Here is a 41,501-nt window from a genome sequence, read left to right on the forward strand (position 1 = left end):
CCATTCTGTGGCTACGGTAAATGTCCACAGGACCTAGCCCAGCGTGATCCCGGCGTCGCGCACCACCCGCGCCACGACCGGCCGCTGCGCCTCCATCCAGGTGGCGAAGCCCTCCGGCGTGCTGCCGACCATCTCCGCCCCCAGCGGGTCCATGCGGGCGCGGGTGGCCGGGTCGCGGCAGGCTTCCGCTACCGCGGCGGACATCTTCAGCACGATGGCCTGCGGCACGGCGCTGCTGGCGAAGAGGCCGTTCCAGTCGTTCATGTCGTAGCCGGGAAAGCCGCTTTCGGCCAAGGTCGGCACGTCCGGGAAGGCCGCGGTCCGCTGCGGGCTGGTCACCGCCAGGACGCGGGCCCGCCCGGCCTGCACCGGCGGACGGATGGAGGAGGTGGTGATCAGCACCGCATCCAGCACCCCCGCGGCGATGTCCCGCGCCGCATCGGCGCCGCCGCGATAGGGTGCGTGCACCAGCCGGATGCCGGCCAGCCGTTGGAACAGCTCGCCGGCCAGATGCGCCATGCCGGCGGCGGGCGGCGTGCCGTAGCTGATGGTATTCGGCGCCGCCTTGGCCATGGCGATGAACTCGGCGATCGTCTTCGCCGGGAAGTCGTGCTTCACCGCGATCACCTGCGGGAAGCTGGCGATCTGCGTCACCGGGGCGAAGGCGGTGCGGTAGTCGAAGCCGAGGTCGCGCATCAGCAGCGGGTTGGTCAGCTGGTTCGCCGCGTCGACCAGGAAGCTGTAGCCATCGGGCGGCGATTGCAGCACCGCCTGGGCGGCGATCACCGCATTGCCGCCGGTGCGGTTCTCGATGACGATGGACTGGCCGATGATCTCCTGTGCCTTCGCCGCGGCGCTGCGGGCGGCGGTATCGGCGGCGCCGCCGGCGGCGAAGGCGACCACCCAGCGCACCGGGCGCTGCGGCCATTCGGCCTGGGCGCGGGCGACGAAGGGGGTGCCGAGCGCGGCCCCCAGCAACAGGCGGCGGGGGAGGCTCATGCGGCGCTCCTCAGGCTGGCGATGGCGGCGGCGACGGCATCGCCCATCGCCTGGGTGCCGAGCCTGGTCGCGCCCGGTTCCATGATGTCCCCGGTGCGGTAGCCCTCGGCCAGCACGCGGCGCACCGCGGCCTCGACCAGTGAAGCCGCCGCCTCCTGACCGCCGGAATGCCGCAGCATCATTGCCGCCGAGAGGATGGAGGCCAGCGGATTGGCGATGTCCTTCCCCGCGATATCCGGCGCCGAGCCATGCACCGGCTCATAGAGCCCGAGGCTCTCGGCATTCAGCGAGGCGGAGGGCAGCATGCCGATCGACCCCGTCAGCATCGCCGCCGCATCCGAGAGGATATCGCCGAAGATATTGCCGGTGACGATGACGTCGAAGTCGCGCGGCCGGCGGATCAGGTGCATCGCCATGGCATCCACGTACTCGTGCCGCAGCTCCACATCCGGGTAGTCGCGGGCGACCTCGCCGACGAGCTCGCGCCAGAGCACGCTGGTCTCCAGCACATTGGCCTTGTCGACCGAGCAGAGCTGGCGGCGGCGGCGGCGGGCGGCCTGGAAGCCGGCATGGGCGACGCGGGCGACCTCGGCCTCGGTGTAGCGCATGGTGTTGTGGGCGCTGCGCCGGCCGGGCGTGCGGTCGATGCCGCGCGGGGTGCCGAAGTAGATGTCGCTGGTCAGCTCGCGCAGCACCACTAGGTCGACGCCCTCGATCACCTCCCGCCGCAGGGAGGAGGCGCCGAGCAGCTCGGGGAAGGCATAGACCGGGCGGAAGTTGGCGAAGAGGTCGAGCGCCTTGCGCAGCCGCAGCAGGCCGTGGCCGCCGCGGCTCTCGGGCGGGCGCAGGTCGCTCTCGTAGGTGCCGGCGGCGCCGAAGAGGATGCCCTCGGCGCGGCGGGCCGCTTCCAGCGTCGCCTCCGGCAGCGGGTCGCCGTGGGCGTCGAAGGCGCAGTCGCCGAGCAGCGCCTCCGTCATCTCGAATTGCGGGCCGTTGTTGGCCGAGAGGGCACGCAGCACCTTCACCGCCTGGGCGGTGACCTCCTGGCCGATCCCGTCGCCGGGCAGCACCGCGATCCTCATCGGCTATTCTCCCGGCCGTAGCGGCGTTCGAAGGCGGCGATGTCTTCCTCGAAGGACAAGGTCAGGCCCAGCTCATCCACGCCGTTCAGCAGGCAGTGCTTGGCGAAGGGGTCGAGGTCGAAGCCATGCGTCGTGCCGTCGGGGAAGGTCACCGTCTGGCTCGGCAGGTCGACCGAGACGGTGGCGCCGGGGGCGGCTTCCAGTTGGGCGATGAGGTCGACCACCGCCTCGGCCGGCAGCCTCACCGGCAGCAGGCCGTTCTTGAAGCTGTTGTTCTGGAAGATGTCGCCGAAGCTGGGGGCGATGGCGCAGCGGAAACCGCCGTCGTGCAGCGCCCAGACCGCGCTCTCGCGCGACGACCCGCAGGCGAAATTCTTGCCGGCGACGATCACCTGGGCGCCGCGCCAGGGTGGCTGGTTCAGCGGGAATTCGGGGTTCTCCTCCTCGCTGCCCGGCAGGCGGCGGGCGTCGTGGAACAGGAAGGCCGCATGGTCCACCTCGCGCGGGCGGGACAGGTAGCGGGCGGGGATGATCTGGTCGGTGTCGATGTTCGGCCGGGCGATGGGCACGGCGACGGCATCGAGGTGGACGAAGGCTTCCATCAGGCCTCTCCCGCCAGCAGCTTGCGGACATCGGTGAAATGGCCGGTGACGGCCGCGGCGGCGGCCATGGCCGGGCTGACCAGATGGGTCCGGGCGCCCGGGCCCTGGCGGCCCATGAAGTTGCGGTTGCTGGTGGAGGCGACCCGCACCCCCGGCGCCGCGATGTCCCCGTTGGTGCCGAGGCACATGGAACAGCCCGGCTCCCGCCAGGCGAAGCCGGCGGCGCGGAAGACCTCGTGCAGCCCCTCAGCCTCGGCCTGGCGCTTCACCGGCTCGCTCCCCGGGACGACCCAGGCCTCGACGCCGGCGGCCACCTGCCGCCCGCGGGCGACGTCGGCGGCGGCGCGCATGTCCTCAATCCGGGAATTGGTGCAGGAGCCGATGAAGACCCGGTCCACCGGCAGGGTATCCAGCCGGGTGCCGGCGGTCAGGCCCATGTAGTCCAGCATGCGGTGCATCACCTCGCGGCGTTCCTCGTCCGCCGCATCGGCCGGGTCGGGGATGCTGCCGCCGATCGGCAGGGCGTCCTCGGGGCTGTTGCCCCAGGTGACCATCGGCTCGATGGCGCTGCCGTCCAGCGTGACCTCGGCATCGAAGGTGGCGCCGGGGTCGCTCGGCAGGCGCTTCCAGCGCGCGACCGCGTCGTCCCAATCGGCCGGGGCATAGGGGCGGCCCTTGATATAGGCGTAGGTGGTCTCGTCGGGGGCCACCATGCCGGCGCGGCCACCGGCCTCGATCGACATGTTGCAGAGGGTGAGGCGGCCTTCCATGGACAGGCCGCGGATGACGCTGCCGGCGTATTCGATCACATGCCCGGTCGCCCCGGCGGCGCTGATCTGGGCGATGATGGCCAGGATCACGTCCTTGGCGGTCACGCCATCCCCGAGCGTCCCGTCGACGGTGATGCGCATGGTCTTCGGCTTGCGCTGCCAGAGGGTTTGCGTGGCCAGCACATGCGCCACCTCGGTGCTGCCGATGCCGAAGGCCAGCGCGCCGAGGGCGCCATGGGTCGAGGTATGGCTGTCGCCGCAGACCAGCAGCATCCCCGGCTGGGACAGGCCGGTCTCCGGCCCGACCACGTGGATGATGCCCTGGTTGGGGTCGCCCAGGCCGAACATGCGGATGCCGTGCTCGGCGGTGTTGCGGGCCAGCTTCTCCACCATCTCGCGGTGGCGGGGATCCTGGATCTCGGCGATGGTGCGGCTGTCGGTCGCCACGTAATGATCGGGGGTGGCGAAGGTGCGGTCGGGCGCCCGGGGCTTCACGCCGCGCTTGCGCAGCACGTCGAAGGCGGTGGCGCCGCCATCGTGCAGCAGGTGGCGGTCGACATAGAGCAGGGTCTGGCCATCCTCCCGGTCCAGCACCCGGTGGCGGTCCCAGATCTTCTCGAACATCGTGCGCGGCAGGTCGTCGAATTGCTCGGACATGGGCTTCCTCGGATCGTTGCTGCGATCCTGCGACCATGGAGGGTTGCGGTCCAGTGGGGGCAGCCCCGCTTCGGCCGCCGCTTCCCTTGCCGGCGCATCGGGCCGATCCTGGCGATCCGGCCAGGAGACCCCATCTGGACCGGAGGGAACGAAGGACGCCAAGCATGGCCCAGCAGGGCACCACTGGCTGGACCAGGCCGGAACTCCGGCAGCTGACGCTGGTCTCGGGCGCATCTCGTCAGCCATGTGCATCAGCTCGTCCTGCCGCCGCTGTTTCCGCTGCTGCGGGACCGGATGGACGTCAGCTTCGTCGAGCTGGCGCTGGCCCTGACCCTCTACAACGTCGTCTCCGGCGTGGTGCAGACCCCACTGGGCTTCGCGGTCGACCGCTACGGCTCCCGCCGGATGCTGATCGCCGCCCTGCTGCTGGGCGCGACCGCGCTGGGCATGCTGGCGCTGACCCCGACCTATCCGATGCTGCTGGCCGCCGCCGTGCTGCTCGGCGTCGCCAACGCCGTCTATCACCCCGCCGACTACGAGATGCTGGGCCGGAGCATCGGCGAGGCGCGGATCGGCCGGGCCTTCTCCATCCATACCTTCGCCGGCTACCTCGGCGGCGCCATGACGCCGGCGCTGCTGATCGGCGTCTCCAGCTTCGCCGGGCTCGAGGCGGCGCTGGCGGCGGCCGGGGCGCTTGGACTGATCGCCGCCGTGCCGCTGCTGCTGGCCGGCGAGCCCGCCCCGGTGGCCCGCGCCGCGACGCAGGCGGCGGCGCCCCGTGGCGGGTCCCTGCTGACCCCGGCCATCATCATGCTGACCGTCTTCTTCACCCTGCTGGCCCTGGCCCAGGGCGGGGTGACCAATTTCTCGGTCGTCGCCCTGGTCAACGGCCATGGCATCGACTTCGCGCTCGCTAACATCGCCCTCAGCGCCTTTCTGCTGTCGAGCGCCATCGGCGTGCTGGCCGGCGGCGTCATCGCCGACCGGACGACGCGGCATGGTGATGTCGCGGCGCTCGGCTTCGGCGGGACCGGGGTGCTGATCGGGCTGGTCGGGCTGGTGCCGCTGAGCAGCGTGGTGCTGGTCGGGGTCATGGGTCTGGCCGGCTTCCTCTCCGGCATGATCATGCCGTCGCGGGACATGCTGGTGCGGGCCGCGGCACCGCCGGGCGCGGTGGGCCGGGTCTTCGGCATCGTCACCACCGGCTTCAACATCGGCGGCGCGGTCGGGCCGGTGATCTATGGCGCGCTGCTCGACCACGGCAAGCCGCTGCTGGTCTTCGCCGCCGCCGTGCTCTTCATCATCGCCACCATGGCGCTGGCCATGGTCAGCGAGCGGCGGCGGGTGGTCGTGGCCGAATAGGGGGATGCGGATGCTGGAATTGACGAGGCGTGGGGCGCTCGGTGCGGGCGCGGCCCTGCTGGCGGCGGGTGGGGCGCGGGCGGCCGGCTGGCCGGACCGGCCGGTGCGCTTCATCGTGCCCTATACCCCGGGCGGCACCACCGACGTGGCGGCGCGCTTCGTCGCGGAGCCGCTGTCCCGGGCGCTGGGCCAGCCGGTGGTGGTGGAGAACCGCCCGGGCGCCAACAGCATCGTCGGCGCCGGCGCGGTCGCGGCCAGCCCTGCGGATGGCTATAGTTTCGCCGTCGTCATCGGCGCCCATGCCGCCAATGCCACGCTCTACAAGGGCAAGCTGCCCTTCGACCCGGTCACCAGCTTCGCCCCGGTCTCGCTGATGATGCTGGCGCCGCTGGTCATGGGGGCCAGCGCGAAGATGCCCTTCGCCGACCTCCCGGGGATGCTGGCTTATGCCAGGGCGCGGCCGGGGGCACTGAACTACGGCTCCAGCGGGATCGGCGCCGCGGCGCATCTGACGATGGAGGATCTGCAGACCCGGACGGGGGTCCAGATGACGCATATCCCCTACCGGGGGACGGCGCCGGCGCTGCAGGACCTGATCTCCGGCAATATCGGAGTGATGTTCGACAGCTATTCCTCGCTGCGGGCGCAGTTCGAGAGCGGCTCGGTCAAGCCGATCGGCTTCGCCAGCGCCGCCCGCCCGGCCTGGGCGCCGGAGATCCCGACGCTGGCAGAGGGCGGGCTGGCGGATTTCGTGTCTTCGACCTGGTGCCTGCTGCTGGCACCGGCGAATACCCCGCGGGAGATCGTGGCGCGGGTCTCGGCCGAGGTGGCGAAGATCGTGAAGGACCCGGCGGCGGCGGAGCGGCTGCGCAACCTCGGCTTCGATGCGGTGGGCAGCACGCCGGAGGAAGCGGGCGTCTTCCTACGCGGCGAGGTCGACCGCTGGGCCAAGGTCATCACCGCCGCCAATGTGACGGTGGAGTAGTCAGCCCCCCGTGAAGTCCGGCTTCCGGCGGCCGAGGAAGGCCGCGACCCCCTCGGCGAAATCGGCGGTGCCGGCGAAGGCGAGGAAGGCGGCTTCCTCGGCCTCCAGCTGGGCCGGCAGGGGGCGGGTGCCGGCGGCGCGCAGCAGGGCCTTGGCGCGGCCGAAGGCCAGCGTCGGGCCGCTGGCGAGCTGCTGGGCCAGGGCCTCGGTCGCGGCCTCCAGCTCGGTGGCGGGGACCGCGCGGTTGACCAGCCCGGCGGCCAGCGCCGCGCGCCCATCCAGCTCATCCCCCAGCAGCGCCATGCCCAGGGCGCCGCGCAGCCCGAGCAGCCGCGGCAGCACCCAGGTGCCGCCGCAATCCGGCACGGTGCCGAGCTTGAGGTAGCCCAGGGCGAAGCGCGCCTCCTCCGCCGCGATCGCCAGGTCGGCGCCGAAGGCAAGCGACAGGCCGGCACCGGCCGCCGCCCCCTGGACGCTGGCCAGCACCGGGACGGGCAGGGCGGCCAGCCCTGCCACCGCCTCATGCATCGGGCCGAGGATGCGGCGGATCTCGGCGAGCGCCTGCGGCCCCTGGAAGGCGCCGATGTCGCCGCCGGCCATGAAGGCCCGGCCGGCGCCGCACAGCACGACACAGCGCAGGTCGGGGTCCTGCGGCAGCAGGGCGACGGCCTCCCGCAGCGCGGCAGCCATGTCGGCATCGATGGCGTTCAGCCGCTCGGGCCGGTTGAAGCGGAGGCGGGTGACGGCGCCGGAGCGCTCGACGATCAGGGGGTTCGACATGGCGGTAGCCTGCCCCGGGCCGGGCGATTGCGAAAGCCCGGGGCTGTCCCCTGGTGCCATGGGCTACCGGGCGAGGAAGGTCCTGGCCCGGTCGAGGTCGGGCTGCGGGCTTTCGGCCCGGGCGGCGATCTCCATCAGCTGGACGTAATGGCGCCGCGCGGCATCGCGGTCACCGGCCTGGTCGGCGGCCATGGCTGCACCGTTCACGGCACGGAACCGGCGCGGCTCGGTCTGCTGCACCGCTTCGAATTCACGCTGCGCCTCGGCCGGACGCTGCATGGCCAGCAGCATCTCGCCCAGCTGCTCCCGGGCCGGCATCAGCGGCCCGGGGGTGACCGGGTGCTTGTCGGTCCGGCCCTCCCGCTCGGCCGCCTCACGCAGCATCGCCAGCCCCTGGTCGCGCTGGCCGCGGCTGAAGGCGACCCAGCCCTGGGCGGCAATGCGTTGGATCTCCACCTGTTCCTGCCAATAGGCGTCGCGGCCTTCGAGCGCGGAGGCCACGGCCTGCAGTGCCGCGATATCAGCCATCGCCGCCTCCGGCCGGCCGGCGCGGGCAGCGCCGAGGGCGCGGGCGAAGTGGGTGATGGCATCGACATAGGGCACCCCGAAGCGGCGCGTGCCCAGACCGGCTGCACCCTCCCAGTCGCCCTGTTCCAGTGCCAGCCGGGCCGGCATCGCCGCCAGGGCGAAGCCGCCGATCGGGCGGTCCGGCGTCCAGCTATCCAGCCGGCGCAACCCGGCCACCACCTGCTGCGCCGCCCGTGGCTGGCCGGTCTGGAGGTAGCCATAGACCATGTAGTCCATGGCGTGGATCTCGTCGAAGGTCTCCTCCCTTGCCCGGGCGGTCTGGGCGGACCGGCGGTTGGTCTCGATCGAATCCTCCCAGCGGCCGACCCGGGTGAAGATATGGGACGGCATGTGCAGCGCATGCGGGGCATCCGCCGCCAGGGCGGCGTAGCGTTCCGCCGCGGCGATCCCGCGGCCGGCGAGGGCCGGCACGTCATAGGTGTGGATGAGGTAGTGCACCACGCCGGGATGCCGCGGCTGACGGGCGAGCTCGCCTTCCAGGATCTTCGCCGCGCGGAGCTGGCGGGCATAGGTCTTGTCGGTGGCCGGCGCCGCCATGTTCAACGCCAGCGCATACTGGATGGCCACCTCCGGGTCATCCGGGAAGCGCTGGTGCAGCCGCGCCATCGCCTCCTCGTACTGGCCTATGCGGGCGCGATGGCCCGGCCCGTCGTCACCGGCGAAGAGCAGCAGCAGCGCGGCGATGAAGCCGGCCTCCCGCTCGGATGGCGGCCCGATGCGCTGCGCCTGTTCCAGCCCGGCCCGGCCTTCGCGCAGGTTGGCGGCGACCGGGGGCGTGAAGGGGTTGTTCAGCAGGGTCAGGGCACGGCCCCAGTACGCCATCGCGCAATTCGGGTCCTGCCGCAGCACGTCGTCGAAGCGCTGACGCGCCGCCTGGTACCAGAAGGAGTGCTGCAGCTTGATCGCTTCGTTGAAGCCGGCCTGGACATTCGCGGCGCAGCTGACCGGGAAGTTCAGCTCGCCCAACGTCGCCGGTGACGCACCGGCATGGGCATGGTCGTGCTGCTGCGCGGAGGCCATTGGCGTGACCGCCGGGCACGCCAGGCTGATCCCGCCCAGCAAGGCCAGGCGTGCGGCAAGGCGACGGGACATGGCTTCCTCCCTTGGCGGCCTGGCCGGTGTCCTGCCGGGTCGCAAGGGAAATTGGTAATCCTTGCCGATTGCGTCCCGTTAGTGGAATCGGGAGCGCCGCATCACTTCCGCGTATGGCCGCGGCAGGCCCCAGGCATGAAAAAGGCCGGCGGGGTTGCCCCCGCCGGCCCTGGTCCGTCCCGCCTCGCGGCGAGCCGGATCTTACTCCTCGCCGGCCTGCTCGCGGCGGCGGCGGATGGCCGCGCCGAGGATGTCGCCCAGCGAGGCGCCACTGTCGGTCGAGCCGTATTCCTTCATCGCCTCGCGCTCCTCCTCGATCTCCTTGCCCTTGATGGTCAGGGCCAGGCGACGGGCGGCGCGATCCACGGCGGTGACCTTCGCATCGACCTTCTCGCCCACGGCGAACTTGTCGGGGCGCTGGTCGCCACGGTCACGCGCCAGCTCGGCGCGGCGGATGAAGCCGGTGAGCACGTCCTCGACCCGCACTTCGATGCCGTTGGCCTGCACCTGGGTGACGATGCAGGTCACGACGTCGCCCTTGCGGACCTTGTCGAGCACTTCGGCGGCCGGATCGGCCTCGAGCTGCTTGACGCCGAGCGAGATGCGCTCCTTCTCCACGTCGACATCGAGGACCTTCGCCTTGATGATGTCGCCCTTGTTGAAGTTCGCCATCGCGGCCTCGCCGGCGACGTCCCAGGACAGGTCGGACATGTGGACCATGCCGTCGATGTCCGGGCCGATGCCGATGAACAGGCCGAACTCGGTGATGTTGCGGATCTCGCCCTCGACCACGGAGCCGGGCGGGTGGGCTTCCTGGAAGACTTCCCAGGGATTGCCCTGCGCCTGCTTGAGGCCCAGCGAGATGCGGCGCTTCGGCTCGTCCACGTCCAGGATGAGGACGTCGACTTCCTGGCTGGTGGCGACGATCTTGCCGGGATGGACGTTCTTCTTGGTCCAGGACATCTCGCTGACGTGCACGAGACCCTCGACCCCCGGCTCCAGCTCCACGAAGGCGCCGTAGTCGGTGATGTTGGTGACGCGGCCGCTGAACTTGCCCTGCACCGGGTACTTGACGGCGACGCCGTCCCACGGGTCGGCCATCAGCTGCTTCATGCCGAGGCTGATGCGCTGGGTCTCCGAGTTGAAGCGGATGACCTGCACCTTGACCGGCTGGCCGATGTTGAGCGCCTCGGACGGGTGGTTGATCCGGCGCCAGGCGATGTCGGTGACATGCAGCAGGCCGTCGACGCCGCCGAGGTCCACGAAGGCACCGTAGTCGGTGATGTTCTTGACCACGCCGTCGAGGATCATGCCTTCCTTCAGGCCCTGGATGAGCTCGCTGCGCTGTTCGGCGCGCGTCTCCTCCAGCACCGCACGGCGGCTGACCACGATGTTGCCGCGGGCGCGATCCATCTTGAGGATCTGGAACGGCTGCGGGCTGCCCATGAGCGGGCCGACGTCGCGCACCGGGCGGATGTCGACCTGGCTGCCCGGCAGGAAGGCCACGGCGCCGCCGAGGTCGACGGTGAAGCCACCCTTCACGCGCCCGAAGATCACGCCATTGACGCGCTGGTTGGCGGTATAGGCCTTCTCCAGGTTGGTCCAGGCTTCCTCGCGGCGGGCCTTCTCGCGGGAGAGCACGATGGAACCGTCACGGTCCTCATAGCGCTCGACGAAAAGCTCGATCACGTCGCCGGGCTTGACTTCCGGCTTCTGCCCCGGCGGGGCAAATTCCTTGAGGGGGACGCGCCCCTCGCTCTTCAGCCCGACGTCGACGACGGCGAAGTCGTCATCCACGCGGATGACGCGGCCGGTGACGACCGAACCCGCGAAGCCGGTATCGGCGCCGAGGGTCTCGTCGAGCATTGCAGCAAAATCTTCGATCCCCGCGCTGGGCGCGAGGGCTGTGGCGGATGCCATGCGTTCTGTCTGTCCCGAACTGCCCAAAAGCTATGGGCGGTGGTCCTGCGCCCCCGACCGAGCCGGTCGGGCACGACGTGATCGGGTGGCGGAACCTCCCTGCGAGGGACCGGTTCAATCGCCTTGCGACCCTGGTGCCTGGGCGGCGTATCGGCCCGCCCGGTTCCGGCCTTCAGGCCACGTGGGCGCACGCACGAACCCGTGACGCCGCCACCGCAACCGCAGGCGCCGCGATCCCCCAACCAAGGCTCGTGGCCGAGGTTGGCTAGGCTCTCGCCGCAGAATCGTCAAGCGGAATCAAAGCGGGCGACCGAGCCGCTGGCGCACCAGCGCCAGGGCGGTTGCATAGGCCGCCTCCGCATCCAGCTCGGTGGTATCGAGCACGGCCGCATCCGCGGCCGGCTTCAGCGGGGCGGTGGCGCGCTGGCGGTCCTGCGCGTCCCGCGCCGCCAGCTCGGCCGCGACCACGGACAGCTCGGCGGCCGTGCCCTTGGCCTGCAGCTCCAGCCAGCGCCGCCGCGCCCGCTCGGCCGGGCTGGCGGTGACGAAGAGCTTCACCGGTGCCTCCGGGAAGACCACCGTGCCGATGTCCCGCCCGTCCAGCACCGCGCCGTGCCGGCGGCCGAAGTCCCGCTGCCAGTCCAGCAGCGCCGCCCGTACTGCCGGAATGGCGGCGACCGCGCTGGCCGCCATGTCGGCGGCCGGCCCGCGGAGGTCGCTGCGGGCCAGGTCGGCCGGGGTGAGGGCGCGGGCCGCGGCGGCGGCCACGGCCGGGTCGCGCGGGTCGCCGGCCGCGTCCAGAACCCGGCGTCCGGTCGCCCGGTACAGCAGGCCGGTGTCCAGGTAGGGCAGGCCCAGCTCGGTGGCGAGGCGGCGGGCGAGGGTGCCCTTGCCCGCCGCGGCCGGCCCATCGACCGCGATCACCAGCCCGGTCATGCGAGGCTCCGGATCGCCTCGCCGCCGGCGGCCAGGTTCACCAGGGCGGCGAAGCCGGGGAAGCTCGTCTCGATGAAGCCGGCATCATCCACGCCGACCGGCGCGCGGGCGGCGAGGCCCATGATCAGCGCGCTCATCGCCAGGCGGTGGTCCATATGGGTGGCGACCAGCCCGCCGCCGGGGATGGCGGCGCCGGTGCCATGCACCAGCAGGTCGTCGCCCTCGATGCTGGCGGCGACGCCGTTCGCCGCCAGCATGGCGGCCGTCGCGGCGAGGCGGTCGCTCTCCTTCACCCGCAGCTCGGCCAGGCCGCGCATGCGGGTGGTGCCGGTGGCGGTGGCGGCGGCGACCGCCAGGATGGGGTATTCGTCGATCATGCTCGGCGCCCGGCCCGGGGGGACCTCGACCGCGCGCAGCGGACCGTATTCGGCCACCACGTCGCCCACCGGCTCGCCGCCCTCGGTGCGGGCATTCTCGACCCGCAGGATGGCGCCCATCTCCCGCAGGGTGGCGAAAAGCCCGGTCCGCAGCGGGTTGAGCCCCACATTGGCGATGGTCAGGCGGCTGCCCGGGACCAGCAGCGCGCCGACCAGCAGGAAGGCGGCGGAGGAGGGGTCGCCCGGCACCAGGATCGGCGCCGCGATCAGCTCCGGCTGGCCCTCCAGCTCGATCACCCGTCCCTCGGCGGTGTCCGCCACCCGGACCGTCGCGCCGAAGTGGCGCAGCATGTTCTCGGTATGGTCGCGGGTCGGCTCCGGCTCCACCACCCGGGTGGTGCCGCGGGCACAGAGTCCGGCCAGCAGGCAGGCGGATTTCACCTGGGCCGAGGCGACCGGCAGGCGGTAGTCGAGCGGCAAGGCCTCCACGGCGCCCTGGACCGCCAGCGGCAGCCGGCCGCCTTCCCGGGTCCAGAAGCTGGCGCCGGTGGCCGAAAGCGGCGCCGTCACCCGCAGCATCGGCCGCTTCCGCAGCGAGGAATCGCCGGTCATCACCGCGAAGATGGGGTGGCCGGCCAGCAGGCCGCAGAGCAGCCGGGCGGCGGTGCCGGAATTGCCCATGTCCAGCACGTCGGCCGGCTCGACCAGCCCGCCGACGCCGCGGCCGGAAACCCGCCAGGCGCCGGCGCCCCGCTGTTCCACCGTGGCGCCGAGCGCCCGCATGGCGGCGGCGGTGCGCAGCACGTCCTCGCCTTCCAGCAGGCCGGCGATCTCGGTGGTGCCGATGGCCAGGGCGCCGAACATCAGCGCCCGGTGGCTGATGGACTTGTCCCCCGGCACCCGGTGGGTGCCCGAGAGCGGCGCGGCGGGGGCGCTGGCCCGCAACGGGGTGACGGAAGCGGAGTGAACCATGGCCAGGCTTTCAAGGATGAGGGCGTTTGACATGGGCTGCCGCCCCGTGGCAATGCGCTGCACCCTTTTTCCCGCCGAAGGCGCAGCCTTCCACCCTTCCCATGCTGCGCCCGGGCGGGATCCAATGCATGAGGCTTCCCCATGGCCAAGCCCGAACTGGGCCTCAAGCGTGTCTGCGTCGCCTGCAGCACGAGGTTCTACGACCTGACCCGCGCCCCGGCGATCTGCCCGAAGTGCGGCACCGAGCAGCCTGCCGAGCAGCCCCGCCTGCGCCGCGCCGCCAGCCCGCTGCCCGCCGAGGACAAGGTCAAGAAGCGCGCCGCCACCGCCGAGGCCGAGACCGACGAGGTCGAGCTGGAGGATGTGGAGGCCGATGAGACGGTCGAGGATGCCGAGGAGCTCGAGGACGAGGCCGATGCGATCGGCGAGGAAATCGAGGTCGAGGGCGACCGCGACGAAGAAGGCTAGGACCCTGCCGCGGGGCGGTGGCCGGCGCTGATGGCGCCGCCGCCGGCCCTGCTGCTGACCCGGCTGATGCTGCGGGACTTCCGCAGCTACCCGGCGCTGACCGTGCCCTTCCGCGCCCGCATCGTCGTGGTCTCGGGGGAGAACGGGGTCGGCAAGACCAACCTGCTGGAAGCCATCAGCCTGCTCTGCCCCGGCCGCGGGCTGCGCGGCGCCCGTACCGCCGAGCTCGGCCGGCGGGATGGCGGCCTGCCGCTGCCCTGGGCCGCCGCCGGCCGATTCGAGAGCGCTCCCTGGTCCAGCTTCGACATCGGCACCGGCACCCCCGAGGGCGGCCCGCCGGAGCGCCGCGTCTTCCGGCTGGATGGTGCCCTGACCCGCAGCCAGGCCGAACTGGCCGAGCGCGTCGCCACCGTCTGGCTGACCCCGCAGATGGACCGGCTGTTCCAGGACGGCGCCAGCGACCGCCGCCGCTTCCTCGACCGGCTGGTCTGGGCGCTGGAGCCGCACCATGCCCGCGAGGTCGCCGCCTACGAGAATGCCATGGCCCAGCGCAACCGCCTGCTGGCCCAGGAACGGCGGGAGGGCCGGGTCGACCCGCAATGGCTGGCGGCGCTCGAGGATGCCATGGCGCGGCATGGAGTCGCCGCCGCCGCCGCCCGGCGCGGCCTGGTCAGCCGGCTGAACGAGACGCTGGCTGGCGGCATCACCGGTGCCTTCCCGGCAGCCCGGCTGGACCTGCACTGCGCCGTCGCCGCGGCGCTGGAAGCCGACCCGGCGCTGGCGGTGGAGGACCGGCTCCGTGCCGCCTGGGCCGCCGGCCGGCGGCAGGATGCGGCGGCGGGCGGCGCGGTCGAGGGGCCGCACCGGGCCGACCTGCTCTTCACCCATGTCCCGAAGAACCTGCCGGCCGCCCTCTGTTCCACCGGCGAACAGAAGGCGTTGCTGATCGCCGTGGTGCTGGCCCATGCCGCGTTGATCGCCGAGGCCCGCGGCTTCGCCCCGCTGCTGCTGCTGGACGAGGTCGCCGCCCACCTCGATGCGGGCCGGCGTGAGGCCCTCTTCGCGGCTTTGGCCGCACTCCCTGCCCAGGCCTTCCTGACCGGCACCGATGGCGCGATTTTCCGCCCCCTTGCCGGCATTGCCGAGGCATTCCGGGCGACCCCCGGCGAACTCGTTTCGGATAACGATTTACCGGTGCCTCCGGGCCACTGAATCCCTATATTGAGGGCCGTTCCCACCAAGCCATATCAAGGAGTTTGCCGCCGGCATGAGTGATGACGCCGCGCGCGCCGAATCCACCCCCTCTGTGCCGGAGCTGGCCGAGCCAGCGATGGCCGAGCCCACCATGGCTCAGCAGAATGGGGCTGATTACAACAGCGCATCGATCACCGTCCTCAAGGGCCTCGACGCCGTCCGCAAGCGGCCGGGCATGTACATCGGCGACACCGATGACGGCTCCGGCCTGCACCACATGGCCTTCGAGATCATCGACAACTCGGTCGACGAGGCCCAGGCCGGCTACGCGACCCGGGTCGAGGTCACCCTCAACGGCGACGGCAGCGTCACCGTGCGCGACGACGGCCGCGGCATCCCGGTCGACATGCATGAGGAGGAAGGGGTCTCCGCCGCCGAGGTGGTGCTGACCCGCCTGCATGCCGGCGGCAAGTTCAACCAGAACTCCTATAAGGTGTCGGGCGGCCTGCACGGCGTCGGCGCCGCGGTGGTCAACGCCCTGTCCGAATGGATGGAGGTGAAGATCTGGCGCAACGGGATCGAGCATTTCATCCGTTTCGAGCACGGCGTGGCGACCGACCCGCTGCGCGTCGTCGGCCCCTCGCCCGAGCGCAAGGGCACCGAGGTCACCTACAAGCCGAGCAGCGCCACCTTCACCAAGGTGGAATACGAGTTCGGCGTCCTGGAGCGCCGCCTGCGCGAGCTGGCCTTCCTGAATTCCGGCCTGGCGATCGCCCTGAAGGACGACCGGCACGTGCCGGCGGCGGAGGTCTTCTTCCAGTTCCGCGGCGGGCTGACCGCCTATGTCGAGTACCTCGACCAGGGCAAGGAGCCGCTGTTCCGCCCGCCGATCGCCGCCATCAGCCGCGAGGTCGAGGGCATCAAGGTCGAGCTGGCGATGTGGTGGAACAACAGCCCGCGCGAAGTGGCGCTGTGCTTCACCAACAACATCCCCCAGCGCGACGGTGGCACCCACCAGGCCGGCTTCCGCCAGGCGCTGACCCGCGTGGTGATGAAATACGCCGAGGAGCTGGCGAAGAAGGAGAAGGTCGAGCTGATCGGCGACGACATGCGGGAGGGCCTGACCGCGGTCCTCTCGGTGAAGGTGCCGGACCCGAAATTCTCCTCCCAGACCAAGGACAAGCTGGTTTCGTCCGAGGTGCAGCCGGTGGTGCACGTCGCCGTCGCCGATGCCCTCAGCCATTGGTTCGAGACCCATCCGAAGGAGGCCAAGACGGTCCTCGAGCAGGTGGTGCTCTCGGCCGCGGCGCGGAAGGCGGCGCAGCTCGCGCGCGACAAGGTCGGCCGCAAGAACGCGCTCGAGTTCACCACGCTGCCGGGCAAGCTGGCCGATTGCCAGGAGAAGGACCCGTCCAAGTGCGAGCTGTTCCTCGTCGAGGGTGACAGCGCCGGCGGCTCCGCCAAGCAGGGGCGCAACCGCGTCCAGCAGGCGATCCTGCCGCTCAAGGGCAAGATCCTGAACGTCGAGCGGGCGCGGATGGACAAGATGCTGTCCAGCGCCGAGATCGGCACCTTGATTACCGCGCTCGGCACCGGCATCGGGCCCGGCGAGCCGGCCCGCGGCGGGTTCGACCCGAACAAGCTGCGCTACCACCGCATCGTCATCATGACGGACGCCGACGTGGACGGCAGCCATATCCGCACCTTGCTGCTCACTTTCTTCTTCCGGCAGATGCCGGAGCTGATCGAGCGCGGCCACCTCTACATCGCCCAGCCGCCGCTCTACCGGGCCAAGCGCGGCAACGACGAGCGCTACCTGAAGGACGACCGGGCGCTCGAGGACTTCCTGTTGGAGAAGGCGCTGGCCGGCGCCACCCTGAAGCTCGCCGATGGCCGCGACCTGGCCGGGGCCGAGCTGCGCTCCGAAATGGAGGTGCTGCGCCAGGTCACCAGCCGGGTCCGCCGGCTGGCGGCCAACGTGCCGACCGAGATCATCGAGCAGGCCGCGGTGGCCGGCGCCCTGACGCTGGAGCCCGAGCGGGCGCTGGCGGCAGCGCAGGTGCTGGCGGCCCGGCTGGACGCGCTGGCGCTGCCGAGCGAGCGCGGCTGGAAGGCCACCGCCGATGCGGATGGGCTCATCCTGTCCCGCGTCGTCCGCGGCGTGACCGAGCGGCACATGCTGAACCCCGCTGCGCTGCGCAGCGCCGAGGCCCGCTGGCTGGACGAGCGCCGCACCATCCTGGCGCAGGAATTCGGCACCGACGCGATGCTGCTGCTCGATGCCACCAGCGCCACGGTGCAGGGCCCGGTCATGGCCTTCGAGCGCATCCTGCTGCAGGGCCGCAAGGGGCTGACCATCCAGCGCTTCAAGGGGCTCGGCGAGATGAATCCCGAGCAGCTCTGGAAGACCACGCTCGACCCCACGGTCCGCACGCTGCTGCGGGTGAAGGTGGATGACGTGGAGGATGCCGAGACGGTCTTCTCCACCCTGATGGGCGACGTGGTGGAGCCGCGGCGGGAATTCATCGTCAGCAACGCGCTGAAGGTGGCCAACCTCGACGTCTAGCAGCATGGCTGCTGGACAAGGACCCGGCCACCGCATCGCTGCGGCGCAGTCTCATTCCGTCCGGCTGCGCCAACAGCGACTGAGGGGCGGACCAATCAGGCTGCGAGTTGCAGCAGCTTGCTAGATCCGGAAGGCCTGGCGTGCGAACAGGCGCCAGTTGCCGGCCTGCTTCTGCCAGACCTGCAGCACGCCGATATGCACCGGGGCGATCTTGCCCGCGCTGTCGGTCTCGCCGTCGAGCACATGCCGGACGATCGCCTCGTTGCCGGTTACCGCGATGGTCTGAGCGCTGACCTTGAGGCTGCGGAAGGCCGCGGTCTTCGCCAGCAAATTGGCGATGAACTCGGCCTTGGTCTCCACCCGGCCGGCGGAATGCCCGTAGCTGAGGGCATCGGCGCAGAGCGGCTCCAGCGCCCGGCGGTCGGGGTCGAGCATGGCGCGGGTAAGCGCTTCCACGGCCTGGGCGACCGCATGCTCCTCCCCGTGCTGCGCCATGGCCGGCGATGCCGCGATGAGTGACGATGCTGCCAGCGCGGCGGTGCCGCCGAGCAGCAGATGACGCCGATCGAGATTCATCCTGTTCCTCCCTTGCCGAAGTGTCCCGGCTGCTGGGAGGTTAGGCTGACCGGGCCGGTGGCGTCGACTGCCGTCGGCCGGCGGGGCGCATCCGACGCCGGTCACCGCGGGCCGGCGCCCCGTGCCAGGCATCCGGCATGGCGGCGTGGGGTGTGCCGGCGTGTCGCGCCTCAGCCGGCGCCGGCCAGGGCATGCGCATCCCGTTCCGCCCAGACCAGCGTCGCCGCGTCGCCGGGCTGCACCGGCTCGGCGTAGAACTGCTCGTCCGGCACCAGCACGGAGGCATCCCTGCCTTTCCCCACCGTCAGCGCCACCCGCACGCTGGGGCCCTGGTATTCCACCGCGGCGACGCGGGCGGGCAAATGCGGGCCGTCCGCCGGGTCGCCGAGCCGGCAGCGGTCCGCCCGTACCGCGATCATGCCGCCCGGGCCCTGCAGCACGTTGTGGCCGCCGATGAAGCGGGCCACGAAGGCGCTGACCGGCCGCTCGAAGACCTCTCGCGGCGGGCCGGCCTGGCGGATGTGGCCGTCCTCCATCACCACCATCAAATCGGCCAGCGCCATCGCCTCGTCCTGGCTGTGGGTGACGTGGATGAAGCTGATGCCGAGCTCCCGCTGCAGCCGCTTCAGCTCCTCCCGCACCCGGGTGCGGAGGAAGGGGTCGAGGGCCGAAAGAGGCTCGTCCAGCAGCAGCACGCGCGGCTCGGTCACCAGGGACCGCGCCAGGGCGACGCGCTGCTGCTGGCCGCCGGAGAGCTGCGAGGGCAGGCGCTCGGCGAAGCCTTCCATGTGCACCAGCGCCAGGTACTCGCGCGCCTTGGCATGGCGCTGCGCCTTGGCCATGCCGCGGGCCTTCAGGCTGAAGGCGACGTTGTCGAGGCAGTTGAGGTGCGGGAACAGCGCATAGCTCTGGAACATCATGGCGGTGCCGCGCTCGACCGGCGGCAGGTCGGTGACGTTCACGTCGTGGATCAGCACGTCGCCGTCCGAAATGACCTCGTGCCCGGCGATCATCCGCAGCGTGCTGGTCTTGCCGCAGCCGCTGGGGCCGAGCAGGCAGCAGTAGCTGGCCGGCGGGATGCGGAGCGAGATGCCGTCCACCGCGGTGGTCCCGCCGTAGCGCTTCGTGACCTGCACCAATTCCACGTCGAAGCGGCGCTGCACGCGGATGCCGTGGGTGTCCATGCTGTCGGGGTCCTCAGGCAGGCCGGGCGCGGGCGGCGCGGCGGCGCTGCATGCGCAGGATGACGGCCAAGGTGGTGCAGATGACCAGGAAGGAGACGGCGGTGGTGAGCGTGCCGATGGCGAAGAGGGTCGGCGAGGTGGAGCTCGAGATCAGCGCATAGATCTCGAGCGGCAAGGTGTTGCGGTTGCCGGCGACCAGGGTGGTGCGGGCGTATTCGTCGTAGCTGAGGGTGAAGGCGCCCATGCCGACGCCGATGATGCCCGGCATCAGGATGGGCAGCGTCACCCAGCGCAGCCGCTGCCAGGCGGAGGCGCCGAGGTCGGTCGCCGCTTCCTCATAGGCGCGGTTGAAGCGGTTGAAGACGGCGAACATGGCAAACAGGCCGAAGGGCAGCGTCCAGGTGAGCTGCGCCGCGAGCGCCGAGGTGAAGAGGTCCGGCGTCCAGTCGAACAGCTTGAAGCCGAGGCCGATGCCGAAGCCAACCAGCAGGCTCGGCATGACCAGGCTGGCGACCGCCAGGTAGAACAGCGCGCCGGAGCCCGGGAAGCGCCGGCGGAAGCCGAGGCCGGCCGAGACGGTGACCAACACGGTCACCAGGCTGACGATGCTGGCGAGCGCGATGGAACGGCCGAAGGCCACCGGGATATTGGCCATCTGGCCCGGCTTCAGGATCTCGGCAAACCAATAGGTACTGGTCCCGACCATGGGGAAGGTGACGCCGCCGTCCGGCCCCTGGAAGGACAGCAGGTAGATGACGACCATCGGCCCGTAGAGGAAGACCAGGAAAACCGTCATCAGCGTCGCCAGGGCATAGAAGGGCCAGGGCCGCCTCTCCCGCGGGTCGCCCGCGCGGCTGCCGCCGGCCATCACCGCACCAGCTCCTTCCGCACATCGACCACCCGCATCATGCCGCCCACCATGATGGCGACGAAGAGCACCAGGATCATTGCGCTGGCGGCGGCGGGCGGGTACTGCATCGCCTGGATCTCGGTGGCGAGCTGGGAGACGATGGAGGCGCTTTGGCCGCCGCTCATCGCCTTCACCACGAAGAAGTCGCCCATCACCTGGGTGAAGACCAGGATCGAGCCGAGCGCGATGCCGGTCTTCGACAGCGGGATCACGATATCGACCATGGTGCGCCAGCGGCTGGCCCCGGCATCCCGCGCCGCCTCCAGCAATGCTGGGTCGATCTTCGCCAGTGAATTGGCGATGGGTCCGATCATCAGCAGGGTGAAGAGGTGGATGTAGGTGACGCAGACCGCGAAGGGCGAGAAGAGCAGGAAGTCCAGGGGCCGGTCGATCAGGTGGACCCCCTGCAGCATCTGGTTGAAGGCGCCGTTGCGGCCAAGGAAGGGGATCCAGGCGATGGTGCGGATGATGCCCGAGGTCCAGAAGGGAATCGCGCAGGCCAGGAACAGCACCGTCCGCATCATCCGGCTGCGGACGTGGAAGACCAGGAAATAGGCGATATTGAAGCCGAGGAAGAGGGTGATGGCCCAGACGATGAAGGCGAATTGCAGCGAGCTGAGATAGACCCTGAGCGTCGCGGGCGACGTCAGGATCTCCCGGTAATTGTCCAGCAGGAAGTCCGGATAGATGCCGACGCGGTCGTAGTCGTAGAAGCTGACCACGAGGAAGATCAGCGTCGGCAGCGCGAAGAAGGTGATCAGGATGATCGCCAGCGGGCTGACCTGCAGCCAGGAGACCGCCTGCGCCGACAGCCGCCACCGCCGCCGTCCCCGGCTGCGCGGGGCGATCGAGACCGCGTCCTGGCCCGCGTCCATCAGGCCACCTGCAGCACGGAATCGCGGCACCGCATCAGCGGCATGACCCGGGTGCCGAATTGCTCCATGCCGATGACGAAGTCGTCGAAGGTCATCATCACCCCGGCGACGCCGGGCACCGCCGCCATCTCGTCCAGCATGCGCGCCACTTTGGCATAGGAGCCGCAGAGCACGCCCTGGTTGGTCGGCAGCTTGTTCTCGGTGAGGGTGCGGCGGCGGTTCGGGCCGGCGAAGGGGTCCTTGCTCGGGTCGTCGCCGGACTGGCTGTCGCGCCAGGCGATCGCCTCGTGGTCGGTGCCGTCGACGTAGTGCTGCCACTTGGCCTCGGCCGCGGCGTCGGTCTCGTCGGCAATGATCATGGTCAGCACCAGCGCGCCGCATTTGCGGCCGGTGATCGCGGTCGCCTGCACCAGCCGGGCGACGCTGGGCGCCACCGCGGTGGGCGTGTTGAAGCCGTAGGCGGCGCAGAAATTATAGTCGGCGTGCTCGGCGGCGTAGCGGGTGCCGGCGTCGCTCTGCGCGGCGCAGATGATGGGGATGGGCCGCTCCGGCATCGGCAGCAGCCGGCAGTCGTCCATCTGGAAGAAGTCGCCCTGGTGGTTGGAGACGCCGGTCGACCAGAGCTCCTTCATCACCTGGACGTATTCGGTGCAGTAGTCGTAGCGCCGCGCGTAATGCGAGGCGCCGGGCCAGAGGCCCATCTGGCTGTATTCGGCGCGCTGCCAGCCGGTGATGAGGTTCACCCCGAAGCGGCCATGACTGATGCTGTCGATGGTCACCGCCATCCGGGCTGCAACGGCGGGCGGGATGGTCAGCACGGCGCAGGTGGCGAAGAGCTGGATGCGCTTGGTCACCGCCGCCAGCCCCGCCATTAGGGTGAAGCTCTCGAGGTTGTAGTCCCAGAAGCCGCTCGGGCCGCCGAAGCCGCGCAGCTTGATCATCGAGAGGGCGAAGTCGAAGCCGAAGCGCTCCGCCTTCTCGACGATCGTGCGGTTGAGGTCGAAGCTCGGCTTGTACTGCGGCGAGGTGGTCGAGATCAGCCAGCCGTTGTTGCCGATGGGGATGAAGACACCGAGTTGCATGGCACGCTCCTACGAGGTGATGAACTCGTTCCATTTCCGGGTGAGGTAGCGGTCCTCGTCCATCACCGAGTTCCAGACGGCGACATTGCCCATGCGGGTGTCGAAGCTGCCGCCGTCGCGGACCTCGCCGGGCTTGATGGCGGGCTTGCCGAAGGGGTCGGGCAGCTGCTCGGCGGCGGGCTTGCCGTCGTACCAATAGTCCCACTCGGCGGGGGTCAGGAACTTCTTCACGTTCTCCGGCTGCGCCGAATAGTAGCCCTGCCGCGCGATCACCGCGCCCTGGAAGCCCGAGCCGTACCAGTTGGCGTATTCGATGGCGCAGTCGCGCTTCAGCCCGGTGAGGTGCTTCATCATGCTGAGCACGTAGCCCCAGCCGCGATAGCCCTCCTTCAGCGGCTGAAAGGTGCAGGCGATGCCGCGGGTGCGCACCGCCGAGACCGCCGGCGACCACATCGACTGGATGACGACCTCGCCCGAGGCCATCAGGTTCACCGATTGGTCGAAGGTGGTCCAGAACGAGCGGAACTGGCCGCTGCGCTTGACCTCCATCATGATCGCCATGGTGCGGTCGATCTCGGCCCGGGTCATGTTGCCCTTGTTGCCGTAGGTCACGCCGCCGCGCGCCTCGACCGCCATGGCCACGTCGATGGTGCCGATTGTCGGCTGATCCTGCAGCGCGGCGCGGCCCTTGAAGACCGGGTCGAGCAGGTCGGCCCAGCTGGTCACCGGCCGGCCGGTCAGGTCGGGGCGGATGCCGAGGGTATCGGCATTGGTGACGGCCGGGATGCCGTGCAGCCACTCGCTCTCGCCGTTGACGAAGCTCTTGCCCTCGGCATCCGCCGCGTAGAGCACGCCGAAGGGCGCGATGCCCTGCGGCGAGGCGACGCGGCCATCCGGATACCTGCCCTTGGTGAACAGCGGGATCGACTTGTCGTAGTTCGACAGCTTCGCCCGCGGCATGGCCTGCAGCACGTTGCGGCCGACCAGATACTTCAGGAAGGGCAGGCTGACGTCGGCGACGTCGATCGCCGAGGACTGCGACAGGAAGCGGTTCAGCAGGTCGGCATTCTCGCTGGCCTGCATCCGCACGGTGAAGCCGAGATCCTTCGTCGCCTGGTCGGCGATGAGCCCGATCGCCGTCACCGGCGGACCGGCGTGCTGGATCACGATGTCCTTGATGTTCTGCGCCCAGAGGGTGGGGAAGCCGGTGAGCGCGCCGGAGCCGGCGGTGGCCCCGAGGGCGGCCTGCAACACGGTGCGCCGCGAACGGCCGGGGGCCTGCGGTCCATCGGTCGGCTTCGACATCGTGCCTCCTGTTCGGTTGCGGCGACCGGGATTCCCGCGGGTGGCGACGTACCGGTGGCCTGGATTGGGCCCGATCCAGGCGACGGACCGGATGTCCAAGCCTAGCCCGCAGCCGATGGATGGCGGGCCGGTAAAATTGCATTCGAAAACAGCGTTTCGTGCTGGCCGCTCTTAATTTGAATATTTTTTAATCAAATAGGTGGAAAAATGCGCTTTTTAGGTGCTTCCCGTGCAAGTCGATCGCTGAATAAGGCTGCTTCCCGGGGGGTGTCGGCACATCCTTGCCACGCTCTGGAAACCTAGCATTGCCGCCGTCACCCCTACGGCCGTGGTCCCGAAGCCAAAACCCGCATGGATTGCGGTACCTGCGTGCCCAACGGCGCAATGGCTGGCCGATCTCGACCACTTCGGCGCAGGACAGGTCGGGCCTCGCGCTGAATCGGCCGCAAAACCCCGGCGCTTCCAGCGAGCTGGAGATCAGCGTCGCCCAGGCCGCATCCCGGCCGGGGACAGCCGCGAGCCGGGATTTGTCCTCGGGCCTGGGCGCAGGCGGGGCGTCAATCCACCGTCGCGCCGGAGATCCGCACGGCCTCGGCCCATTTTTCGATCTCGCGGCGGGTGAAGGCCGTGAAAGCCTCGGGCGAGGTGCCGCCATCCGGCCGCAGGCCGGGCAGCATGGCGCCCAGCTCGAGCAGGCGCGCGCGGTAGCCCGGCTCCTTGGTGACCGCGTCGATCGCGTCGCCCAGCAAAGCCACGATCGGCGTCGGCGTCCGCACCGGGGCCTGGATGCCGAACCAGGAGGTCGCCTCGAAGCCCGGCAGGCCGCTTTCGGCGACTGTCGGAACCTCCGGCAGCGCCGCCGAGCGGGTGGCGGTGGTGACCGCGAGGGGCCGCAGGCGGCCGTCCCGGATATGGCCGATGCAGGAGGGCATGTTGTCGCAGCCGGCATCCAGCCGGCCGGCCATCGCCTCGACCAGCATCGGCCCGGCCCCGCGGAACGGCACATGCGTCACCGCGATGCTGCTGCGGACCTTCAGCAGTTCCATCGACATGTGCAGGCTGCCGCCGCTCCCGGCGCTGCCGTAGTTCAGCGCGCCGGGCCTTGCCCTTGCCATGGCGATGAAGTCCTGCAGCGTGTTGGCGGGCGAGCCGGGATGGACGAAGATCACGTTCGGCACCTGCATCAGCAGGCCGACCTCGGCGAAATCTTCCGGTTTCACCGGCATGCGCGGACCAAAGAGCGTGTAGTTGATGGCGGCGTTGGCGATGTTGGTGACGTAGAGGGTGTAGCCGTCGGGCTCCGACCGGGCGACCGCCTCGGCGGCAATGTTGCCGGTCGCCCCGGGTCGGTTCTCGACCAGGAACGGCTGGCCGAGGCGCGCCGTCAGGCGCTCGGCGATCAGCCGCCCGGCGATGTCGGTGGTGCCGGCGGGCGAATAGCCGACCAGCAAGCGCACCGGCCGGGCCGGCCATGTCTGGGCGCGGGCGGCGCCGGGCGCCCAGGAGGCGAGAAGAACCGGTGCGAGCAGTTGGCGGCGGGACGGCAGCATCGTTTCCTGTGTCCTTCTTCCTTGCGGGTGCCCCGATCGGCCTGGCCAGCACCAAGCCTAGCCTTCGCATCGCGCCGGCGAAATCGGCAGCATAGCCGGACATGGCTTTTCCGGCTGGGTCCAGGGCCGCGCGTCAGGCGCGCGGAGCGGATGCCCGGGCCGACCAGGATGGCCGAGCGGGGCGCCGGCTCGGCGCCGGTCGCCGCGCCACCAGCAGGGTGCTGCCTCCTCGTTCCTGCTCCGCTCAGGCGTTTCCGCCGCGCCTTGGCCCGAGCCGTCCCCGCCCGGTCCCGCCGAACCCTCTGCCGCTCGGGGGCGGCCGGCGCCCGCCTCGCCGCTGCTGGCTTGGTGGGCCGGGCGAACCGCGCCTGAGCCATGTCGCGCGGTATCTCGTCACCGCCGCCTTCACGCCTTCGTGGGCGTCGCAGACGACGAGCGTCACGCCGCGGCGGGTGCGGACGAAGTCGAGTCAGAAAGGCTCCGCCCCCGAACCGCCGACCGCCATGCCGAGGACCCCGCGTCGGCTGCCGCGTTCGCCGCCTCGTCCGCGGCCTTCAACGCTTCGCCTTCGCCTGCCTCATGCTCGATCAGGCCGCCCTGGTGCTTGGTCCCTGGCAGCCTCCGGGCCCAGAAAGGAATGCGGCCGCCCGCCGTCCCCGGCAGGCAGCCGATTCCTCGTGCCGCGACGGACCTAGCGCGCGCCGTAATAGTAATGCCGCGGCTGGTGCCGCCAGGAATGCCGCGGCGGGGGCGGCGCATAGCGGTGCCAGTGGTGGCGCGGCGGCGCGTAGTGCGGCCGGTAGCCGTGCCGTTCGTAATGGACCGGCGTGGCGGCCTGAGCCAGGTCCGCAGCCGGCCCGGCATGGTAGGGCGCCGCGGCGGCGGGGGCGGCGCTGCCGCCCGCCGAGAGCAGGCCGAGGCCGAGGGCGGCGGCGAGGAGAAGGCTACGCATCATGTCCTCCTGAGGGGATGTCCGAGGCAGCAGGATGCCCTTCCGCTCGAGGCGCGATCGTGGCCGGATTGCCGCCGCCGCGGGGCAGGATGTAACGCCAGGTGAGCGCTAGGCCGCGGCCCTGCCGGCGCCGGCCGGTCCCCAGGACTTGAGCACCGGCAGCACCTCCTTGGCAAAGAGCCGCAGGCCGCGCTCGGCGACCTCGAAGGGGGTGCCGCCGAAGCGGAAGGCGACGTTGAGCGCGAAGTCGCCGATCGCCTGCCGCCGGGCTTCCAGGCCGCGCAGGATCCGGTCCGGCGTGCCCCAGCTCGCCGCCTGCATGAAGCCGGCGACGGCGCCCTCGAGACCGCTTTGCCGGGCGATCTCGGCCTTCTGCTGGTAGGAATCGTAGCCCTTCACCGTTTGGAAATGCTCGCCGAGGAATTCGTAGTGGTGGAAGTTGCTCTCGACGAATTTGCCCTGGTACTGCCGCGCCTCGCGCTCGGTCGCGGCGAGGTCGCTGCCGCAGACGCAGAACTCGGTCAGCATGACCGGCGGCGGCTCGGTGCCGTGGTACTGCCGGTGCAGCGCCCGCCCGCGCTCGATCACCGGCGCCCGCAGCTCCCAGGGCCGGTCGGCGAACATGACCATGTGGGCACCGAGCCTGGCGGCCGAGGTCACCGAATCCTCGCTCGATGCGACGGCATAGATACGCCCGTCGAAGCTGCGCTGCGGCCGCGGCCGCAGCTCGACCCGCGGCTGCCTGTAGAATTTGCCGTCGCCTTCCATGAAGCCGGTCCTCAGCGCCTCGATGATCATCGGCGCCGCCTCGTCGAAGCGTTCCCGCGATTCATCCATGCTGAGGCGGAAGGCGGCGAATTCGCGCCGCGCCAGGCCGCGGCCCATGCCGAGGCGGAAGCGGCCCTTGCTGAGCAGGTCGAGCACCGCGGCATTCTCGGCGACGCGCAGCGAGTCGTGCCAGGGCAGGATGACCGCCGCGGTGCCGACGTCGATATCGGGGCAGAGCGCGGCGAGGTGGGTCATCAGCTGGATGTTGTCGGGCACGAAGGAGTAGTCGTTGAAGTGGTGCTCGGCCGACCAGAGGCAGTCGAAGCCGGACTCGGCGGCGATCCGCGCCAGCCGGATCTCCTCGTCCCAGACGCGGCTGTCGGAGCAGCCGTCCCAGCCGTAGCTGGCGAACACCATCATCATGCCGACGTCCATGGTGCGCTCCCCTGTGTTCTGCTTGGCTCGCGGCGTCGAGGCCGGGCAGGCGAAGGCTAGATCGCATCCCGGCCGGCTTCAACAACTCCGGCGGCGCGGCCAAACCTCCGGATGCGGCCGCAGCCTCCGGCTCGCACCGCGATTGAGCGCCGCCGCGGCCTGCGCCCAGCTGACCCCAATGTGTTGCGAATCCCCTGGCCAGGCGGCCGCGTTCCGTCTCCGGCATGTTGCACTTGAACCGGTTCAGGCGACAATGCGCCGACCAGGACCGCCCGCGAGACCGGCGCCGGAACCCAGGCAGGCCTGCGCCTCCGATGTCCCTGCCGACGAGCTGAGAGTGCCGATGTGACCAGCGCCGACTCCCCTGCCGCGGGCGATGCCAGACCCGATCTCGACGCCTGCGACAACGAGCCCATCCGCATCCCGGGAGCGATCCAGCCGCATGGGGTGCTGATCGCGCTGTCGCAGCCCGACTTCCTGGTCGTGGCGGCGAGCGCCAACCTCGGCGATGTCGCCGTGGTTGCCGCCGCCGCGGTGACCGGGCAGCCCGCGGCCGTGCTGCTCGACACGGAGACGCTGGAGCATCTGGGCACCCTGCTGCGCCGGGGCGATGCCGACGGCAGCGGCACCCTGCTTCCCCTGCGCTTCCTGGCCGATGCCGCCGGCCGCCTGCACCGCGCCTGGATGCACCGCCACGACGGGCTCGTCATCCTCGAGATCGAGATCGCCGGCGAAGCCGGACCGCCGGCCGGGATCGCCGGCGGCCTGTTCCTCGCGCTCTCCTCGGCGATCGAGCGCCTGCAGGCGGCGACCGACCCGGATGCCCTCTGGGCCCAGGCGGTGCGGGAGATCCGCCGCTTCACCGGCTTCGACCGCGTCAAGCTCTACCGCTTCCAGCCGGACTGGAGCGGCGAGGTCGTCGCCGAGGATCGCGCCGAGCACATGCCCGGCTTCCTCGGGCTGAACTTCCCGGCCTCCGACATCCCGGCGCAGGCGCGGGCGCTCTATGCGGTCAACCCGACCCGGATCATCCCCGACGTCGGCTATGCCGCCGTCCCCCTGCTGCTCGGGCCCGAGCGAGCCGGCCGGCCGGTCGACCTCAGCTTCGCGCAGCTTCGCAGCGTCTCCCCGGTGCATCTCGAATACCTGCGTAACATGGGGGTCGCCGCCTCCATGTCGGTCTCGGTGCTGCGCGGCGGCGAGCTCTGGGGGCTGATCGCCTGCCACCACGACCGGCCGCTGCACGTCACCGCCGAACGCCGGCAGGCCTGCCGGTTGCTGGCCCAGGTGCTGGCCTGGCAGCTCGCGGTCGCCGAGGAGGCCGCGGTGGCCCGCCACAGCGCCGAGGTCCGGGCGCTGCAGGCCCGGGTGCTGGAAGAGACGGCCCGCGGCCACGACCACCGCCAGGCCATCCTGCGCCATGCCAACGAGCTGCTCGCCCTGATGCAGGCCTCCGGCTTCGCCCTGGTCACCCCGGACGCGGTGACCCTGATCGGCGCGACGCCGGACGAGGCGGCGACCCGGGACCTCGCCCTCTGGCTGGCGGGGCGGGAGGACGCCGCGGCCAGCTTCGAGACCGACCGGCTGGGCGTGTTCTACCCGCCCGCCCAGGCCTTTGCCGCGCTGGCGAGCGGCGTCCTGGCGGTGCCGCTGTCCCGCCCGCCGCGGCAGATGATGATCTGGTTCCGGCCCGAGGTGGCGCAGACCGTCACCTGGGGCGGCGATCCGCGCAAGCCGGTCGAGCCCGCCCCGGACGGCGCCGACCGCCTGACCCCGCGGCGGTCCTTCGCCGCCTGGAAGGAGACCGTCGCCGGCCGCTCGCGGCCTTGGCAGCCGCATGAGCTGGTCGCGGCCGGGGAGCTGCGCGACCTGGTGCTCGACGTGCTGGTGCGGCGGGCCGAGGAGCTGGAGCAGATCAACATCCAGCTCGCCCGCAGCAACGAGGAGCTGGAGGCCTTCACCTATGTCGTCTCGCACGACATCCGGGAGCCCCTGCGGCAGATCGAGACCTTCGCCAGCATGCTGGAGCGCGTCGTGGGCGGCGGGACCGCCGCGCCGGGCGGCCGCATCGGCCGCTGGGTCGAGGGCATCGAGGCCTCGTCCCGCCGGCTGCGCACGCTGATCGACGACCTGACCGAATTCTCCCGGCTCGGCCGGCATGCCCAGCCGATGGCGCCGGTCGCGCTGGGGGAGGTGCTGGTGGAGGCCGAGAGCGATCTCGCCCAGGCCATCGCCGAGGCCGGCGCGGCCGTGGTCCTGGCCGCCGACCAGCCTGTCCTGCTCTGCGACCGCGGCCAGATCCGCCAGGTGCTGCAGAACCTTCTCTCCAACGCGATCAAGTATCGCCACCCCGGCCGGGCGCCGCGGATCGTCGTCGCGCTGGCGCCGGAGCCGGCCGAGGTCCCGCCGCGCCGCCGCCCGATGCTGCGGGTGAGCGTGACCGACAACGGCATCGGCTTCGACCCTCGCTACGCCGCCCGCATCTTCGAGCCCTTCCAGCGCCTGCACGGCGCCGACCGCTATCCCGGCAGCGGCATCGGGCTGGCGATCTGCCGCAAGATCGTCGATCGCCACGGCGGTGTCATCGGCGCCGAGGGCCGGCCGGGCGAGGGGGCGACCTTCTGGTTCACCCTGCCCGCCGCGCCGGGGGGGCTGCCATGATGCTGGCCCTCCCCGGCCAGGAGCCGGCGCTGCCCGTGGTGCTGCTCGCCGAGGACAGCGCGCACGACCGGCTGATCCTCGAGGAGGTCTTCCAGGAGGCGGGCATCGCCGCCCAGCTCCGCTTCGTCGAGGATGGCGAGGAGCTGCTGGACTACCTCAAGCAGCGCGGCGCCTATGCCGCCGGGGCGAGCGTGGCGCCCTGGCCCGCCGTGGTGCTGCTCGACATCAACATGCCGAAGGTGAACGGGCACGAGGCGGTCCGCGCCATTCGCGCCGACCCCCTGCTGCGGGACCTGCCGGTGGTGGCGCTCTCGACCTCCGACAGCCCGAAGCAGATCGCCCTGGCCTATTCGCTCGGGGTGAATTCCTTCCTCACCAAGCCGGCCCGCTTCGCCAGCTTCGTCGAGCTCATGCGGATGTTCGGCAACTACTGGCTGCAGGGCGTGCGGCTGCCGCCGCAGCGCTCCTGAGGCCGCGCCGCCGCCGTCAGTCCTCGCGTTGCAGGAAGAGCCAGTACCCGCCCCCGGCGGCCGATTGCGCCCGCACCCGCAACCCGCGCTCCGCGTCGGCGAAATCGCCGGTCCAGCCGAATTCGAGGTCGAGCCTGCCGGCCGCCAGGGCCTTGTCGATGCGGCCGCGGAAGGCCGGCGTGTCCATGCAGGACGCCACGGCGGAGAAGAAATGCAGCCCGAGGCGCGGCCGGTCGCCGGAGCCCGACAGCCGCCGCTCCGCCGCGCTGTAGAGCTGCACCACCCCATAGGCATCCACGCGGATCGCGCCGAAGGGCAGGGCATCCAGGGCCGCGGGCGGCAGGGCTTCCACCCGCGCCGCCAGCTTGGGGTCGTCGAAGTCGGGCAGGGACGGCGCGCTCATGGCTGGTCTCCCGGGGCCGCGGCCAGCTCGGTGAAGAGGGCGACCCCGAAAACCTGGGTGACCTGCTCGCCGCCATCGGCCGCCAGCGGCAGCAGCAGCCGCTCGAACAGCACCGGCTGGCCGCTGTCGAGGGCGAAGCGGGCGTAGTCGTAGTAGGCGCCGCGGCCGGTCACGCAGCGCTGGTAGGCGGCGCCATCGGCCTCGCCGAAGACCGAGGCGAGGGCGTCGTCCGCCGGCTGGCCGGTGCCGACGATCGCGCCGGCGAGGGGGCGGCCCAGGCGTTCCTCCAGCGCGCGGCCGGCGGTGCGGAAGCGGAAGCGCCCGTCCTCGAGCACGTCGAGCAGATAGGCGTTGTCCGGCACTTCCGCCGGCAGGTCCGCACCCGCCATGGCGGCAGGGGGCGGCAGGGCGCCGCCGCCGCGCAGCGCCAGCCAGCGCAGGTAGGTCTGCCGCAGCGCCGGGCGCCGCAGCCGGCCGATCAGCCGGTCGCCCGCCGGGCCGTTGCCGGGCGCCGCGGCGCGCTGCGGGGTGCGGCCGAGCCCGGCCAGGATTGCCCGGGCCAGCGCCGCCTCGGTGAAGGGCTTCGACAGCACGGGCGTGTCGCCCAGCAAGGCGCCGTGGCCGTAGCCGGTGATGAACAGCACCGGCAGGGCGGGCCGCTCGGCGCGCAGCCGGGTGGCGAGAATATGCCCATGCGCCCCGGGCATCACGATATCGGTGACCAGCATGTCGACGGCGTCTCCTGTGTGGGCCAGTACCTCGGCGGCTTCGGCACTCGCGGCTTCGATCACGCGGTAGCCGAGTTCGCGCAGGAAGCCGCCGGTGACCGGCCGCACCCCGTCGTCGTCGTCGACCACCAGCAGGGTGGCATTGCCGTGCAGGGAGGGATCGGCGACCGCCTCCCCGGGGTCATGCGCCCGGTCCGGCACCTCGCCGGACAGGACGTCGGCGCGCGGCAGGAAGAGCTCGACCGTGGTGCCCTCCCCGGGCGCGCTGCGCAGCCGGAGCGCGCCGCCCGACTGCGCCGCGAAGCCATGCGCCGAGGCCAGGCCGAGCCCGGTCCCCTTGCCCGGCGGCTTGGTGGTGAAGAAGGGCTCCGCCGCCCGGCGCAGCGTCTCGGCGTCCATGCCGATGCCGGTATCCGTCACCGCGATCAGCACATGGCCCCGGTTCGCGGCCAGCCCCGCCGGCAGGTCCGCCACCGCGACCTGGCGCACGCCGAAGGTCAGCCGGCCGCCCGAGGGCATGGCGTCGCGCGCGTTGGCCGCGAGGTTCAGCAGCGCCGTCTCCAGCCGGACCGGGTCGGTGATGACGGGCCAGGGCTCCGCCTCCACCTCGAAGCTGCAGCGCACGCGCGAGCCGGCGGTCTGGCAGATCAGCTCCTCGGCCTCCCGCAGCAGCATGCCCGGGTCGACGCGGCGCGGCCGCAGCTCCTCCTTCCGGGCGAAGGCCATCAGCTGGGCGATGAGCCGCCGGCCGCGCTCGGAGGCGTCGAGGCCGTGGCGGACCAGGTCGCGCGCCGCCGGATTGTCCCCGATCCGCCGCTCGAGCAGCCGGTAGCCGCCCTGGATGGCGGCGAGGATGTTGTTGAAGTCGTGCGCCACGCCGCCGGTGAGCTGGCCGAGCGCCTCCAGCTTCTGCGACTGCAGCAGGCTGTTCTGGATGGACTCGCGCCGCTGCATCTCGGCGGTCAGCTCGGCCGCGGCCTGGGCGAGGGCGCGGGTGCGTTCGGCGATGCGCTCCTCCAGCCGGTCGCGGTCCTCGCGCAGGGCTGCCTCGGCGCGCTTCTGCTGGTCGATGTCGAAGACGACGCCGCGCAGCGCGACCGCGGCGCCGTCCGGCCCGATCTCCACCCGGCCGACGTTGCGGCGCCAGGCCAGCGCCCCGGGCAGCCCGACCCGGTATTCCACCGCGTAGTCCGAGCGCGCCGCCAGGGCATCGGCGATCGCCGCTTCCCATCGCGGCAGGTCCGCGGGGAAGATCGCCGCGGTCAGCGCATCCCAGTCGAGCGGCATCGCCGGCGGCAGGCCATAGAGGCTGCGGCAGCGTGGCGTGGCGTCCAGCACCCCGGTCCGCAGGTTCCAGCTCCAGCCGCCGAGCTCGGCCGCCTCCACCGCCAGGCGCAGCTGGTCCTCCGCCTCGGTCCGGGCGATCTCGGCCGCGCGCCAGTCGTGCACGTCCGTGCAGGTGCCGATCCAGCGCAGGATCTGGCCCGCGGCATCCCGCTCCGCCACGCAGCGCACCAGGAACCAGCGCCAGGCGCCGTCCCGCCGGCGGATCCGCACCTCGATCGCATGCGGCGCGCCGGTGGCGATCGAGTGCTGCCAGGCGGCGGCGACGCGCCGGATGTCGTCCGGATGCACCACCGCGGTCCAGGCATGGCCGGCCAGCGCCTCGGCCGGCAGGCCGACGTAGTCCTGGAAGACGGTATTGGTGAAGATGTTGCTGCCGCCCCCGGCGTCGGTCACGAAGACGAAGGCCGGCAGGGCATCGGCCAGGCCGCGGAACCGCGCCTCGCTCTCGGCCAGGGCGCATTGCGCCTGCCATCGCTCGGAGATCTCGAGGAAGGAGACGCCGAAGCGGCGACCCCCCAGCGGGAAGGCATGCACCTCGAAGCGCCGGCCGAGCGCGGCCACCGGCATCTCGAAATGCAGCGCCGTGCCGTTCCGGACGACCGCGTCATAGGCCTCGATCCAGGCCGGCTCGATGTCCGGGATGACCTCGGTCATCCGCCGGCCGAGCGCGGCGGCGGCGGGGATGCCGGTCATCCGCTCCCAGCCGTCGCCGTTGATCTCGAGATAGCGGATGTCCACCGCCCGGCCCGCGGCATCCTCGACCAGCTCGCAGAGCACGACGCCCTCGTGCAGGTTCTCCAGCAGCCCGCGCCAGCGCGCCTCGCCCTCCGCCCGCGCCGCCAGCGCCTGCCGGTCGGCGGTGACGTCGCGGATGACGCAGGCGAGGCCGACCGGCCGGCCGGCCGGGTCCCGTAGCGCCGAGGCGAGGTGCCGGGTTTCGATCACGGCCCCGGTCCCGGCCTGGACCAGGCGCATGTCGCCCTCCCAGACCCCCGCCTCGAGCAGGCGGGGGATCGCCACCGTCCGCAGCAGGGCCTGCGAGGCCGGGGCCAGGTGATCGGCGAGGACCAGGCTGCCGGCCGCGGTCCCCGGCGCGACCCCGAGCATCCGCCGCCCCGCCGGATTGAGGTAGGTGAGCCGGCCCTCCAGCGTCGCCAGGCCGATGAGGTCCGGGCTGCCCTCCGCCAGCTGCAGCAGGTCGCGCCGGGTCTGCTCCTGGGTGTACCGGTCGGTGACGTTGAAGCTGATGCCGCGGATCTGCGTCGGCGCGCCGTCGCCGCCCGCCGAGGCCTCGCCCCGCGCCCGGATCCAGCGCAGCCCGCCATCCGGCAGCACCACCCGGAAGGTGGCGTCGAAGCCGCCGCCGGCCTCGGCCAGCCGCCGGTGGCCGGCGGCGAAGGCCGCCCGGTCGTCCGGATGGACCCGGGCGAGCAGGGTCGGGAAGTCGCAGCGGGCTTCGGGCGGCAGGCCCCAGAGGCTGCGGAAGGCGTCGGAGACGCGGGCCTCGCCCCCCGCCCCCGTCCCCGGCGCCTCGACCTCGAAGATCGCCAGCCCGCCCGCCTCGGCGCCGCGGCGCAGCAGGCCTTCGCTCTCGGTCAGCGCGCTCTCCAGCGCCTTGCGGTCGGTGATGTCGAGGTCGATGCCGACGACCCGCAGCGGCTGTCCCGCCGCGTCCCGCAGCACGGTGCCGCGGGCCAGTACCCAGCGCCGCGAGCCATCCGCGCGCCGCATGCGGAATTCGGCCTCGTAGGCCGCATCCTCGCCCGCCAGGGCGCGGCCCAGCGCGGCCTCGACCCGGGGCAGGTCGGCCGGGTCGACCAGCGCGCGGAAGCGGTCGACGTTGCCGCCGAAGCCGCCCGGCGGCAGGCCGCAGGCGGCCTCCAGCCCATCCGACCACTCGACCCGGCCGCTGCGCAGGTCCCAGTCCCAGAAGAACATCCGCGCCGCGCCGATGGCGAGGCGCAGCTGCTCGTTCACCCCGGCAAGCCGCACCTCGGCCCGGCGGCGCTCGGTCAGGTCGACGACATAGCCGGCGGCCTGGCCGGTGGCGCGGTCGACCAGCGCGAAGGCGACCAGCACCGGCACCCGGGTGCCGTCGGCGTGCAGGAACTCCTTCTCGTAGGGGGCGCAGCGGCCATGGGCGACGGCCTCGGCGATCGCCGCCTCGTCGCGCGGCAGCCATTCCGGCGGGGTCAGTTCGTCCCAGCGCACCTCGCCCCGGGCGAGGGCGAGGCGGCTCAGGCCGAGCAGGCCGAGGAAGGCGTCGTTGGCCTGGCGCACGCGGCCGCCGGTATCCGAGAAGACCATGCCGATGGGGCAGGCCCGCAGCAGGCCGCGCAGCTCCGCCTCGCGCATCGCGAGGTCGCTGCCGCTCCGGTCGGGGGTCCCGGCCTGGGCGGCCGCCCCCGGCAGGGCCGGTGGGGCGGACGCCGCCGCGGAGGCGGGGCCCGCGGCCCGGGCGCGCCCGAGGCGGCCCGCCGCCCACCAGCCGAGCAGGGCGGTCAGCGTGCCGGCGACCAGGCCCAGGACCAGGATGCGGTCCCGCAACGCCCTGGCCGGCGCCAGAACGGCGGCGGCGTCCTGGCGCACCACGACGCTCCAGCCGAGGCCCGGGAAGTCGCGGTAGCCCTGCGTCCTCGCCCGGCCGACCACCGGGTCCGCCTCCGTCCCGGCCTCCGCCGCGTCGCCGAGGCCCGGTGGCGGAGCCGGCCCCTGGACCGGCCAGCCGTTGGGCCCGAGCAGGACCGTCGCGTGGCGGTCGAGGATGAACCCATGCACCCCCGGCATGCGCAGGCGCATCCCGTCGAGGATGCCGCGCTTCAGCTCTGCCATCCGGTCGAGGGACATCCAGGCGACGACGACGCCGGCCCGGGCCGCATCCGCCTCGCGCACCGGCGCGGTGAAAGCCTCGCGCACCGGCGCGGTGAAAGCCTCGCGCACCGGCGCGGCGAAGGCGACGAACCGCGTCGGCAGGTCCGGCCCGGGGTCGGCCACCTCGGCGATCTGCGCCACCGCATGCGCCTCGCCCGCATAGGGCCCGAGGCGCCCGGCAAGGACGTAGTCCTGCTGCGACAGGTCGAGGCCTTCCGGCAGCCCGCCGCTGCTGGCGACGAGGCCGCCCTCCGGGGCGACGAGGCCGAATTCGGCGAAGGCCGGGAAGGTCTCCGGCAGGCGGCCCAGCCATGCGCGGCGCGCCGCCGCCGGGGCTGGGGGATCGCGGAGCGGGTCGAGCGCGGCGATGGCCTGGATGTCGCGCCAGCGCTGGAAGAGTTCCCGGTCGAGCGCCGCCGCCAGGCTGCGGGCGACCTCGGTCAGGTGGGCGCCGGACTGGAGCCGCAGGGCAGCGGTCGCGTCGCGCTGGGCCAGCAGGGCGGCCATGGCGCCGGTCGCCAGGACGCAGGCGCCGAGCAGCATCGCCAGGCGCAGGCGCGGCCGATCGATCCCGGGACGCGAACTTCCGGAGGAGGCTGCATCATCATCGGTTTTTAGTTGTTTTAACGCAACGAAACCGGCGCCATCCCGCCTGCCCGCCTCTGTCATCGCCGCGACGACCCTCGCTGCCGGTCACGCCACCCACAGCAATCGCTGTCGGATGCCTGGCCAGTTGGGTCAGCCGTGCTGCATCCGTGCAATAAAATTCGGCGTCATGAGCCTGCGATGTGCCGGTGAGATAGATGCGGCGCGGAGGAATGGGGTGGGGATGGTGCCCAGGCGCGACACCCAGTGGCCCTTCCGGGCCGATGCAGGCTGGCACAGCAGGAGTGAAGTCTCGCCTCGTAAGCTTGCTCTCGGATGTCGTCGCGGGACAGGTCGATTCAGGCTGGCGCGCTCCAGATGTGGGCGATGCTCCACAACGGAGCCCCTACTCGTATGAAGCGCAGCGGTAAGACCCTGGACGTGAAACCCTCGACGCGCTGAAGCCACGCACGATGCCTTATCGAGTACACGATGGTGGCGGGCTGTTGGTCGCGGTCCGCGCTTGAGGGGCCAAGGTGTGGCTCTGCCGGCTGACGGGCGGCGCCTGTTGCAGGACGCCGGGGCGCCGCCCGCAGCCCTGAGGCACAGCTCACTCTGCGAGCCGCTTCAATGATGCAGCTTGCCCGATGTCTTCGCCGCATGGGCCGCGATCGCATCCATCAGCGGCGGCGACAGGCAGTCATGGGGCTCCAGCCCGACTGGTCCGCCGCGCGCCGGGCTCGAAGGTCCAGGGCCGGTCGGCGACCAGCCGAAGGCCGAACTTCCGCAGCGCGCGACGCATTGCCGCAGCGTCGAGCACCGGGATGCGCGCGACGAACAGCAGGTCGGACAGCCACGGCGTCCCGGTCGCCTGGTCGAACAGCAGCAGGTCGTGGTCGGTATGCGCCGGCGGCTGCGCCACGACCTCCGGCACGCGCCCGCCCAGGTCGAGCGACAGGCGATCCTCCACCAGCCGGGCCGGCGCCAGGGGCGCGCTGCCGGCGGCGGCTTCGCCCATCTCGCGCATCAGCATGGCGCGGTAGAAGGCGTCGCGCCGCGCCAGGGCTTCGGTCAGCCGGACATGGCCGATGACCTCCGGCTGCAGGTCGGCAAAGGCCGCGGCCCCCATCGCATGATCCGGATGGACATGGGTGAGGATCAGGTGGCGGACGGGCAACGGCGTCGTCGCGGCGATCGCCTGCTGCAGCCGCATCCCACGCGCATGGCTCCCGCCGGGGTCGATCACCGCGACCGCCCGGGTCCTGGCGATGAAGCCGGTATTGGCGATGGCATCGAGGTTGGCGGCGGAGGTATCCGCCTGCACCCCAGGCAGCACGAAGATCCCTGGCGCTACCCTGACCTTGTCGCCCGGCCCATCCCATGGCCCGGCCGCCGCCAGCAGCGTCAGGCCTGCCACGGCACGCAGCACCGCGCGGCGGGCGGCATGGCCGCTGCCCGCCGCGCGATGCGGTTCAGACCGTCGCGCTGGCGGAGCTGTTGATTTCGAGGCCGAGGCAGACCTCGACGCAGAGCGGCTTCTTCCAGGCCATTGTCGACTCCCTTGCAGGGCGGACGGGATGTCGCGCCCCGGCCCGGCGGCAAGAATTCAATCCGCTATCAACCGCGTCAATGCCGACGCCGTTGCTCACGGCAATCGTGACGTCGCCGATTCGGTCACGCCCGCTCCACCCGCGCCGCGCAGTATTTGAACTCGGGGATCTTGCCGTAGGGGTCGAGCTGCGGATTGGTCAGCAGGTTCGCCGCCGCCTCGCGGAAGGCGAAGGGCATGAAGACCATCCCCTCCGGCAGGCCCGGATCGGCGCGCGCCGCCAGCTCGATGGCGCCGCGCCGCGTCACCAGCCGCAGCCGGTCGCCGGGCGCCAGGCCGAGCCGCTGCAGCTCCGCCGGCGCCAGCGAGGCGGCCGCCTCCGGCTCGAGCGCGTCGAGCGCCGCGGCCCGCCGCGTCATGGCGCCGGTATGCCAGTGCTCCAACTGCCGGCCCGTGGTCAGCACGAAGGGATAGGCCGCATCCGGCATCTCCGCCGGGTCGACCAGGCCGGCCGGGACCAGCCGGGCGCGGCCGCTCGCGGTGGGGAAGCCGTCGCCGAAGACGATCTCCTCGCCGGGGGCGTCGGGGGCGTGGCAGGGAGTGGTCACAGAATGCTCGCGGGCCAGCCGTTCCCAGGTGATGTTGGCCAGGCTCGGCATCGCCTGCGCCATCTCGGCGAAGACCGCCTGCGGCGAGGCCGCCGGCCAGGGCAGGCCGAGCCGCTGCGCCAGGTCGACGATGATGGCCAGGTCCTGCCGCGCCGCGCCCGGCAGCGGCAGCGCGGCGCGGCCCATCTGCACCTGCCGGTTGGTATTGGTCACCGTGCCGTCCTTCTCCGGCCAGGCGGAGGCCGGCAGCACCACATCGGCCAGGGCCGCCGTCTCGGTCAGGAAGATGTCCTGCACCACCAGATGGGCGAGCCCGGCGAGCGCCTGGCGCGCATGCGTCACGTCCGGGTCCGACATCGCCGGGTTCTCGCCCATGACATAGAGGCCACGGATCCCGCCCTGTTCCATCGCCTGCATGATCTCGACCACCGTCAGCCCGGGGCGCGGATCCAGCGTGGCGCCCCATAGCGCCTCCAGCATCGCCCGGTTGGTGTCCTGGCCGACCGGATGGTAGTCCGGGAACATCATCGGGATCAGCCCGGCGTCCGAGGCGCCCTGGACATTGTTCTGCCCGCGCAGCGGATGCAGTCCGGTCCCCGGCCGCCCGACCTGGCCGCACAGCAGCGCCAGCGCGATCAGGCAGCGGCTGTTGTCGGTGCCGTGCACGGACTGGCTGATCCCCATGCCCCAAAGGATCATCGCGGTCCGCGCCCCGGCGAACAGCCGCGCGACCCGGCGCAGTTGGTCCGCGGATACGCCGCAGACCGGCGCCATCGCCGCCGGGTCGTAGGCCACGAGATGCGCGCGCAGCGCGGCGAAATCCTCGGTCTGCGCAGCGACGTACTGCCGGTCGTAGAGCTCCTCCGCGACGATGGTGTGCAGGATGGCGTTCAGCAGGGCGACGTCGCGGCCGGGCGTGAAGCGCACCACCTCCGCCGCGTGGCGGTCGAGGCCGTTGCCGCGCGGGTCCATCACCACCAGCTTCGCGCCGCGCGCCGCCGCCTCCTTCAGGAAGGTGGCGGCCACCGGATGGTTCTCGGTCGGCCGGGCACCGATGACGACGATGACCTCGGCTTCCACCGCCGCGGTGAAGGGCGCGGTGACGGCGCCGCTGCCGATGCCCTCGAGCAGCGCCGCGACCGAGGCCGCATGGCAGAGCCGGGTGCAGTGGTCGACGTTGTTGGTGCCGAAGCCGGTGCGCACCAGCTTCTGGAACAGGTAGGCTTCCTCGTTCGACCCCTTGGCCGAGCCGAAGCCGGCCAGCGCCTGCGGCCCGGTTCCGTCGCGGATGCGGGCGAAGCCGTCGGCCGCGAGCGCCATCGCCTCCTCCCAGCTCGCCGTGCGGAACTTCGCCCGGGCCCGGCCCGGGTCGAGGCAATCGGCCGGGTCCTTGGCCGCGCCGGCGATGCGGATCAGCGGCACGTCCAGCCGGTCCGGATGGCGCACGTAGTCGAAGCCGAAGCGGCCCTTCACGCAGAGCCGGCCCTGGTTGGACGGCCCCTCGCGGCCGGTCACCTCCACGATCCGGTCGTCCCGGACATGGTAGTCGAGCTGGCAGCCGACGCCGCAGTATGGGCAGACGCTGGCGACGGTCCGCTCGCCGGCCGCGGCCACCCGCAGGCCGTCCGCGCCGGCCACGGATTTCGCCAGCAGCGCGCCGGTCGGGCAGGCCTCGACGCATTCGCCGCAGCCGACGCAGGTCGAATCGCCCATCGGCCGCCCCGCATCGAAGACCGGCAGCGCCGCCATGCCGCGCTGCGCCAGGCCGATGACGTCGTTGTGCTGCACCTCGCGGCAGGCGCGCTCGCACAGGCCGCACTGGATGCAGGCATCGAGCTGCACCAGCATCGCCGGATGGCTGGCATCCGCGGCCGGCCGGCGTGCCTCCGGCGCGAAGCGGGAGGTGGTGAGGCCGAGGTGCCGCGACCAGCGGGCGAAGCCGCCGGTCGCATCGCGGGCCGCCGCGCCGGGCTGGTCGGCGAGCAGCAGCTCGAACACCATCCGCCGCGCCTGGCGGGCGCGTTCGGAGGCGCTTTCCACCACCATGCCCGCCACCGGCTTGCGGATGCAGGAGGCCGCCAGAACGCGTTCGCCCTTCACCTCGACCAGGCAGGCGCGGCAGTTGCCGTCCGGCCGGTAGCCGGGCCGGTCGAGGTGGCAGAGATGCGGGATCTCGACGCCCGCGCGCCGCGCCACGCTCCAGATCGTCTCGCCCGGCGCGGCCTCGACCCCGGTGCCGTCCAGCGTGAAGCGGATGCTCATGGCAGGGCCTCCGGCGGGAAGTGCCGCAGCAGCGACAGCACGGGGTTCAGCGCGGCCTGGCCGAGGCCGCAGATCGAGCCATCGGCCATGGCCCGCGCCAGGTCCTGCAGCAGCGCCCGGTCCCAGACCGGCGCCTCCAGCAGCCCCCGCGCCTTGACCGTGCCGACCCGGCAGGGCGTGCACTGGCCGCAGCTTTCATCAGCGAAGAAGCGCACGAGGTTGCGGGCCACCGCCGCGAGGTCGTCCCACTCGGACAGCACCACCACCGCGCCGGAGCCGATGAAGCAGCCCACGGCGTCGAGCGAGCCGAAATCGAGCGGCAGGTCGGCCATCGAGGCCGGCAGGATGCCGCCCGAGGCGCCGCCCGGCAGGTAGGCCGCGAGCCGGTGCCCGGGCGCCATGCCGCCGCAGAATTCCTCGACCAGTTCGCGCAGCGTGATGCCGGCCGGCGCCAGCTTCTCGCCCGGGTGCGCGACCCGGCCGGAGACCGAGAAGAACCGGGTGCCGACGCCGCCGCGGCGGCCCTCCGCGGCATAGCGCGCGGCGCCGTCGGGGGTGCCGAGGATGCTCGGCAGGAACCACAGCGTCTCGACGTTGTGGATCAGCGTCGGCCGCCCGAACAGCCCGTGCTCGCCGGGGAAGGGCGGCTTGTGCCGGGGATAGCCGCGCCGCCCCTCGAGGCTTTCCAGCAGCGCCGTCTCCTCGCCGCAGATATAGGCCCCGGCGCCGCGGCGCAGGATGACCGGGATCCCGGCCAGGCCCGCGGCGGCGAGGGCGGCGATCTCCCGCTGCAGCACGTGGCGGAGCTGCGGGTACTCGTCGCGCAGGTAGATCCAGCAGTCGGCGGCGCCGACCGCATGGGCGGCGAGCAGCATGCCCTCCAGCACCCGATGCGGGTCGGTCTCCAGGCAGTAGCGGTCCTTGAAGGTGCCGGGCTCGCCCTCGTCGGCGTTGACCACCACCGAGCGCGGTCCCGGCTGCGCCGCGACCAGCCGCCACTTGCGCGCGGTGGGGAAGCCGGCGCCGCCGC

At 72.0% G+C, this 41,501-nt stretch carries 30 protein-coding genes; 7 read left to right on the forward strand and 23 right to left on the reverse strand.

Annotation, left to right across the window (positions count from 1 at the left end; translation table 11 throughout):
* Positions 1-33 precede the first annotated feature (33 nt).
* The 4 genes from QWZ14_RS18590 to leuC are packed head-to-tail and all read right to left on the reverse strand — an operon-like array spanning position 34 to position 4,110.
* Entirely contained in the window at positions 34-999 is a 966-nt protein-coding gene (locus QWZ14_RS18590) for a Bug family tripartite tricarboxylate transporter substrate binding protein (RefSeq protein ID WP_290318305.1), read from the reverse strand.
* A complete protein-coding gene (gene leuB / locus QWZ14_RS18595) occupies positions 996-2,081 on the reverse strand; it encodes a 3-isopropylmalate dehydrogenase (protein WP_290318306.1) in 1,086 nt (361 codons plus the stop codon). The genes QWZ14_RS18590 and leuB overlap by 4 nt, the downstream gene beginning before the upstream one ends.
* Positions 2,078-2,683: a 3-isopropylmalate dehydratase small subunit gene (gene leuD, locus QWZ14_RS18600; protein ID WP_290318308.1), complete on the reverse strand. Its 606-nt coding sequence runs from the start codon at positions 2,681-2,683 to the stop codon at positions 2,078-2,080. Before leuD ends, leuB begins: the two co-directional genes overlap by 4 nt.
* Positions 2,683-4,110 (reverse strand): 3-isopropylmalate dehydratase large subunit, encoded by a 1,428-nt coding sequence (gene leuC / locus QWZ14_RS18605; protein WP_290318309.1) that lies wholly within the window; start codon positions 4,108-4,110, stop codon positions 2,683-2,685. Before leuC ends, leuD begins: the two co-directional genes overlap by 1 nt.
* A gap of 246 nt (positions 4,111-4,356) precedes the next feature.
* On the opposite strand from leuC, the gene QWZ14_RS18610 reads away from it, so the two are divergent.
* Both QWZ14_RS18610 and QWZ14_RS18615 read left to right on the forward strand, forming a co-directional pair.
* Positions 4,357-5,472 carry an MFS transporter gene (locus QWZ14_RS18610; protein ID WP_290318310.1) on the forward strand — a complete coding sequence of 372 codons (1,116 nt, stop codon included), beginning with the start codon at positions 4,357-4,359 and terminating at the stop codon, positions 5,470-5,472.
* Between the two features lie 10 nt (positions 5,473-5,482).
* Positions 5,483-6,457: a tripartite tricarboxylate transporter substrate binding protein gene (locus QWZ14_RS18615; protein WP_290318311.1), complete on the forward strand. Its 975-nt coding sequence runs from the start codon at positions 5,483-5,485 to the stop codon at positions 6,455-6,457.
* On the opposite strand, the gene QWZ14_RS18620 is transcribed toward QWZ14_RS18615, so the two are convergent.
* The 5 genes from QWZ14_RS18620 to aroA form a co-directional block, all read right to left on the reverse strand.
* The gene (locus QWZ14_RS18620; protein WP_290318312.1) at positions 6,458-7,237 is read right to left on the reverse strand and encodes an enoyl-CoA hydratase/isomerase family protein; all 780 of its coding nucleotides are present in this window, start codon (positions 7,235-7,237) and stop codon (positions 6,458-6,460) included.
* 63 nt (positions 7,238-7,300) lie between these two features.
* Complete coding sequence (locus tag QWZ14_RS18625; RefSeq protein ID WP_290318314.1) at positions 7,301-8,917, reverse strand: tetratricopeptide repeat protein; 1,617 nt, start codon at positions 8,915-8,917, stop codon at positions 7,301-7,303.
* A gap of 201 nt (positions 8,918-9,118) precedes the next feature.
* A complete protein-coding gene (gene rpsA / locus QWZ14_RS18630) occupies positions 9,119-10,837 on the reverse strand; it encodes a 30S ribosomal protein S1 (protein ID WP_290318315.1) in 1,719 nt (572 codons plus the stop codon).
* A gap of 297 nt (positions 10,838-11,134) precedes the next feature.
* Positions 11,135-11,773, reverse strand: coding sequence for a (d)CMP kinase (gene cmk, locus QWZ14_RS18635; RefSeq protein ID WP_290318316.1), 639 nt, complete (start codon positions 11,771-11,773; stop codon positions 11,135-11,137).
* Entirely contained in the window at positions 11,770-13,122 is a 1,353-nt protein-coding gene (gene aroA / locus QWZ14_RS18640) for a 3-phosphoshikimate 1-carboxyvinyltransferase (protein WP_290318336.1), read from the reverse strand. Before aroA ends, cmk begins: the two co-directional genes overlap by 4 nt.
* A 141-nt stretch (positions 13,123-13,263) precedes the next feature.
* On the opposite strand from aroA, the gene QWZ14_RS18645 reads away from it, so the two are divergent.
* From QWZ14_RS18645 to gyrB, 3 genes are all read left to right on the forward strand, one after another.
* The gene (locus tag QWZ14_RS18645) at positions 13,264-13,590 is read left to right on the forward strand and encodes a TIGR02300 family protein (RefSeq protein ID WP_290318317.1); all 327 of its coding nucleotides are present in this window, start codon (positions 13,264-13,266) and stop codon (positions 13,588-13,590) included.
* A gap of 30 nt (positions 13,591-13,620) precedes the next feature.
* Entirely contained in the window at positions 13,621-14,802 is a 1,182-nt protein-coding gene (gene recF, locus QWZ14_RS18650; RefSeq protein WP_290318318.1) for a DNA replication/repair protein RecF, read from the forward strand.
* Between the two features lie 118 nt (positions 14,803-14,920).
* Entirely contained in the window at positions 14,921-17,350 is a 2,430-nt protein-coding gene (gyrB, locus tag QWZ14_RS18655) for a DNA topoisomerase (ATP-hydrolyzing) subunit B (RefSeq protein ID WP_290318337.1), read from the forward strand.
* Between the two features lie 120 nt (positions 17,351-17,470).
* On the opposite strand, the gene QWZ14_RS18660 is transcribed toward gyrB, so the two are convergent.
* From QWZ14_RS18660 to QWZ14_RS18705, 9 genes are all read right to left on the reverse strand, one after another.
* The gene (locus QWZ14_RS18660; RefSeq protein ID WP_290318319.1) at positions 17,471-17,926 is read right to left on the reverse strand and encodes a nuclear transport factor 2 family protein; all 456 of its coding nucleotides are present in this window, start codon (positions 17,924-17,926) and stop codon (positions 17,471-17,473) included.
* A 170-nt stretch (positions 17,927-18,096) separates the two neighbouring features.
* On the reverse strand, positions 18,097-19,110 hold the full coding sequence (locus tag QWZ14_RS18665; RefSeq protein WP_290318320.1) for an ABC transporter ATP-binding protein: 1,014 nt from the start codon (positions 19,108-19,110) through the stop codon (positions 18,097-18,099).
* 13 nt (positions 19,111-19,123) lie between these two features.
* Positions 19,124-19,978, reverse strand: a complete 855-nt coding sequence (locus tag QWZ14_RS18670; RefSeq protein ID WP_290318322.1) for an ABC transporter permease — start codon at positions 19,976-19,978, stop codon at positions 19,124-19,126.
* Positions 19,978-20,895 (reverse strand): ABC transporter permease, encoded by a 918-nt coding sequence (locus tag QWZ14_RS18675; RefSeq protein WP_290318323.1) that lies wholly within the window; start codon positions 20,893-20,895, stop codon positions 19,978-19,980. The genes QWZ14_RS18670 and QWZ14_RS18675 overlap by 1 nt, the downstream gene beginning before the upstream one ends.
* Positions 20,895-21,977: a pyrimidine utilization protein A gene (rutA, locus tag QWZ14_RS18680; RefSeq protein WP_290318324.1), complete on the reverse strand. Its 1,083-nt coding sequence runs from the start codon at positions 21,975-21,977 to the stop codon at positions 20,895-20,897. The genes QWZ14_RS18675 and rutA overlap by 1 nt, the downstream gene beginning before the upstream one ends.
* A gap of 9 nt (positions 21,978-21,986) precedes the next feature.
* On the reverse strand, positions 21,987-23,282 hold the full coding sequence (locus QWZ14_RS18685) for an ABC transporter substrate-binding protein (RefSeq protein ID WP_290318325.1): 1,296 nt from the start codon (positions 23,280-23,282) through the stop codon (positions 21,987-21,989).
* A gap of 557 nt (positions 23,283-23,839) precedes the next feature.
* Positions 23,840-24,832: a Bug family tripartite tricarboxylate transporter substrate binding protein gene (locus QWZ14_RS18690; RefSeq protein WP_290318326.1), complete on the reverse strand. Its 993-nt coding sequence runs from the start codon at positions 24,830-24,832 to the stop codon at positions 23,840-23,842.
* A gap of 691 nt (positions 24,833-25,523) precedes the next feature.
* Complete coding sequence (locus QWZ14_RS18700; RefSeq protein ID WP_290318327.1) at positions 25,524-25,784, reverse strand: hypothetical protein; 261 nt, start codon at positions 25,782-25,784, stop codon at positions 25,524-25,526.
* A 108-nt stretch (positions 25,785-25,892) separates the two neighbouring features.
* A complete protein-coding gene (locus QWZ14_RS18705; RefSeq protein WP_290318328.1) occupies positions 25,893-26,987 on the reverse strand; it encodes an LLM class flavin-dependent oxidoreductase in 1,095 nt (364 codons plus the stop codon).
* Positions 26,988-27,332: 345 nt separating this feature from the next.
* On the opposite strand from QWZ14_RS18705, the gene QWZ14_RS18710 reads away from it, so the two are divergent.
* Together QWZ14_RS18710 and QWZ14_RS18715 are read left to right on the forward strand one after the other, a co-directional pair.
* Positions 27,333-29,648, forward strand: a complete 2,316-nt coding sequence (locus QWZ14_RS18710) for an ATP-binding protein (protein ID WP_290318329.1) — start codon at positions 27,333-27,335, stop codon at positions 29,646-29,648.
* Positions 29,645-30,118, forward strand: a complete 474-nt coding sequence (locus tag QWZ14_RS18715) for a response regulator (RefSeq protein WP_290318330.1) — start codon at positions 29,645-29,647, stop codon at positions 30,116-30,118. Before QWZ14_RS18710 ends, QWZ14_RS18715 begins: the two co-directional genes overlap by 4 nt.
* 16 nt (positions 30,119-30,134) lie before the next feature.
* Here QWZ14_RS18715 and QWZ14_RS18720 read toward each other — a convergent pair whose 3' ends face one another.
* From QWZ14_RS18720 to QWZ14_RS18740, 5 genes are all read right to left on the reverse strand, one after another.
* A complete protein-coding gene (locus QWZ14_RS18720) occupies positions 30,135-30,521 on the reverse strand; it encodes a hypothetical protein (RefSeq protein ID WP_290318331.1) in 387 nt (128 codons plus the stop codon).
* On the reverse strand, positions 30,518-36,010 hold the full coding sequence (locus QWZ14_RS18725; protein WP_290318332.1) for a PAS domain-containing protein: 5,493 nt from the start codon (positions 36,008-36,010) through the stop codon (positions 30,518-30,520). Before QWZ14_RS18725 ends, QWZ14_RS18720 begins: the two co-directional genes overlap by 4 nt.
* A 742-nt stretch (positions 36,011-36,752) precedes the next feature.
* Positions 36,753-37,469, reverse strand: coding sequence for an MBL fold metallo-hydrolase (locus QWZ14_RS18730; protein WP_290318333.1), 717 nt, complete (start codon positions 37,467-37,469; stop codon positions 36,753-36,755).
* Between the two features lie 257 nt (positions 37,470-37,726).
* The gene (gene fdhF, locus QWZ14_RS18735) at positions 37,727-40,471 is read right to left on the reverse strand and encodes a formate dehydrogenase subunit alpha (RefSeq protein WP_290318334.1); all 2,745 of its coding nucleotides are present in this window, start codon (positions 40,469-40,471) and stop codon (positions 37,727-37,729) included.
* Positions 40,468-41,501: complex I 51 kDa subunit family protein (locus QWZ14_RS18740; protein ID WP_290318335.1), on the reverse strand; the 1,034-nt coding region annotated here is incomplete at its 5' end. The genes QWZ14_RS18740 and fdhF, both read right to left, overlap by 4 nt.

This window comes from Paeniroseomonas aquatica, assembly GCF_030409335.1.
In the GTDB taxonomy this organism is placed as follows: domain Bacteria; phylum Pseudomonadota; class Alphaproteobacteria; order Acetobacterales; family Acetobacteraceae; genus Belnapia; species Belnapia aquatica.

What these genes read in the sequence shown, in the direction of transcription:
- QWZ14_RS18700 (WP_290318327.1), bottom strand. Translation starts at nt 25,784, where the DNA reads ATGCGTAGCCTTCTCCTCGCCGCCGCCCTCGGCCTCGGCCTGCTCTCG.
- QWZ14_RS18625 (WP_290318314.1), bottom strand. Translation starts at nt 8,917, where the DNA reads ATGTCCCGTCGCCTTGCCGCACGCCTGGCCTTGCTGGGCGGGATCAGC.
- QWZ14_RS18645 (WP_290318317.1), top strand. Translation starts at nt 13,264, where the DNA reads ATGGCCAAGCCCGAACTGGGCCTCAAGCGTGTCTGCGTCGCCTGCAGC.
- QWZ14_RS18660 (WP_290318319.1), bottom strand. Translation starts at nt 17,926, where the DNA reads ATGAATCTCGATCGGCGTCATCTGCTGCTCGGCGGCACCGCCGCGCTG.
- leuB (WP_290318306.1), bottom strand. Translation starts at nt 2,081, where the DNA reads ATGAGGATCGCGGTGCTGCCCGGCGACGGGATCGGCCAGGAGGTCACC.
- QWZ14_RS18670 (WP_290318322.1), bottom strand. Translation starts at nt 19,978, where the DNA reads ATGGCCGGCGGCAGCCGCGCGGGCGACCCGCGGGAGAGGCGGCCCTGG.
- QWZ14_RS18615 (WP_290318311.1), top strand. Translation starts at nt 5,483, where the DNA reads ATGCTGGAATTGACGAGGCGTGGGGCGCTCGGTGCGGGCGCGGCCCTG.
- leuC (WP_290318309.1), bottom strand. Translation starts at nt 4,110, where the DNA reads ATGTCCGAGCAATTCGACGACCTGCCGCGCACGATGTTCGAGAAGATC.
- QWZ14_RS18725 (WP_290318332.1), bottom strand. Translation starts at nt 36,010, where the DNA reads ATGCTGCTCGGCGCCTGCGTCCTGGCGACCGGCGCCATGGCCGCCCTG.
- QWZ14_RS18620 (WP_290318312.1), bottom strand. Translation starts at nt 7,237, where the DNA reads ATGTCGAACCCCCTGATCGTCGAGCGCTCCGGCGCCGTCACCCGCCTC.
- fdhF (WP_290318334.1), bottom strand. Translation starts at nt 40,471, where the DNA reads ATGAGCATCCGCTTCACGCTGGACGGCACCGGGGTCGAGGCCGCGCCG.
- QWZ14_RS18590 (WP_290318305.1), bottom strand. Translation starts at nt 999, where the DNA reads ATGAGCCTCCCCCGCCGCCTGTTGCTGGGGGCCGCGCTCGGCACCCCC.
- cmk (WP_290318316.1), bottom strand. Translation starts at nt 11,773, where the DNA reads ATGACCGGGCTGGTGATCGCGGTCGATGGGCCGGCCGCGGCGGGCAAG.
- QWZ14_RS18685 (WP_290318325.1), bottom strand. Translation starts at nt 23,282, where the DNA reads ATGTCGAAGCCGACCGATGGACCGCAGGCCCCCGGCCGTTCGCGGCGC.
- rpsA (WP_290318315.1), bottom strand. Translation starts at nt 10,837, where the DNA reads ATGGCATCCGCCACAGCCCTCGCGCCCAGCGCGGGGATCGAAGATTTT.
- recF (WP_290318318.1), top strand. Translation starts at nt 13,621, where the DNA reads ATGGCGCCGCCGCCGGCCCTGCTGCTGACCCGGCTGATGCTGCGGGAC.
- QWZ14_RS18665 (WP_290318320.1), bottom strand. Translation starts at nt 19,110, where the DNA reads ATGGACACCCACGGCATCCGCGTGCAGCGCCGCTTCGACGTGGAATTG.
- QWZ14_RS18720 (WP_290318331.1), bottom strand. Translation starts at nt 30,521, where the DNA reads ATGAGCGCGCCGTCCCTGCCCGACTTCGACGACCCCAAGCTGGCGGCG.
- leuD (WP_290318308.1), bottom strand. Translation starts at nt 2,683, where the DNA reads ATGGAAGCCTTCGTCCACCTCGATGCCGTCGCCGTGCCCATCGCCCGG.
- QWZ14_RS18690 (WP_290318326.1), bottom strand. Translation starts at nt 24,832, where the DNA reads ATGCTGCCGTCCCGCCGCCAACTGCTCGCACCGGTTCTTCTCGCCTCC.
- gyrB (WP_290318337.1), top strand. Translation starts at nt 14,921, where the DNA reads ATGGCCGAGCCCACCATGGCTCAGCAGAATGGGGCTGATTACAACAGC.
- rutA (WP_290318324.1), bottom strand. Translation starts at nt 21,977, where the DNA reads ATGCAACTCGGTGTCTTCATCCCCATCGGCAACAACGGCTGGCTGATC.
- QWZ14_RS18675 (WP_290318323.1), bottom strand. Translation starts at nt 20,895, where the DNA reads ATGGACGCGGGCCAGGACGCGGTCTCGATCGCCCCGCGCAGCCGGGGA.
- QWZ14_RS18705 (WP_290318328.1), bottom strand. Translation starts at nt 26,987, where the DNA reads ATGGACGTCGGCATGATGATGGTGTTCGCCAGCTACGGCTGGGACGGC.
- aroA (WP_290318336.1), bottom strand. Translation starts at nt 13,122, where the DNA reads ATGGTTCACTCCGCTTCCGTCACCCCGTTGCGGGCCAGCGCCCCCGCC.
- QWZ14_RS18715 (WP_290318330.1), top strand. Translation starts at nt 29,645, where the DNA reads ATGATGCTGGCCCTCCCCGGCCAGGAGCCGGCGCTGCCCGTGGTGCTG.